The 55,071-nt window shown below is 63.6% G+C and carries 57 protein-coding genes and 1 pseudogene (2 of these 58 running past the window's edge); 25 read left to right on the top strand and 33 right to left on the bottom strand.

Annotation, left to right across the window (positions count from 1 at the left end):
- On the top strand, window positions 1–2,028 hold the 3' portion of the coding sequence (gene malQ / locus ACUY3D_RS07225; RefSeq protein WP_448240721.1) for a 4-alpha-glucanotransferase. Its footprint begins 72 nt before the window's first position; 2,028 of the gene's 2,100 nt are visible here — the last part of the coding sequence; its start codon lies off the left edge, out of view; it ends in the stop codon at window positions 2,026–2,028.
- Here the strand turns inward: malQ and ACUY3D_RS07220 are convergent.
- Window positions 2,025–2,180, bottom strand: a complete 156-nt coding sequence (locus ACUY3D_RS07220) for a hypothetical protein (protein WP_185963341.1) — start codon at window positions 2,178–2,180, stop codon at window positions 2,025–2,027. The genes malQ and ACUY3D_RS07220 overlap by 4 nt on opposite strands.
- Window positions 2,173–2,331, bottom strand: coding sequence for a hypothetical protein (locus ACUY3D_RS07215; RefSeq protein ID WP_168164014.1), 159 nt, complete (start codon window positions 2,329–2,331; stop codon window positions 2,173–2,175). Before ACUY3D_RS07215 ends, ACUY3D_RS07220 begins: the two co-directional genes overlap by 8 nt.
- Before the next feature lie 23 nt (window positions 2,332–2,354).
- On the opposite strand from ACUY3D_RS07215, the gene ACUY3D_RS07210 reads away from it, so the two are divergent.
- On the top strand, window positions 2,355–3,626 hold the full coding sequence (locus ACUY3D_RS07210; RefSeq protein WP_448240720.1) for a carboxylesterase family protein: 1,272 nt from the start codon (window positions 2,355–2,357) through the stop codon (window positions 3,624–3,626).
- Here the strand turns inward: ACUY3D_RS07210 and idi are convergent.
- Together idi and ACUY3D_RS07200 are read right to left on the bottom strand one after the other, a co-directional pair.
- Window positions 3,623–4,147: an isopentenyl-diphosphate Delta-isomerase gene (idi, locus tag ACUY3D_RS07205; protein ID WP_070519572.1), complete on the bottom strand. Its 525-nt coding sequence runs from the start codon at window positions 4,145–4,147 to the stop codon at window positions 3,623–3,625. The two genes, ACUY3D_RS07210 and idi, sit on opposite strands and share 4 nt — an antisense overlap.
- A complete protein-coding gene (locus tag ACUY3D_RS07200) occupies window positions 4,144–4,680 on the bottom strand; it encodes a hypothetical protein (RefSeq protein ID WP_448240719.1) in 537 nt (178 codons plus the stop codon). The genes idi and ACUY3D_RS07200 overlap by 4 nt, the downstream gene beginning before the upstream one ends.
- Window positions 4,681–4,770: 90 nt before the next feature.
- Between ACUY3D_RS07200 and ACUY3D_RS07195 the strand changes: the two genes are divergently transcribed.
- From ACUY3D_RS07195 to ACUY3D_RS07140, 12 genes and pseudogenes are all read left to right on the top strand, one after another.
- A complete protein-coding gene (locus ACUY3D_RS07195) occupies window positions 4,771–6,603 on the top strand; it encodes an ABC transporter ATP-binding protein (protein ID WP_070597418.1) in 1,833 nt (610 codons plus the stop codon).
- Window positions 6,604–6,613: 10 nt separating this feature from the next.
- Window positions 6,614–7,711: a MalY/PatB family protein gene (locus ACUY3D_RS07190; RefSeq protein ID WP_070597419.1), complete on the top strand. Its 1,098-nt coding sequence runs from the start codon at window positions 6,614–6,616 to the stop codon at window positions 7,709–7,711.
- A 38-nt stretch (window positions 7,712–7,749) separates the two neighbouring features.
- Window positions 7,750–9,090, top strand: coding sequence for a branched-chain amino acid transport system II carrier protein (brnQ, locus tag ACUY3D_RS07185; protein WP_448240718.1), 1,341 nt, complete (start codon window positions 7,750–7,752; stop codon window positions 9,088–9,090).
- A gap of 3 nt (window positions 9,091–9,093) precedes the next feature.
- The gene (locus ACUY3D_RS07180) at window positions 9,094–10,074 is read left to right on the top strand and encodes an LLM class flavin-dependent oxidoreductase (protein ID WP_448240717.1); all 981 of its coding nucleotides are present in this window, start codon (window positions 9,094–9,096) and stop codon (window positions 10,072–10,074) included.
- 77 nt (window positions 10,075–10,151) lie between these two features.
- Window positions 10,152–10,907, top strand: coding sequence for a GntR family transcriptional regulator (locus ACUY3D_RS07175; protein ID WP_070564718.1), 756 nt, complete (start codon window positions 10,152–10,154; stop codon window positions 10,905–10,907).
- A complete protein-coding gene (locus ACUY3D_RS07170) occupies window positions 10,904–12,322 on the top strand; it encodes an ABC transporter substrate-binding protein (RefSeq protein WP_448240715.1) in 1,419 nt (472 codons plus the stop codon). The genes ACUY3D_RS07175 and ACUY3D_RS07170 overlap by 4 nt, the downstream gene beginning before the upstream one ends.
- On the top strand, window positions 12,319–13,224 hold the full coding sequence (locus tag ACUY3D_RS07165) for an ABC transporter permease (protein WP_448240713.1): 906 nt from the start codon (window positions 12,319–12,321) through the stop codon (window positions 13,222–13,224). Before ACUY3D_RS07170 ends, ACUY3D_RS07165 begins: the two co-directional genes overlap by 4 nt.
- The gene (locus ACUY3D_RS07160) at window positions 13,221–13,979 is read left to right on the top strand and encodes an ABC transporter permease (protein ID WP_448240712.1); all 759 of its coding nucleotides are present in this window, start codon (window positions 13,221–13,223) and stop codon (window positions 13,977–13,979) included. Before ACUY3D_RS07165 ends, ACUY3D_RS07160 begins: the two co-directional genes overlap by 4 nt.
- Window positions 13,963–15,183 (top strand): ABC transporter ATP-binding protein, encoded by a 1,221-nt coding sequence (locus ACUY3D_RS07155; RefSeq protein ID WP_448240711.1) that lies wholly within the window; start codon window positions 13,963–13,965, stop codon window positions 15,181–15,183. Before ACUY3D_RS07160 ends, ACUY3D_RS07155 begins: the two co-directional genes overlap by 17 nt.
- Window positions 15,155–16,792 carry an FUSC family protein gene (locus ACUY3D_RS07150; protein WP_448240709.1) on the top strand — a complete coding sequence of 546 codons (1,638 nt, stop codon included), beginning with the start codon at window positions 15,155–15,157 and terminating at the stop codon, window positions 16,790–16,792. Before ACUY3D_RS07155 ends, ACUY3D_RS07150 begins: the two co-directional genes overlap by 29 nt.
- 301 nt (window positions 16,793–17,093) lie before the next feature.
- Window positions 17,094–18,899: pseudogene (locus ACUY3D_RS07145) on the top strand (BCCT family transporter).
- Window positions 18,900–19,280 carry a cell division FtsX domain-containing protein gene (locus tag ACUY3D_RS07140; protein ID WP_070519547.1) on the top strand — a complete coding sequence of 127 codons (381 nt, stop codon included), beginning with the start codon at window positions 18,900–18,902 and terminating at the stop codon, window positions 19,278–19,280.
- Here ACUY3D_RS07140 and ACUY3D_RS07135 read toward each other — a convergent pair.
- A complete protein-coding gene (locus tag ACUY3D_RS07135; protein WP_070597426.1) occupies window positions 19,277–19,924 on the bottom strand; it encodes a response regulator in 648 nt (215 codons plus the stop codon). The two genes, ACUY3D_RS07140 and ACUY3D_RS07135, sit on opposite strands and share 4 nt — an antisense overlap.
- Window positions 19,924–21,093 carry a sensor histidine kinase gene (locus tag ACUY3D_RS07130; protein ID WP_227486269.1) on the bottom strand — a complete coding sequence of 390 codons (1,170 nt, stop codon included), beginning with the start codon at window positions 21,091–21,093 and terminating at the stop codon, window positions 19,924–19,926. The genes ACUY3D_RS07135 and ACUY3D_RS07130 overlap by 1 nt, the downstream gene beginning before the upstream one ends.
- An 88-nt stretch (window positions 21,094–21,181) precedes the next feature.
- Between ACUY3D_RS07130 and ACUY3D_RS07125 the strand changes: the two genes are divergently transcribed.
- From ACUY3D_RS07125 to ACUY3D_RS07115, 3 genes are read left to right on the top strand one after another with little or no spacing between them, the layout of a single operon-like run.
- The gene (locus tag ACUY3D_RS07125; protein ID WP_083304527.1) at window positions 21,182–21,970 is read left to right on the top strand and encodes a PrsW family glutamic-type intramembrane protease; all 789 of its coding nucleotides are present in this window, start codon (window positions 21,182–21,184) and stop codon (window positions 21,968–21,970) included.
- Window positions 21,967–22,389 (top strand): hypothetical protein, encoded by a 423-nt coding sequence (locus tag ACUY3D_RS07120; protein WP_070624505.1) that lies wholly within the window; start codon window positions 21,967–21,969, stop codon window positions 22,387–22,389. The genes ACUY3D_RS07125 and ACUY3D_RS07120 overlap by 4 nt, the downstream gene beginning before the upstream one ends.
- Window positions 22,386–23,156 (top strand): PrsW family glutamic-type intramembrane protease, encoded by a 771-nt coding sequence (locus tag ACUY3D_RS07115; protein ID WP_448240708.1) that lies wholly within the window; start codon window positions 22,386–22,388, stop codon window positions 23,154–23,156. The genes ACUY3D_RS07120 and ACUY3D_RS07115 overlap by 4 nt, the downstream gene beginning before the upstream one ends.
- Here the strand turns inward: ACUY3D_RS07115 and ACUY3D_RS07110 are convergent.
- Entirely contained in the window at window positions 23,092–24,459 is a 1,368-nt protein-coding gene (locus ACUY3D_RS07110) for a M20 metallopeptidase family protein (RefSeq protein WP_070519537.1), read from the bottom strand. The genes ACUY3D_RS07115 and ACUY3D_RS07110 overlap by 65 nt on opposite strands.
- Window positions 24,460–24,792: 333 nt before the next feature.
- Here ACUY3D_RS07110 and ACUY3D_RS07105 point away from each other — a divergent pair, with 333 nt between their 5' ends.
- Both ACUY3D_RS07105 and ACUY3D_RS07100 read left to right on the top strand, forming a co-directional pair.
- A complete protein-coding gene (locus ACUY3D_RS07105; protein ID WP_448240707.1) occupies window positions 24,793–25,890 on the top strand; it encodes an HNH endonuclease signature motif containing protein in 1,098 nt (365 codons plus the stop codon).
- Between the two features lie 277 nt (window positions 25,891–26,167).
- Complete coding sequence (locus tag ACUY3D_RS07100) at window positions 26,168–26,377, top strand: hypothetical protein (protein ID WP_448240706.1); 210 nt, start codon at window positions 26,168–26,170, stop codon at window positions 26,375–26,377.
- A gap of 125 nt (window positions 26,378–26,502) precedes the next feature.
- Here the strand turns inward: ACUY3D_RS07100 and lepA are convergent, their stop codons facing one another.
- On the bottom strand, window positions 26,503–28,350 hold the full coding sequence (gene lepA, locus ACUY3D_RS07095) for a translation elongation factor 4 (RefSeq protein WP_070519533.1): 1,848 nt from the start codon (window positions 28,348–28,350) through the stop codon (window positions 26,503–26,505).
- Window positions 28,351–28,368: 18 nt separating this feature from the next.
- Between lepA and ACUY3D_RS07090 the strand changes: the two genes are divergently transcribed.
- The 4 genes from ACUY3D_RS07090 to ACUY3D_RS07075 all read left to right on the top strand — a co-directional run bounded on the left by ACUY3D_RS07090 (window position 28,369) and on the right by ACUY3D_RS07075 (window position 31,253).
- Window positions 28,369–28,890: a type II toxin-antitoxin system PemK/MazF family toxin gene (locus tag ACUY3D_RS07090; RefSeq protein WP_070519531.1), complete on the top strand. Its 522-nt coding sequence runs from the start codon at window positions 28,369–28,371 to the stop codon at window positions 28,888–28,890.
- Between the two features lie 118 nt (window positions 28,891–29,008).
- Window positions 29,009–29,272: a 30S ribosomal protein S20 gene (rpsT, locus tag ACUY3D_RS07085; RefSeq protein ID WP_070564689.1), complete on the top strand. Its 264-nt coding sequence runs from the start codon at window positions 29,009–29,011 to the stop codon at window positions 29,270–29,272.
- Window positions 29,273–30,082 (top strand): DNA adenine methylase, encoded by an 810-nt coding sequence (locus tag ACUY3D_RS07080; protein WP_448240704.1) that lies wholly within the window; start codon window positions 29,273–29,275, stop codon window positions 30,080–30,082.
- Window positions 30,075–31,253 carry a type II restriction enzyme gene (locus tag ACUY3D_RS07075; RefSeq protein ID WP_448240702.1) on the top strand — a complete coding sequence of 393 codons (1,179 nt, stop codon included), beginning with the start codon at window positions 30,075–30,077 and terminating at the stop codon, window positions 31,251–31,253. Before ACUY3D_RS07080 ends, ACUY3D_RS07075 begins: the two co-directional genes overlap by 8 nt.
- Here the strand turns inward: ACUY3D_RS07075 and ACUY3D_RS07070 are convergent.
- The 20 genes from ACUY3D_RS07070 to ACUY3D_RS06975 all read right to left on the bottom strand — a co-directional run bounded on the left by ACUY3D_RS07070 (window position 31,250) and on the right by ACUY3D_RS06975 (window position 50,431).
- A complete protein-coding gene (locus ACUY3D_RS07070; RefSeq protein ID WP_448240700.1) occupies window positions 31,250–31,891 on the bottom strand; it encodes a LysE family translocator in 642 nt (213 codons plus the stop codon). The two genes, ACUY3D_RS07075 and ACUY3D_RS07070, sit on opposite strands and share 4 nt — an antisense overlap.
- Window positions 31,888–32,256 carry an ankyrin repeat domain-containing protein gene (locus ACUY3D_RS07065; protein ID WP_154762218.1) on the bottom strand — a complete coding sequence of 123 codons (369 nt, stop codon included), beginning with the start codon at window positions 32,254–32,256 and terminating at the stop codon, window positions 31,888–31,890. The genes ACUY3D_RS07070 and ACUY3D_RS07065 overlap by 4 nt, the downstream gene beginning before the upstream one ends.
- Before the next feature lie 11 nt (window positions 32,257–32,267).
- A complete protein-coding gene (holA, locus tag ACUY3D_RS07060; protein WP_070519517.1) occupies window positions 32,268–33,215 on the bottom strand; it encodes a DNA polymerase III subunit delta in 948 nt (315 codons plus the stop codon).
- On the bottom strand, window positions 33,212–34,462 hold the full coding sequence (locus ACUY3D_RS07055) for a ComEC/Rec2 family competence protein (protein ID WP_448240699.1): 1,251 nt from the start codon (window positions 34,460–34,462) through the stop codon (window positions 33,212–33,214). The genes holA and ACUY3D_RS07055 overlap by 4 nt, the downstream gene beginning before the upstream one ends.
- Window positions 34,459–35,061 (bottom strand): ComEA family DNA-binding protein, encoded by a 603-nt coding sequence (locus tag ACUY3D_RS07050; RefSeq protein ID WP_070519513.1) that lies wholly within the window; start codon window positions 35,059–35,061, stop codon window positions 34,459–34,461. The genes ACUY3D_RS07055 and ACUY3D_RS07050 overlap by 4 nt, the downstream gene beginning before the upstream one ends.
- Before the next feature lie 104 nt (window positions 35,062–35,165).
- Window positions 35,166–35,954 (bottom strand): DegV family protein, encoded by a 789-nt coding sequence (locus ACUY3D_RS07045; RefSeq protein ID WP_448240698.1) that lies wholly within the window; start codon window positions 35,952–35,954, stop codon window positions 35,166–35,168.
- Window positions 35,954–36,652 carry a histidine phosphatase family protein gene (locus ACUY3D_RS07040; RefSeq protein ID WP_448240697.1) on the bottom strand — a complete coding sequence of 233 codons (699 nt, stop codon included), beginning with the start codon at window positions 36,650–36,652 and terminating at the stop codon, window positions 35,954–35,956. Before ACUY3D_RS07040 ends, ACUY3D_RS07045 begins: the two co-directional genes overlap by 1 nt.
- Window positions 36,649–37,116 carry a ribosome silencing factor gene (gene rsfS, locus ACUY3D_RS07035; RefSeq protein ID WP_070519508.1) on the bottom strand — a complete coding sequence of 156 codons (468 nt, stop codon included), beginning with the start codon at window positions 37,114–37,116 and terminating at the stop codon, window positions 36,649–36,651. Before rsfS ends, ACUY3D_RS07040 begins: the two co-directional genes overlap by 4 nt.
- A gap of 107 nt (window positions 37,117–37,223) precedes the next feature.
- The gene (gene nadD, locus ACUY3D_RS07030) at window positions 37,224–37,841 is read right to left on the bottom strand and encodes a nicotinate-nucleotide adenylyltransferase (RefSeq protein WP_070530460.1); all 618 of its coding nucleotides are present in this window, start codon (window positions 37,839–37,841) and stop codon (window positions 37,224–37,226) included.
- Window positions 37,834–38,691: a cutinase family protein gene (locus ACUY3D_RS07025; RefSeq protein ID WP_070684246.1), complete on the bottom strand. Its 858-nt coding sequence runs from the start codon at window positions 38,689–38,691 to the stop codon at window positions 37,834–37,836. The genes nadD and ACUY3D_RS07025 overlap by 8 nt, the downstream gene beginning before the upstream one ends.
- A 10-nt stretch (window positions 38,692–38,701) precedes the next feature.
- Window positions 38,702–39,622 carry a cutinase family protein gene (locus ACUY3D_RS07020; RefSeq protein ID WP_070684248.1) on the bottom strand — a complete coding sequence of 307 codons (921 nt, stop codon included), beginning with the start codon at window positions 39,620–39,622 and terminating at the stop codon, window positions 38,702–38,704.
- A gap of 184 nt (window positions 39,623–39,806) precedes the next feature.
- A complete protein-coding gene (locus ACUY3D_RS07015; RefSeq protein WP_154736834.1) occupies window positions 39,807–41,075 on the bottom strand; it encodes a glutamate-5-semialdehyde dehydrogenase in 1,269 nt (422 codons plus the stop codon).
- Between the two features lie 75 nt (window positions 41,076–41,150).
- Window positions 41,151–41,657, bottom strand: coding sequence for a DUF1707 SHOCT-like domain-containing protein (locus ACUY3D_RS07010; RefSeq protein ID WP_070684251.1), 507 nt, complete (start codon window positions 41,655–41,657; stop codon window positions 41,151–41,153).
- Entirely contained in the window at window positions 41,657–42,562 is a 906-nt protein-coding gene (locus ACUY3D_RS07005) for a D-isomer specific 2-hydroxyacid dehydrogenase family protein (protein WP_448240696.1), read from the bottom strand. The genes ACUY3D_RS07010 and ACUY3D_RS07005 overlap by 1 nt, the downstream gene beginning before the upstream one ends.
- 15 nt (window positions 42,563–42,577) lie before the next feature.
- Window positions 42,578–43,507, bottom strand: coding sequence for a D-isomer specific 2-hydroxyacid dehydrogenase family protein (locus tag ACUY3D_RS07000; RefSeq protein ID WP_070519494.1), 930 nt, complete (start codon window positions 43,505–43,507; stop codon window positions 42,578–42,580).
- A complete protein-coding gene (gene proB / locus ACUY3D_RS06995) occupies window positions 43,507–44,739 on the bottom strand; it encodes a glutamate 5-kinase (protein ID WP_070519492.1) in 1,233 nt (410 codons plus the stop codon). Before proB ends, ACUY3D_RS07000 begins: the two co-directional genes overlap by 1 nt.
- A 19-nt stretch (window positions 44,740–44,758) precedes the next feature.
- Complete coding sequence (gene obgE, locus ACUY3D_RS06990) at window positions 44,759–46,288, bottom strand: GTPase ObgE (RefSeq protein ID WP_070519489.1); 1,530 nt, start codon at window positions 46,286–46,288, stop codon at window positions 44,759–44,761.
- Window positions 46,289–46,446: 158 nt separating this feature from the next.
- A complete protein-coding gene (gene rpmA / locus ACUY3D_RS06985; protein ID WP_070519487.1) occupies window positions 46,447–46,725 on the bottom strand; it encodes a 50S ribosomal protein L27 in 279 nt (92 codons plus the stop codon).
- Between the two features lie 43 nt (window positions 46,726–46,768).
- Window positions 46,769–47,074, bottom strand: coding sequence for a 50S ribosomal protein L21 (gene rplU, locus ACUY3D_RS06980; protein WP_010190885.1), 306 nt, complete (start codon window positions 47,072–47,074; stop codon window positions 46,769–46,771).
- A gap of 201 nt (window positions 47,075–47,275) precedes the next feature.
- A complete protein-coding gene (locus tag ACUY3D_RS06975) occupies window positions 47,276–50,431 on the bottom strand; it encodes a translation initiation factor IF-2 N-terminal domain-containing protein (RefSeq protein ID WP_448240694.1) in 3,156 nt (1,051 codons plus the stop codon).
- A 156-nt stretch (window positions 50,432–50,587) separates the two neighbouring features.
- On the opposite strand from ACUY3D_RS06975, the gene ACUY3D_RS06970 reads away from it, so the two are divergent.
- Window positions 50,588–51,391 (top strand): hypothetical protein, encoded by an 804-nt coding sequence (locus ACUY3D_RS06970; RefSeq protein WP_448240692.1) that lies wholly within the window; start codon window positions 50,588–50,590, stop codon window positions 51,389–51,391.
- On the opposite strand, the gene arsB is transcribed toward ACUY3D_RS06970, so the two are convergent.
- Entirely contained in the window at window positions 51,388–52,452 is a 1,065-nt protein-coding gene (gene arsB, locus ACUY3D_RS06965; RefSeq protein WP_070565135.1) for an ACR3 family arsenite efflux transporter, read from the bottom strand. The genes ACUY3D_RS06970 and arsB overlap by 4 nt on opposite strands.
- A gap of 113 nt (window positions 52,453–52,565) precedes the next feature.
- Between arsB and ACUY3D_RS06960 the strand changes: the two genes are divergently transcribed.
- On the top strand, window positions 52,566–52,916 hold the full coding sequence (locus ACUY3D_RS06960; RefSeq protein WP_070565132.1) for an ArsR/SmtB family transcription factor: 351 nt from the start codon (window positions 52,566–52,568) through the stop codon (window positions 52,914–52,916).
- A 137-nt stretch (window positions 52,917–53,053) separates the two neighbouring features.
- On the opposite strand, the gene ndk is transcribed toward ACUY3D_RS06960, so the two are convergent.
- The 4 genes in view from ndk to ACUY3D_RS06940 are tightly spaced (at most 59 nt apart) and all read right to left on the bottom strand, a layout consistent with a single transcriptional unit that may run on beyond the window.
- Window positions 53,054–53,464, bottom strand: coding sequence for a nucleoside-diphosphate kinase (gene ndk / locus ACUY3D_RS06955; protein WP_070519481.1), 411 nt, complete (start codon window positions 53,462–53,464; stop codon window positions 53,054–53,056).
- Window positions 53,465–53,523: 59 nt separating this feature from the next.
- Window positions 53,524–53,835 (bottom strand): hypothetical protein, encoded by a 312-nt coding sequence (locus tag ACUY3D_RS06950; RefSeq protein ID WP_070519479.1) that lies wholly within the window; start codon window positions 53,833–53,835, stop codon window positions 53,524–53,526.
- A gap of 5 nt (window positions 53,836–53,840) precedes the next feature.
- On the bottom strand, window positions 53,841–54,686 hold the full coding sequence (locus tag ACUY3D_RS06945; RefSeq protein WP_448240690.1) for an alpha/beta hydrolase: 846 nt from the start codon (window positions 54,684–54,686) through the stop codon (window positions 53,841–53,843).
- A 48-nt stretch (window positions 54,687–54,734) separates the two neighbouring features.
- On the bottom strand, window positions 54,735–55,071 hold the 3' portion of the coding sequence (locus ACUY3D_RS06940) for a DUF4233 domain-containing protein (protein ID WP_070530438.1). It continues 110 nt past the right edge of the window; the window shows 337 of its 447 coding nt (coding positions 111–447); its start codon lies off the right edge, out of view; it ends in the stop codon at window positions 54,735–54,737.

Genomic DNA, 55,071 nt, shown 5'->3' with positions numbered 1-55,071 from the left:
GGACAGCCTGTGTACGTCAGCGAGGAGACAATCACCTACACGCTGCGCGCACTCGGCGTCTCTATCTCCGACCGTCCGGACGATGAGGAGCTAACCCAAGCCCTCTTCGAGGACTACCTCGCTCGGGCTTCCCGCCCACTGCCGCCCTGCGTGGTGGCCCGCGAAGGCGCCGAAAAGTCCTTCGCAGTCCACGTCCACGACGGGGATCCGATCTCCGTCACGATCGAATTGGAAAGCGGCGAGACCCGCCCGACTTACCAGGACCCCAACGATGCCCCGGCTGCCGACGTCTCCGGAACCATGTGGGGCGAGGCAAGCTTCCACGTCCCCGGCGACCTGCCTCTCGGATTCCATAAGCTGCTCCTGTCCTCTCCCGGCATCGGAGAGCACGAGTGCCCGCTCATCGTCGTGCCGAACCACCTGAGCACGGCCGACCGTTATCTTGAGCGCCCCGCGGCGGGTGCGATGGCGCAGCTGTATTCGGTGCGTTCCGAGAAGTCTTGGGGCATGGGTGATTTCGGTGACTTAGCAGAGCTGGCGGAGGTCTTAGCACCGGACTACGACTTCCTCCTTATTAATCCGCTGCATGCTGGCGAGCCGATTCCGCCGGTGGAAGACTCGCCCTACCTGCCCACCACGCGGCGATTCATCAATCCGATCTATATCCGCATCGAGGACGTCCCGGAGCTGAAACTGCTCAGCCCGGAACTCCAGGATGACGTGGCCGAGCTGGCCGCCGAGTTCCGCGAGCGCAACCTGTCTGCGGAAGAGATTGATCGTGATTCCATCTTCGAGGCCAAGCTGCAGGTCCTCCAGGAGCTCTTCAACAAGGGGATGACCCCAGAGCGCCGCACCGCCTTTAGCGAGTACCAGCGCCGCGAGGGCCGTGGCCTGCGTAACTTCGCGCTGTGGTGCGCCGAGACCGAGCTCGAACGCCACAGCGGCCGTCGCCACGCGCTGAGCCTTGACGTCAGCGAGTTGGCTGAGTTCTATTCCTGGCTGCAGTTCCTCTGCGATGAGCAGCTAGATGCTGCCCAGCGCCGCGCGCTCGACGCCGGCATGAGCATCGGGCTTATCACCGACATGGCCGTGGGCATCCACCCCGCCGGTGCCGACGCCGTCAATCTGGCGGAATACCTCGCCCCGCAGTGTTCGGTGGGCGCCCCGCCGGATGATTACAACCAGCAGGGCCAGGACTGGTCTCAGCCGCCGTGGCACCCGGTCCGCCTGGCGGAATCCGGCTACCAGCCGTGGCGTGACTTGTTGCGAACGATGCTGGGCAATGCTGGCGGCCTGCGCGTTGACCACGTGCTCGGCCTGTTCCGCCTGTACTGGATCCCGCGTCACTCCACCCCGCTCAACGGCACCTACGTGACCTATGACTGGGAGGCTATGCTCGGCATCCTCGCGCTCGAGGCTGAGCGCGCCGGCGCGGTCCTCGTGGGCGAGGACCTAGGCACCCTGGAGCCGTGGGTCCAAAACGCTCTGCGCGATATGGGGGTGCTGGGCACCACCATCATCTGGTTTGAGCACGCCGAGGACGGCCCCACCCCGCGCCCGCAGGATCAATACCGCCAGATGGCGATGTCCTCGGTGGGCACGCACGATCTGCCGCCGACGCTCGCCTTCCTGCGCGGCGACCACATCGCGCTGCGCGCCCGCCTGGGTCTGCTCACCCGCCCGGTGGCAGAAGAAGAAGCCGAGGACCGCGCGTGGCAGGAAAAGGTCAAGGACAACCTGCAGGCCTATGGCATGTTGGACAACCGCGAGAGCGAAGAGGACATGCTCGTTGCCCTGCACCGCTACATCGCGGGAACCCCGTCGGCGCTGACGGTGACCAACCTGGTGGACATGGTCGGTGACGTGCGCGCCCAAAACCAGCCGGGCACGACGAAGGACCAGTACCCCAACTGGTGCATCCCGCTGTGCGATACCGCCGGCAAGCCGGTGTTGTTGGAGGATCTGCCGAAGCAGGAGCTCTACCAGCGCCTCGCCCAGGCCGCCACGAGGCCGGGCGCCGGGCGCTAAACGACGACGCCGACGATGGCCACCACGACGATGAGCGCGATCATCAGCCAGAGGGTCACGCTCACTCGGGACTTGGGCAGTGCGCGTTTGCGGTGGGGAGGCTGCGGGCGCTCGGGGTCCCACAGGCCTTCGCGGTGATCATCGTCAGTCATGTTTCTTCATCCTAGTCGCGGGTGCTAGCCACGAATTCACACGGTCGATAACCCACATCAGCACCCACCCCATGACGGTCGCGGCCGGCACTGCGGTCACGGCGAGCACCGCCATCTGCGCCCACACTGGCGCCTGCACGAGCCATTCCATGCCCTCAGGGTAGCCTGTTGTCCATGAGCAGTGCACCTTTCGACGTCACCTGCCCCGCGGGCACCATCACCGGCTACCTCGATGGGGACGTGGCCCATTTCCACTCCATCGAGTACTCCCACATTCCGGGAGATTTCGACAACCCCGAGCCCGCCCCGCCGCGTGACCAGGACGCGCGCGAACCGCATCCGGAGAAGGTCGCGCTGACCATCACCGCCCCCGCGCCCGGCAAACGCACCGCCGCCCTAGCACCCACCCTGGTCTACATCCACGGCGGCCGCTACGAGCACGGCTCCCACGAGGACCCCCGGGCGGAGGGCACGCCGACTGCGGAGGCGGGCATCGTCCACGTGCAGCTGGACTACCGCGTGGGGCTGCCGGGGCTCGCCCGTTTCCGCGATGATGAACCCAACCACTACCGCGCCATCGAGGACCTGCAGCTGGGCTTGGAATGGATCCAGTGCAACATCGAGTCCTTCGGCGGCGACCCCACCAACGTCACCGTCGTGGGCCAGTCCGCCGGCGCCAATGCCGTTCTCTGGCTGTGTCGGCGCGACCACTACCGCGGGGCTTTTCGCCGCGCCGTGGCGCTCTCCCCGGGCTTCCCTCGGGAGAGCTTCGAGGAGCGCAAGGCCACGCTGCGCCAGGTGATGAAGAAGCCCATCACGCGCTCCTCCCTCGCGGCGATGAGCCAAGAGGAGCTCGCGGCCGGCTACGCAAAATTCCGCAAGAAGTACAGCCTCGATATGGCGCTGGGCCCTACCCCACTGGAGTGTGGGCAGCTTGCCGACGTCCCCCTCATCCTCGCCAGCACCCGCGACGAGTTCTACAACATCCCCGCCACGCAGAAGATCGACCGCTCCCCTTTCCGCGGCCTCATCCTGCGCTATGTGGCCCCGCGCTTTGGATTTCCCCGCAATGGTTTCAAACCGTGGTATCAGGTGGCACAGCACATGGATAAGGACCGCCCGATGGGCCGGTTGGTGGGTGATGCCATCATCCGCCGCTGGGCGGCAGAGGTGGCGGAGAAGGCACCAGGTAAGACCTGGATGGTGGAGTTCACCCGCTCCTCGGGCCCGGCCTTGCACTGCGAGGAGCTGCGCCCGCTCTTTGGGGACACGGAGCTAGCACAGTGGCTGCGGGACTTCGTGCGCACCGGCGAGCCCGGTTTCGAGGCCTACCGCCCCGAGCACGCCATCTGGGAATACAACCTGGATAACGGCGAAAACCGCGTGGCCTATTCCAGCCTGGATTATATCTCGGCGGCCTTCGCCCAGGATGGCAGCCTGCTTTAGGCCAACAGGGCCTCGCGCAACGGCTCGTGGGCCAGCTCCTCAACCATCCACGGGCTAAAGGCGAATGGCGTGGCATCGGCGGCAGCGAGGACATCGCGCACCGGGACCCACGCGAAGGAGTCCACCTCATCCGGGTTAGGCGTGGGTTCGTCGGTGGTCTCAAAGAGATAGACCGGGCAGATTTCGTTTTCCACCACGCCGGAGGAATCCACGGCGCGGTAGGAAAAGTTCGGCAGCACTAAGTGAGGGGTGCCGCTGAGGCCAAGTTCGAACTGGGCGCGGCGCACGACGGCGTCGGCAGTCGGCTCATCCGGCCCGGGGTGTCCGCAGAAGGAATTGGTCCACACACCAGGCCAGGTCAGCTTGGACAGTGCGCGGCGGGTCAGCAACAGCTCGCCTCCGCGCACCACCCAGGCGGAGAAAGCAAAGTGCAGCGGAGTATCCGCGGTGTGGACGGCGGCCTTCTCAGCTACGCCTGCGGGCTTGCCCTCGGGCGAGGCTAGAACGACGAGTTCCGTCATAGATTGAGGTCTCCTACAAAGCGCACGTTGCCGATGTTAAAGCGCGCGTTCCACAGGTTGCCGGGGGCAACGTCATAGACATACTGGAGGTTGGTGGACGCGCCTGCCCCCAGCGGGTGGTCCAAGCCCGGCGCGGGCAAGTCCGTGTTGACGGCCGGGTCATAAGCAATCGGATCCACGGTGGCCCAGCCGCCGTTGCCATCGGCGCGCTCGAGGGTGGGTTCCGGGAGGGCGTCGGCAGGCATGGGCACCTCGTTGAGGTTGTGGATCTTCACCGTGAGCACCGTTCCACCGCCGCCGGAGTACAGGCCCTGCAGCTCATACTCCACGTTGAGTCCCTTGTCCTTGACAGGTGCCGCCAGGTTAGAGGTCACCTCTTCGGCGTCCACGTCTTTAGCCTCAAAGGTCGGCGGCTCCGAGCTGGACACCACGATGTTGTCCTGCAGGCCCGTGTCCGGCGGCTGGAGGATGCTGCAGCCTGAGAGGGCAACCAGGCACAGCGGGGCACACGCTAGGGGGAGGTACTTCTTCACCGCGAATCCTTTTCCATCACGACTTCGGTTTCTCCCTTACCTTAGTCGACGGGTTGGATATTCCTATTAAGGGCGTAACATCGGCCGACGATGAACTCTATTCTCCGCATCGTCCGCAGCGCATCTGCGCTGTGGCCGTTCTATCTCGGCGTCCTAATCACCGCGTCAGTCACCGCGATTCTCTCGCTGCTGACTCCCTTCATCCTCCGCGAGGCCACCGACACCGTCGTCGCAGGAGGCCCGCTGCGCACCATCCTCTGGTGGGTCGTCGCACTCTTTGTGGCAGATGCGCTGGGCAACGTGGTGAAAAACATCGGCGGCTATATCGGCGATGTCATGGTGGCGCGCCTGCGCCAGATTCTGTCCACGCGCTACTTTGCCAAGCTGCTCTCCGTGCCGCAGGGTTATTACGACAACCAGGTCACCGGCACCATCATTGCGCGCTTGGACCGCTCGATTGCGAATATCACGCAGTTCCTGCAGTCCTTCTCCAATAACTTCTTCGTCATGCTGATCCAGGCCGCGGCGGTGTTGGTCATCACCGCGGTGTACTACTGGCCGCTGGCCATCTTGCTGGCAGCACTCTTCCCCATCTATATGTGGCTCACCGCGCTGACTTCGGAGCGCTGGCAGAAATTCGAGGCCATCAAGAATGAGAACATCGACGTGGCCAACGGCCGCTTCGCAGAGGTCATCGGCCAGGTGAAGGTGACCAAGTCCTTCGTCGCTGAGGCCCGCGAGTTGGCCTCCTTCGGTTCGCGCTACCGCACAGTGGTGGATACGACGAAGCCGCAATCGCGGTGGTGGCATTCCATGGATACCGCGCGTGGCGCGGCCATGGCGCTGATCTTCTTAGGCATCTATGGCCTGATCTTCTGGCGTACCTTGGAGGGCCACTTCTCCATCGGTGACATGGTCATGCTCCTGCAGCTGGTGAACATGGCCAAGCAGCCGGTGTTCATGATGAGCTGGATCGTGGATGTCAGCCAGCGCGCCATCGCCGGCTCCAAGGACTATTTCAAGGTCATGGAGGAGACCCCGGAACCGACGGTAAACCCGCAGCTGGTCGCCGCCGCTGACGCCTCCGACGTCCCCGAGCTCGATCTCACCCCGGCCGAGCCGCTGCGCCCAACGCAAGGCCCGGTCTTTGCCTTCGAGGACGTGTCCTTCTCCTATGAGTCGGAAAAGCCGGTCGTCGCCGATATTTCCTTCGCCGCCCAAGAGGGCCATAAGGTCGCGCTTGTCGGCGAATCCGGCGGCGGCAAGTCCACCTTGGTCAACCTGCTGCTGGGCCTGTACCAGCCCACGGAGGGAAAGCTGACGGTGCTGGGGCACGACGCCGCGGAGCTTACCGCCGAGCGCCTGCGCGCCTCAGTCGGCGTGGTCTTCCAGGAGTCCTATCTCTTCTCCGGCACCATCAAGGAAAACATCGCTTATGGCAAGCCGGGGGCGACGATGGAGGAGATCTTAGACGTCGCCAAACGCGCCAATGCACACGACTTCATCGAGGAATTCCCCGATGGCTATGACACCGTCATCGGCGAGCGCGGCCTCAAGCTCTCCGGCGGGCAGAAGCAGCGCGTGGCCGTGGCGCGCGCCATGCTGAAGGACGCCCCCATCCTCGTGCTCGACGAGGCCACCTCGGCGCTGGACACCAAAGCCGAGCGCGCTGTGCAAGCGGGCCTGGATGAGCTCATGAAGGACCGCACCACGCTCATCATCGCGCACCGCCTGTCCACCATCGCGGACGTGGACACCATCATCACCCTCGACCACGGCCGCATCTCCGAAATTGGTTCCCCGGCCGAGCTGGCGCAGTCCGGCGGCATCTACGCCGAGCTGCTGCGTTTGACCCAATCCGCCTCCGCCGCCGACCGCCAGCGGCTGAAAAAATACGGATTTGTGCAGCCCACCGACGAGTAAGGTGGGGCGCATGCATTTCCCTAGCCTGAAAGAACTTAGTGCCCGCGGCACCCGCAAGTGGACCGTCTATGACGAGGACATCATTCCGCTGTGGATCGCTGAATCGGACTTCCTCACCGCCCCCGCGGTGAAGGAAGCAATCCAGGAGGCTGTCGACGCCGAATCCTTCGGCTACACCCCGGCGCCGAAGGCCTCCGAGCTCAACGCGGCCCTGGCGGATTTCTATGAATCGCGCTATGGCTGGCGCCCAGAGCACGTCTTCTGGATTGGGGACGTCGTGCGCGGGCTGCTGCTCGGGGTGCAGTACTTTACTGAGGGCGCGGTGGCCGTACCTGTTCCGTCTTACCCGCCGCTGCTGGAGCTGCCGGAGACCGCGGGACGAGAGAAGATAGAGACCTCGCTGGAGCTAGACGATATCGAGCGTGCCTTTAAGGCTGGCGCCGGTTCTATCCTGCTCTCCCACCCCTATAACCCGCTGGGCATCGTCTTCGACGAGGACTGGCTGCGGGGACTCGTGGAACTGGCGGATAAGTATGATGCCCGCATCCTCTCCGATGAGATCCATGCCCCGCTGGTCTACGAAGGCCGCCACATCCCGTTGGGCGCTTTGTCCGACCGCGTCATCACCGTCACCGCTACCTCCAAGGCATGGAATACCGCGGGTCTCAAGTGCGCGCAGGTGATCTTCTCCAACTCCGCGGACGTGGAGCGCTGGAATTCGCTGACCGGTGTGGCCAAGGACGGCACCGGCACGCTGGGCGTTCTAGCGGCGGAGGCCGCCTACCGCGACGGCGGGGAGTTCCTCGACGAGGAGATTGCGTACTTAAAGAAGACCCGCGACTGGCTGGTGGAGGAGCTGCCCAAGCGCGTGCCGGGCCTAAAGACTTCCCACCCGCAGGCCACCTACCTGCTGTGGTTGGATTTTTCCGGGACCGCTATTGGTGATGACCCGAAGCCCGCGGCGTGGGTCCGTGAACACGCCAAGGTGGCTCTCAACGAGGGCGTGACCTTCGGTACGGGCGGCGAGCACCACGCGCGTTTGAACTTCGCCACCTCCCGCGAGCTGCTCGAAGAAGCGCTGGACCGGCTGGAGAAGGCCTTCAGCTAGAGTTTACATCTCATGTCATGGGCATTATTCTTAGAAAAATGTCCATTAATGACGCTCAGGCTCCCTCTCAGTCCGCCTCGAAGACGGGTTCCCCCATCGGCATCGTCATCGTTGCCTCACTCATGCTCTTCTCCATGTTCTTTGGAGCGGGCAACCTCATCTTCCCGCCGGAAGTCGGTGTCTCCTCCGGCACCAACTTCTGGCCCGCCACTTTGGGCTTCCTCGCCGCCGGCGTGGCACTGCCGGTCTTGGCTGTGGTCGCGGTGGCTATCTCCGGCCAGTCCGTGCGGGACATCGGAAACCACGGCGGCAAGATCTTCGGCGTGGCCTTCTCCGTCATTGCGTACCTGGCCATCGGCGCCTTCTACGCCCTGCCGCGTACCGGCGCGGTGTCCATGGAAACCGCCATCACCCCGCTGCTGGGTTGGGAGGGGACCTTCGCCAACGGCGCCTTCAACGTCGTCTTCTTCCTTATCGCGTTGGCTTTGGCCTGGCGCCCGAATGACATCATCGACACCCTGGGCAAGTTCCTCACCCCGGCGCTGGTCATCCTGCTCGCGGTCCTCATCACCCTCGCTACCGTGGCGAATCCCCGCGTTCCCGGCACCCCAACCGAAGAGTATGCCTCCGCACCCTTCGTTACCGGCCTCTTTGAGGGCTATAACACCATGGACGCCATCGCGGGCCTGGCTTTCTCCATCGTCATCGTGACCTCCCTGCGCTCCAAGGGTTTTTCCAAGAACAGTGAGCTGCTGCGCGGAACCATTCTCTCCGCGGTCATCGCCGGCGCCCTACTCGCCGCCATCTACCTGGGGCTGGCGTGGATCGGCCAAACCATGCCGAACGGCGCCTCCTATGAGTCCGGCGCCTCCCTGCTTGCCGACGCCTCCAATCTCACCATGGGCAATATCGGCCAGGCCGTCTTCTCCGCCATCGTCATCCTGGCGTGCATGACCACCGCCGTGGGCCTGATTTCCGCCACCTCGGAGTTCTTCGCCCTCCTTGTGCCGAAGACCACCTACCATTTCTGGGCCTGCCTGTTTACCGCGCTGTCCATCGCCTTCGCTTTCCAGGGCCTCGACACGGTGCTTGCCATCGCGGTGCCCTTCATCGTGTTCTTGTACCCACCGGCTATCTCGCTGATTGCGCTGACCCTCCTGCAGCCGGTGGTCAAGAAGTGGGTCACCTTCTACTGGGGATTCCGCTTGGCACTGTGGGTTTCCGTGCTGTGGTCCGCCGCCACTTCCTTCGGCGCGCCGCTTGATTTCGCCCCTGGCCAAGACGTTGGTTTGGGCTGGGTGGTTCCCACGCTCCTCGCATTTGCCATCGGCGTTATCATCGACGTTGTATCTACAGGCTCGTCGAAGAAAAGTGAGTAGCTCATGACGTCCCGCGCCGCTTTGTCCGTCCTCGATTTCTGCACCATCTACCCGGGGGAATCTCCCTCTCAGTCCATGGCCAGGTCGGTCGAGCTGGCGCAACGCGCGGAGGCTTTGGGGTTTAAGCGCATGTGGTACACCGAGCACCACAACATGCCCTCCATTTCTTCCTCCTCCCCGGCGGTGCTCATCGCACACATCGGCGCGAAGACCGAGCGCATCCGCTTGGGCTCCGGCGGCGTCATGCTGCCGAACCACGCGCCCTATGTCATCGCCGAACAATTCGGTACCCTCGCCGAGCTCTACCCCGGCCGCATCGACCTCGGCCTGGGCCGCGCCCCCGGCACTGACATGCAGACCTTGGGCCGCGCCCTTCGCCGCGATGGCCACGCCGCCGAACGCTTCCCCGAGGACGTCAAGGAGCTGCAGGGCTACCTCTCCGGAAAGTCCCTCATCCCCGGAGTGAAGGCCATCCCCGGTCATGGCACCAACGTCCCCATCTACATCCTGGGATCCTCGCTGTTCGGCGCCTCGCTCGCCGCCAAGTACGGGCTTCCCTATGCCTTCGCCTCGCACTTTGCCCCGCAACACCTCGAGGCCGCCACGGCCTACTATCGCGAGAATTACCAGCCTTCCGAAGCCCACCCGGAGCCCTATGTCATCGCGGGTGTCAACGTCACCGCGGGTGATGACGCCGACGAGGAATTTGAAAAGGTCTGCTTCCGCCGCGTCAAGGCCTTTGCAGGTCGTGGCAAGCAGCTTAGCGACGCCGACGTTGCCCGCATCATCGATTCCCCGCAGGGCCAGCAGATCATCGGCATGCTGAAGTACTCCGCCGTGGGCAGTATCGAGCACGTGCGCGACTACCTCACGGAATTCCAAAATCTGGCCCAGGCGGATGAACTCATGATCTCCCTGCAATCCACAAGCCACGAGGCCGCCTTGGGTAACATGGTTAACCTGGCTCAAGCGTGGCAGCTGTAGGCGGACGCGCCCTCGCGCATCCGCGCTTCAACACATCACTACCCATCACAGCGTTTTCTACATAGAGGAGCATCACCGTGGCCCTTCGCGGTACACAGCAGCACAGTATTATCGCTGACTATCTGCGCAATCTCATTCGCAGCAAGAAGCTTTCCCCCGGTGATTTCCTGCCCAGCGAGGCCGAGCTGTGCCAGCAATTCTCCTCATCCCGCGGTCCCGTGCGCCAGGCCGTCGCGGCGCTGCGCTCGGAAGGCCTCATCTCCTCCGGCCGCGGCCGCCGCTCTGTCGTTCTCGGCCGTTTCACCTCGGAGTCCTTCGACTCCATCTACTCCGTAACGCACTGGCTGCGCGAGCGCGGATTCGAGCCCGGCGCCTCCACCCTGTGGCTGGGCCGCTGTCCCGCTACCGAAAGGGAGGCCGAGTTCCTGCGGGTAGAGCCCGGCTCCCCGGTTATCTTTGTGCACCGCGTGCGCAGCGCCAATGGCATGCCGATCGCCATCGAGCGCATGTTCTTCCCTGTCGACGTGGGCAGCCACATCCTCAACTTCGATGCCGATAATGAGTCCATCCACGATCACCTGCGCAAGCAAGGCGTGGAATTCGACAACGTCAACCGCGAGCTCTCGCTGGCTTCCGCCAGTGAGGAGGATGCGCGCTCCCTCAACGTGGAGCCCGCCACCCCGCTGTGGCGCCTGCACCTCGACATCTCGGATCACTCCGGGCATCCCGTCGAGTGCACCGAAATCCTGTACCTCGGGGACCGGCTAACACTTGGCATGACGAGCGTGCGGGGCACCACCTCCCCGCTCGAGGTCAAGTTGTCCGAAGGATGAAGGCCTGGTTAGGTGCGCTGGGGGTGATCGTGGGGGCGTCGCTCAGCGCCTGCTCCGCCGGTTCCACGGCGCTTGTTGATTCTGATTCCTCCGCGCTGACGCTGGCCACGACGACTCCCGCGACGTCCCTGGATTTCACCACCGTCGGCGGCGCCGCCATCCCGGCCGCGCTCATGAGCAACGTTTACGAAACCCTCGTGCGTATCTCCGCGCAAGGCGACATCGAACCGGGACTGGCCGAGTCCTGGGAGGTGGACTCCACGCGCTACACCTTCCACCTGCGCGAGGCCTCCTTCTCCAACGGCGAGGCCTTCACCGCGCACACCGCCGCGTGGTCTATCAACGCTGTGAAGACGGAGTGGACCAACGGGCTCAAGAAGCAGATGGACGTGGTGGAATCCGCCACGGCGGTGGATGATCACACGCTCGTCGTCGAGCTTTCTCGCCCCTCCGCCGGCTGGTTGTGGTCCATGGGCACCGTCATCGGCGCCATGCGCACCCCCACTGAAGCTGTAGGCACCGGCCCCTTCGCCGTCGCCGGCTTCTCCCCCAACGAGTACATCGCGCTGCGCGCCCGCCCGGACTACTGGGGAACCCCGGCGAAGGAAGACATCACCATCCGCTACTTCCCGGATTCCCTCACCGCGGTCAACGCCCTGCGCTCCGGCGGGGTCGACGCCGTGTGGGGCGTGCAGAACCCCGAGCTGCTCGACACCCTCGATGACTCCATCGAAACCGCAGTCGGCACCACGAACGGCGAGGTGCTGCTGTCCGTGAATAACCAGGCAGCGCCTTTCGACGACCCCCGCGTGCGCCGCGCCGTGGCTTATGGCATCGACCGCCAGGCCGCCAACGACATCCTCTGGGAGGGCCGCGCGAAAGACACCGGCGGCGCTCCGGTGCCGCCGACCGACCCGTGGTTTAGCGCCAAGGACTACTACCCTTACGACCCCGCGCGCGCCCGCGCGCTGATGGAGGAGGCCGGGGCCGTGGGCACGCCGCTCACGCTCACCGTGCCAAGCCTGCCCTATACGCAAACGCTCTCCGAGTTCCTCTACTCGCAGCTGACGGAGATGGGATTCGAGGTCACGCTGGAAACCGCCGAGTTCCCCGCCGTGTGGCTGAGCCAGGTGATGGGGGCCAAGGACTATCAGATGTCGCTCGTCGCGCACGTCGAGCCGCGGGATATCCCTACCATCTTTGGCAACCCGGACTATTACATCGGCTATGATTCGCCGCAGACCCGCACGTTGTTGAAACAGGATGACATGACAGGTGCGGTCGACCAGATCATGGAAGATATGCCCGCCCTGACCTTGATGAACATGCCCAATATCGTGCTCTACCGCGAGGGCCTAACCGGCCTGCAACCCAACCAGATCACCGATGCCATCGAGCTTAAAGGTGTGCGATGAGAATCCTGCGCTTCCTCGGCACCATGTGGGCCGCCTCCATCATCATCTTCCTGCTCATGCGGGCCGTGCCCGGCAACCCGGCGCGCGTGGCCTTAGGTGTTAACGCCACCGATGAATCCGTGGCGGAGCTGACCCACGCCATGGGCCTAGACCGCCCGCTCATCGTGCAATACCTGGAGTGGATGAAGGGCTTGTTGACCGGCAACTTCGGCGTCTCGCTGTCCTCGCAGCAGGACATCACACCGCTGGTGATTGACCGCGCGCAGGTCACGCTGTTGCTCATCGGGCTGGCCATCGCCCTCGCGCTGGCCGGGGCTATCCCCATGGGCATCCTGCTGGCCCGCTTTAGGCTCCCCGTGCTCAACGCCGCCACGCAGCTGGGTATCGCGGTGCCCAGCTTCCTGGTCGGTATCCTGCTGGTTGCCGTGTTCTCCGTGCACCTGGGCTGGCTGCCCGCCAACGGCTGGCAGCTGCCGCGCGAGGGTTTGAGCCACCTCGTGCTTCCTGTCATCTCGCTGGCACTGGTGCAGGGCGCCATGCTCACCCGCTACGTGCGCGCCACCCTCCGCGAGGAAATGGACAAGGACTATATCCGCACCGCCCGCTCCCTGGGTGAATCCCGCACCGGGGCACTGATCCGCCACGGCCTGCGCAACGCCGCCCTGCCCGTGCTCACCGTCACCGGCGTGCAGCTGAGCACCCTGGTGGTGGGCGCGGTGGTCATCGAGAACGTCTTCGTCATTCCAGGTCTGGGCTCGCTGCTTCTCGACGCCGTCTCCACCCGCGACCTCACCACCGTCCAGACCCTCATCATGGTCTTCGTGACCTTCACGCTGACCGTCAACCTGCTCACGGACCTGGTCTACCGGGTCATCGACCCGCGGCTGAAGGAGGCGCGATGAAACCCGGCTATATCCTGGTGGGCCTGACCGTCCTGCTTGCGCTGGTCTCCCTGGTGTGGACGCCCTATGACCCCAACCTCATCTCCGCCAATCGTCTGGCCGGCCCCAGCCTGGAGCATCTCATGGGCACCGACCGCTTCGGGCGCGATACCTTCTCCCGCATCCTCGCCGGCGCCCAGATCACCGTGCTGGTGGGCGTGGTAGCGGTGGCCATCGCCGCACTCATCGGCGTGCCGCTAGGTATCATCGCCGGGATGCGCGGCGGCGGTTTCATCATGGCGGCCACCGACCTGCTGCTCGCCTTCCCCGCGCTCCTGCTGGCCATCGTCGCCGGCGCGGTGTGGGGGTCGTCCACGCTCACGGCGACCATCGCCATCGGCATCGCCGGCATCCCCTCCTTCATCCGGGTCACGCGCTCCGGCACGCTACAGATCATGACGCAGGACTATATCGCGGCCGCCCGCATCTCGCGCGTGCCGCCGGCGCTCATCGCGTGGCGCCACGTCCTGCCGAACCTCGGCGGCATCGTGGCCATCCAGGCCTCCGTCTACTTTGCGCTGGCCGTCCTCGCCGAAGCCGGCCTGTCTTATCTCGGCCTGGGCACTGCCCCGCCGACCGCCTCATGGGGCCGCATGCTTCACGACGCCCAGCCCCTCCTGGCCACCCACCCCCTCCAGGCGCTGTGGCCAGGGCTGGCCATCGCCGGCACCGTCCTCGGATTCAACCTGCTAGGAAGCCATGCTGACCGTCACTGATCTGCGCGTGGGCCCCGTCGGCCCCCTCTCCTTTTCCATCGCACCCGGCGAGCGCGTCGGCCTCGTCGGGGATTCCGGCAGCGGCAAGTCCCTGACGGCCCTGGCCATCATGGGGCTTTTGCCTGATCACCTGCAGGCCACCGGCTCCATTCAGTTCAACGGCCAGGAGCTGCTGGGCATGCGTGACCGCGATCTGCGCAAGCTGCCGCTGGCCATGGTCTTCCAAGAACCCATGACCGCGCTCGACCCGCTGATGAAGGTGCCCGGCTTCAACCGCTTCCCGTACCAGCTTTCTGGCGGGCAGCGCCAGCGCGCGCTCATCGAGATGGCCATGGCCCGCCGCCCCAAGCTCCTCATCTGCGATGAGCCGACCACCGCGCTGGATCCCTTCACCCAGGAAGAAATCCTGACCACCATCGTGGAAGCCGCGGACAACGAGGACACCGCGCTGCTGTTTATTAGCCATGACCAGGATGTCGTCAAGCGCGTGTGTGACCGCGTCGTGCGCATCGGTGAGCTCACCACGCCCGATCTCACCCCACCACCCGTACCTACCTTGGGCGAGCCCGTCATCACGCTCACAAACGTGACCAAGACTTACCGCGGGGTGACCGCGCTGGACGACGTCTCCCTCACCGTCCGCGAGGGCGAGCGCCTCGGCATCGTCGGTGGTTCCGGTTCCGGCAAATCCACGCTGCTCAAGCTGCTCACCGGTTTGGCGGAGCCGACCTCGGGAACAGTGGACGTCGCCAAGCGCGTGCACATGGTCTTCCAAGACCCCAAAGGCTCTCTCAACCCGCGCATGCCTATTTGGAAGATCGTGGCCGAGGGCGGCGGGACGCGCGAGGAGGCCGAGGCCGTGCTGCGGGAGGTCGGCATCGAGGACTTCGAGCGCTATCCGCGGGACTTCTCCGGCGGGCAGCGCCAACGCATCTCGCTGGCGCGCGCCGTGGTGGGTAAGCCGGATATTCTGCTGGCGGATGAGGCCGTCTCGGCGCTGGATGCCACCTCGCGGGCCCAGGTCCTGGAGCTGCTGCAGCGCGTGACGAAGGACATGACGCTGGTGTTTGTCTCCCACGACATCGACGTCGTGCGCCACTTGTGCCCCACGGTGGCGGTCTTGCAGGACGGTCGGCTGGTCGAGCGCGGCGAAGCGAGTAAGGTGTTCTCCCGATATGGAACACCCTCTGCCGCAACGCCCTAACGCCCTTCAGCTCTTTACTGCCTTCAACACCTCCGCGCGCCGCTGGCCCGGTGCCCTGCGCGCGGCGTTGGCGATCATCATCCCGGGCGGGATTGCTGTTTTAACGGGCCACCCGGATGCGGTGCTGCTCATTTCCGCCGGCGCCTTCTCCGTCATCTACGGCGAGGGGCACCCCTACCGCACGCGGCGCCGCGTGATCCTCACCGCTGGCGGGCTGCTCACGCTGGCGGCTACGGCCGGTTCCCTCGTCGGCGTGCACGGCCTGGCACTGTCCGCGGTGTTTACGGTGGCACTGGCCACGACCGGCGCGTTCGTGCAGAATGCGCTGCGGCTGCCGCCGCCGGGGTCCTTCTTCATCGTGATGGTGGCCGGTGGTTCCACCATGCTGCGCGGGGTCTCCCCGTGGGAGGTGGCCGCGTGGAGCCTGGCCGGCGTGGCGGCGGGCTACGTGCTGGGCATGGTGCCGCGCTTTAGGGATCCGCACGGCCCGGAAACGCGCGCGGTGGCCGCGCTAGAGAAGGCCGCCGATGCCTTCCTTCACTCGGACACCGATTTCTTGGCCCGCCACCACCAGGCGCAGTCCGCTATCTCCACCGCCTGGCAAGCGCTTGCCGACGCCGGCGTCATCCGCGGCCGCCGCATCCGCCGCCCCGCCCAGGCGGAGCTGGTTCACCGCGCGCTGGCCGCGCAACAGCGCATCGTGGCGCACCACAAGCAGGTGGGCGGCAACTCGGATCAACTCTCTGATTCCCCCACCTACGTCGACCCTGACCGCACCGCCATCCCGCACACCAAGCCGACGATGCGCTACCGCTTCTACCGCGCTGCGGTAGGCAATTCCCACGCTGTGGTGACGGCGGAGAAAATCGCGCTCGGCGGAATGGTCACCGCGTTCATCGGATTGGCGCTGGGGCTTAACCGCCCGGACTGGGGCGCGGTGTCGGTGCTCCTGGTCTTGCAGTGGGGCCCCGACCGGGTGCCGGGGACGATTCGCGGCATCCAGCGCATGCTGGGATCGGTTTTGGGCGTGTGTCTCTTCGCTCTCATCGCCTCCTTGAGCCCGCACGGCTGGGGGCTGGTACTCGCGTTGGCCTTCTGCCAGTTCTGCGCGGAGATTCTGGTGGTGAAGAACTACGCGCTGTGCGTCATCTTCTCCACCCCACTGGCGCTGCTGATGGGTAATTCCTCGGAGCATTTGGCCCACACCATCGGCTCGCGCATGGCGGAGATTGGGCTCTCCGTGGTCGTGGCGATGCTCTTCCTGTGGCTGTGGAAACCGCGGGCCCAGATGACGAACCACTACCGCCTGCAAACGCGCTGCTTCGAGGCGATGGCAGCCTTGCTCGGCTCCCTGCTTATCAAGACCCCGGAGGAGGCGCTGGCGCAGCGCCGCGACCTGCACTACGAGCTGCTCTCGGAGCGGCGAAGCATCCAATCACTTGCCACCAACCACTCCGATATCAGCCAGTTCTGGCAGCGCCACACGGCTCTGCAAACCGCCGGTTACTTCCTCCTCGACTTCTGCGTGGTCAACCCGCTCTCACAGCCCAGCCGCGCGGAGCTCGACACACTCATTGAGAAGATCACCGCGGCGGAAATGCGCCAATGACCTCATAGTGCGCACCCGCCGCGGAGTACTCGCGTGCGCACAGAAGAGGCGGATTATTTCACCGTGAACAACAGGTTCGGATCGAGGACGTGTTCCTCCACGAGCTCGAAGAGGGCAAAGGCTTCCTCCAGCTCACGGACATTCTCATCAAAATTAGGCAGCGACATGGCATTCCAATCGACGCAGAAATAAGTGCCTTCATCCTAGCTCACAACGCTGTCACTTCGCGCACCTGCGATAATGGTGAGGGTGAACACTCGAAAAATCTACCGGTCCACCCGTTGGCCTCTATCCCCACAACATGCACCCGGGCTTGGTTCCCGGAATCGGTGTGGAGGATCAACGCAACGCTTTCACCCTCGATAAAATCACCTTCTTCAGCACTGCGACCTTCGTCGTAGCCTTCATCATCTGGGGCATCACCTCACCGGAGTCCGTCTCCGCCGCCTCCTCCACGGCCTTTTCCTGGGCCATCACCAACGCCGGGTGGCTGCTCAACATCACCATGATGATGGCCGTCGTCACCATGCTCTACATCGGCTGCTCCCGCCGCGGCCGCATCAAACTCGGCAGCGATGACGAGGAACCCGAGTTCGGCTGGTTCAGCTGGGTGGCCATGATGTTCGGTGCCGGCATCGGCGTCGGTATCTTCTTCTACGGCCCTTCGGAGCAGCTCTCGCACTACATCACCCCGCCTCCCCACACTGTCGACGGCAACAGCGTCGAAGCCCTCCACCAAGCAATGGCCCAAGCGCACTACCACTGGGGTGTCTCGCCCTGGGCGGCCTATGCCCTCGTCGGCGGCGCCATCGCCTACTCTTCCTACCGCCGCGGCCGCGTTCCGCTGGTGTCCTCAATTTTCAAGCCCCTGTTTGGCTCCCGCGATACCGACGGGCCGCTGGGCAAGCTTATCGACATCCTCGCACTCGTCGCCACGCTCTTCGGCACCGCCGCCACGCTGGGGCTCTCCGCTATCCAGATCGGCCAAGGAGTCTCCATCATCCGCGGCGCAGGTCCGTTGACCAATGCCGTGCTCATCGTGATCATCGCCGTGCTGGGGTGCGGGTTCATCATCTCAGCGGTCTCTGGTGTCTCCCGCGGCGTGCGCTACCTGTCCAACTTCAACATCACGCTCACGCTCGGCCTGGTCGTCTTTGTTTTCTTCACCGGCCCAACCTTGCTCCTGCTCAACCTCGTGCCCTCCGGCATCGTCACCTACATCGACCAGCTCTTGCCCATGATGGCCAAGGGCCTGTCCTGGGGCGATGAAACGATTGAATTCCAGTCCTACTGGACCGCCTTCTACTGGGCATGGTGAATCGCGTGGACGCCCTTCGTCGGCATGTTCGTCGCCCGCATTTCCCATGGCCGCACGCTGCACGAATTCACCGCCGTCACCGTCTTCGCGCCCTCCCTCATCCTCATTTTGGCCTTCACTATCTTCGGTGGCACGGCCATTACTTTCCAGCGCGAGGACTTGCCCAACTTTGACGGCTCCGCCTCCGGCGAGCAGGTGCTCTTCGCTATGTTCGATAGCCTGCCGCTGAGCAGCATCACGCCCTTCATCCTGATCGTGGTCCTAGCGGTCTTCTTCATCACCTCGGCCGATTCAGCGTCGATCATCATGGGCACCATGTCCTCCAAGGGCGACCCCGCCCCCAACAAGTTCATCGTCATCTTCTGGGGACTGTGCATGATGGGCATCGCCATCGTCATGCTGCTGACCGGCGGCGAGGACGTACTCACCGGCTTGCAGAACCTCACCATCCTCTCGGCGCTGCCTTTCTGCATCGTGCTGCTCGTCATGATGGTGGCCTTCATCAAGGACCTGCGCTCCGACCCGATGTTCATCCGCCGCGCCTACGCGCGCGCCGCGGTGGAAAACGCCGTCGTGCGCGGCATCGAGGAGCACGGCGATGACTTCGAGCTCACCGTCGAGCACGCCGACGAAGGCCGGGGTGCCGGCTCCGACTTCGACTCCTCAGCGCACCGCTACACGGACTGGTACCAGCGCACCGATGAAAAGGGCGAGAATGTAGACTACGACTTCGACACCGATACCTGGGCCGATGGCTACGACCCGAACACTGAGCAGAAGGAGAAGTAAATGGGGATCCCGGACGACGTCGTCCTTGAGGGCTATACCCTCATCGAGCAGCACGAAATTGACCACGAGTTCCTCATCAACGGCTCCCCATTCGCTGCGGTAACTCCCCTGCTATTCGCTCTCACCATCGCCGGCATGCTCCTCGTGGCAGCCAGCTTCTTTCTGCGCGGCAGTCGCCGCATCATCGCTGGCCTGCTCGGCGCGGTCCTCACTCTCACAAAGTTGTGGTGGATGCCCATTGCACTTGCCCGCCAGTTCAACGACAGCCAGGTCTTCGGCTACGCGCTGAAGTACTACCCCCAGTACTGGCCGGCGGCGTCCATCATCGTGATCGTCATCGCGCTGCTCGGCCTCGCCTCCGCGTTTATCCGCCGGCGCTAGCGCGCTTCCAACACCGCAATCGCGATGTGCACCCGGTTGGTGCCGCCCAGCTTGTCCAGGATGTGCTTGATGTGGGTTTTCACCGTGGTCACGGAGACGTAGAGCTGCCCCGCGATCTCCTGGTTGTCCAGGCCCTGGGCCACCAGCTGCGCCACCTCGTTCTCGCGCTGGCTTAAGCCCTCCAGCGGGCGGGGCCCAGGCGCCTTTGTCTCTGCCGGCGCGGGCTCAGGGTGCTTGAGCGCCAGCAGATTCTTCAGGGCCTTCGGGCTCAGCAGCTGCTGCCCCGTGGCGGCGGCCCGCACCGCCGAGACCAGGCCCTCCGGCTCGATGGTCTTCAGCAGAAAGCCCATCGCGCCCGCGTGCAGCGCATCCACAATGAACTCATCCGTATCAAAAGCGGTGAGCATGACCACCGGGATATCCGGCGCGCTGGCCCGCAGCTTCCCGGCCGCCTCGATGCCGTCCATCACCGGCATGCGGATATCCATGAGGACAACGTCCGGTTGCAGGTCCAGCACGCGGGCCACGCCATCGCGCCCATTGCTGGCCTCGGCCACCACCTCAATGTCCGGCGCGCCCTCGAGGATGAACCGGATGCCGCGCCGCAGCGCCTGCTCGTCATCGACCAATACCACTGAAATCATTACGCACGTGCCTCCTCAGGGAGTTCGAGGACCCAGGTGAAAGTGGAGGCGTCGTCAAGCACTGTGAAAGTACCTCCCGCCAGCCGGGCGCGTTCCTCCAACCCCAGCAGGCCGTTGCCGCCACCGGACTCTGGCTGCGCAGCCACTTTCTTGTTCTGCATGGTCACCCGCACTTTATCCTCCTCGTTCTCCACGGTGAGCGTCACCTTCTTCCCCGGCGCGTACTTGCGCGCGTTGGTCAGCCCCTCCTGCACGGCGCGGCCCAGCGTGTGGGCGGCTAGTGTGCTCAGCTTATCGACGTCCCCCTTCTTATAGCGCACCTTCGTCCCCGCCGCGCGAGCGCGCCCGATGTGTTCCTCGATGCTCGCGCGCGGATCCACCCGGTCATCCACGCGCAGCGCCTTGATCACCCCGCGCAGGTCCTCCACGGCGGCCTTGGCCTCCGATTGGATGGTGTCTGCCGCCTCGGCGACCCGCTCCGGGTCGGCGTCCTTGCGGTAGCTCAAGCCTCCCGCGTACACGGAAATAAGGCTGAGCCGGTGCGAAAGGGAATCGTGGATATCGCGGGCAATGCGGTTGCGTTCCTCCAGGCGGGCGCGCTCCTCGCGCGAGCGCAGCTGATCCTCGTTGAGCTCCGCCAGGCTCACCAGCGTGACCTCGCGCTGGCGGCGCTGCGCGCGCACCGAGCCCGTAATCCAGGCAACGATAAGAAAGAGGCTTCCATAGAACACGTAACCAAAGGGATCGAAGATGTTCATCCGAATGTAAGGCACAGAGATAATGGTCACACACGAGGCCACGAACACCGCCGTCCCCGCCAGGGACCACCGCAGTCGGCCGCGCGAGATGATTGAAATCAACACCACCAGCACTGACAGCGACAGTGGGCGAAACCCGCCTAGTACCAGGACGAGCAGAGCCGCAATCAGCACCACCGGGTGGCCGGGGTACTCCTCGTGGATGTTGCGCTCCCGCCGTGAGTGGTGCAGGGCGAAGGGCAGCAGAATCCACGTGGCGAAGCTAAATAGACCCATCAAGCCCAAAACAAGGGCTTCCTGATCCGTCCCCTCGAAGTTTTCGATATGGGGGATCCATGCCGCCAAATCCGCCACCACGCAGAGCAGAATGAGCAGCACCGTGATCCACAGTGGTCGCGTCTTTCTCGTCATGGTTGCCACGATAGTTCTCCCTGCGTTCCGGAAAATCCTCCCTGCGGAGGATACCGGCACCCCAGGCGCGGTTCATAGCCTAAACCGCATGAGAAGAACACAGACTTTGTACGAACTGCTCACCGCCGCTGGGCTGGTGTACGTCGCTTATGATTTCTCCCACGGCGCTTTCGTGCCCACAAGTGCGCTCGCCGCGGTGGCCTACGCCGCTGTTGCACTAGGCCTCACGCTGCTGATTTTGCGCAAGCACCCCGGCATTGCGCACGGGGTGGTGTGGGGTATTGCGGTCTCCACTGTCGCCGGCCAGCTCAACGAGCACATGAACCACCTCCTCATCCGTACGGTCCCGGACTGGCTGGTCATCGCTGGAATCGCCCCGCTTAACGAGGAAGTCCTTAAATTCCTCGGCGTCGTCTTCATCTGCACCTGCGTCATCCGGCCCCGCCACTGGGCGGACTACGTCTTCGTCGGTGTGGCCGTGGGCATGGGCTTTAGCGTGACCGAGAACGCCATCTACTACGCCAACATGACACTGGAGAACCTCGATTCTGATCTCAAGGGAACGCTTCTGGGGCTCCTTGCCCGATTCATCGCGAACCCGCTCATGCATTCCTTCTTCACCTCAATCGCGGCTTACGGGCTCTCCCGCCGGCAACCGGTGCGCTGGTTGCTCATCGCCATGGCGGTGCACTTCACGGCTAATTTCGGCCCGTCTATCTCTACCGCGTTTGACGACGCCCTATGGCCCATCTTCCCCACCTTCCTCATCCTCATCGGCCTGTGGGTGGCCATGATTGTCAGCATTGTCAAACTCCGCAAAATCCTCCCTGCGGAGGATACCGGCGCAAAACCGCAGCTCTTAGGGTCGAAAGCATGAGAAACACACTGATTTATTCCTGCATCGGCGTCCTCGCCGCAGTACCGCTTGCCGACGCCCTCCTCCCCGACCCCACTCCCGACACCACCCCCGTGCGCGGCATCCCGGGACTGGAGTGCCCGGAGGATCCGTACGCCTCCTCGCAGACCTGGAACTGCGGGAGCGCGACCATCATTTCTGAGGAAGGCAGCTCCTCCCGCGAGGTCGAGACGTACCTGCCGCGCCAGCACCGCTCCTTCAACGGGACCAGCGCGCTGACCGACGCCCCCATCACCACCCAGGCTGCCGAGCTCTACCGCGTCGAGGACGGCGACGGCATCACGCTGTCTCAGCGGCACAACAACACCATCTCCTTCCTCCACATCTACGGACCAAAGGCACGTGACTTCGCCGACCGTGTGCAGCCGGAGGACGCATGAAGTACCTGTACTACCTGCTGACCCTCAGCGCGCTGGCCGTCACCGCCTTCCACTACGCGAGCGAGCCCTTCCTGCCCGCAAGTGCTCTGGCCGCCGTGGTCTTCGCCGCCGTACTCGTCCCCCTCACGCTGTTCTTCCTGCGCCGCCGGCCGGGAATTGCGCACGGCGTGGTGTGGGGGTTCGCGGTTTCCGGGCTCGCGGTGGAACTCAACACGAACATGACCCACCTCCTCACCCGCGCGGGCCTGGACTGGCTGGGCGCTGCGGGGTATGCGCCGCTCATCGAGGAGGTGCTGAAGTTCCTCGGCGTGCTGCTTATCTGTACCTTCGTCATCCGGCCCCGCAGTTGGCTCGACTACGTCTTCGTGGGCGTGGCCGTGGGCATCGGCTTTACTGTGGGTGAGGACGCCACCGCCTTCGCGCGCATGACAGTGGATAACCTCGATTCGGATACCGCTGGCGCAATCGGGGCGGTGGTCATCCGCTTGGGGTCCAACCCGCTCTCCCACTCGCTGTTCGCTGGGCTTAGCGCCTATGGCCTATCCCAGAAGCAGCCGGTGCGCTGGCTCATTATCGCCATCGCGGTGCACGCCACGAAGAATCTCTTCCCGTCGTTAAGCACTGCGCTCGACGACGCCATCTGGCCCCTCCTCGCCGGCATGGTCATCGTGCTCGCCGAATGGGTAGCCACCATCTGGGGCACTATTGCGCTGCGGAAGAAGGCGGCTGCGCATCCGCCCCTGTCCCCTGCACCGGCGCACGCATAGCCTTCGTGGCCGGCGAGGGGTGGGCGTCCTCGGCGGCGAGGCGCTCAAAGGCCACTGCCGCCAGGGCTGCGGCTTGGTCTCCCAGAACGGAATCATCGAAACGCACCTGCGGTGAATGGTTCCACTCGCGCATGTGCTCCGGGGTGTGCGGATCCCCCGTGCCGAACCACATGAACGTGCCCGGCACCTGGGCGAGCACCGCGCCGAAGTCCTCTGAAGCCATCATCGGGGTATCCATGGTCAGCACGTTTTCCGCGCCGAACATACCCGCCCACAACGACGCCGCGAACTGGTCCTCGCGCGGTGAGGTCTTGGTGGCCGAGTACAGGACCTCGAAGTCCACCTTCGCGGTACAACGATGGGAAGCCGCCACGGAGCTCGAGACCTCGATGATCATTTGGCGGACTGCGTCGATGTGTTCGTCGCGAAGCACGCGCACCGTCGCGCCCAGCTCCGCCTTGTCCGGGATGACGTTGACCGCGCCGTCGCCCGCGCGCAGGTTGGTCACCGTGATGACAATCGGCGAGTTCGCATCGAAGCGCCGGGTCAGCGCCACTTGCAGTGCCATCTGGATCTCCGCGAGGGCCGCAACGGGATCGATAGCATCGTGCGGGCGCGAGCCATGCCCACCCTTGCCGTAGACGGTGATCCCCAGATTGGACGACGAGGCCATCATTGGGCCCGCGATGTGGTGGAAGGTGCCCTTATCCTGCGGGCCGACGTGCAGACCGTAGGCGGCAATGGGGCGGCGGCCGGCGGCGTCGAGCACGCCCTCATCGATCATCGGCTGCGCACCGCCTGGGCCTTCCTCGCCCGGCTGGAACATGAAGATGACATCGCCCAACAGCTCCTCGCGGTGGCGGCACAGCATCTTCACCGCGCCAATCAGTCCGGCCGTGTGCAGGTCGTGGCCACAGGCATGCATGTTGCTATTCGTCGAGGCAAACGGGCTGCCCGTTTGCTCGCGCACCGGAAGTGCGTCCATGTCCGCGCGCAGCAGCACCGACACGGGGCGCTCGCCGCGCTTGCCGCCGCGCAGCACAGCGACGACCGAGCTGAGGTCACGGCCCAGATGAATCTCCAGCGGTAGGCCTTTAAGAGCTTCGAGCACCTTCTCCTGAGTGCGCGGCAGATGCAGCCCCACCTCCGGGTTCTGGTGCATATCGCGGCGGAAGGCCTGCAACTCCGGAAGCAGCTCCCGGCCTTCCTCCACGAACACGTGGCTAGCCAACCGCTCCCCGAGCTTGGCCGAGACCATCGGAAGCGGTGGCAATTGCTGACGGTGGCGCGGGGCCATCTTCATGGTGTCATCCTTTCCGAGCATGTGCGCCGAGCATACCGGAAACTGCTGTGCTGTCAGGTCGGTTTGGGCTCAAGCTGATGGGCTACCCATGCCCGCTATCCCCGATAGCGAGCCTCCTGCGAGGCTGTGCGAAAAGGCTTCAGGAGGCTCTCGTTTCGACCGGCTTTACCGAGAGGAGAAAGGGTGGGCAGCGGCGTATGGCGAGTTCAATCGGTATGCGAACCAGCCAACCCAACCTAGGGGCTTTTCTCGTACCAGCCCCATTACCCCTCCAACCAGGTAGTTTCTTCTTCCGGTTGCGGGGCCCACAGTGCTGTTTTAGTCTCTGTGCTCATGGGGGATATCGAAACCTACATCCACCTCCGCAACTCGGGGATTGCGCTGGTGGAACATATACCTGGCACACCCGATGGGCTCCGCGCGCTCGGCGCCGACCCAACCGATGCTGCCGAACTAGCACGCCTTAACCAGGTGTACTTCGGGCCCACCCGCTTTAGCGGCAAACAACGCAAAGCCCGTACCGCAGCCCTTCAACAACGCCACAGCCTAGGCACCCTCACACTCATCGAGTCCTACACCGCAAAAGTCAAGAAAACCCTCGACGCCTGGAACCTGCGAATCAAACTCGCAGGAACACCCGCACACCGCATCCCCACCGTCGCCGCCACACGCCTGAAAGAACTACGCTCTAAACGCATAGCCAAACCAGGCGTGCGCATCACCTACCGTGCACAAGGCCCCAACACGCTCTCCATAACCGACGATGCCACCACCATCGCCAACATGCGCGGCGTACTCGAATCCACCAACACCGACCTGCTTCAAGCCGCCAACGACATCTTCTTCAACAAAGAAACAGGCGGTTCTAAACCGGCGGTGCGCACCCAAGTCATCGTCACTCTTAATGAACTAGACCAGATTATTAACGGTGACGGGGACGAAATAGAGCTCAACCTGACTAACGGCGGGCGGATGACCGGGGCAGAATTCCTAACCCACAAGTTTGCCGAAATAGGCTATGCCACCATCGTGCACCCTCTTGAAGGACCCATCGACACCTGGCGGCTAGAGCGTGGAGCAAACTTCAAACAACGTCTTACCCTGCACGCTGAATTCCACACCTGTTCAAGACCAGGCTGCAATAAGCCGGCAGACTACTGCCAAGTCCATCATTTGGTGCCCTGGCAGGCAGGCGGCTACACCAACATTAAAAACCTGACGTTCTTGTGCGCCTACCACAACGGAATAAATGATGATGACCCACAAAGACCTACCGGACGCGGCTACATGTACCGGCTTAACACCGGAGTGACCTTCATCCCACCCTGGGGCACACCAATCACCGCAATGCCCGAATACCAAGAAGCACTAGCCAGACTCACCGCCGAACAAGCAGGACAACCACCAGAGGAACCACCCGACAGCAGCTAACATCCACCAAACACAGCAACGGCAGGAAGGAAACAGCTAACTACCAATGACAACACTGCCACCCGCGGACCACATCAAGGCACGCGGGCACATCGGTGATCCTTAAGTCAGCGCACTCGTCGGCCTAGGACAGGTTGAGACGAAAACCGGTGATCCCTGCCTGAACTTCCCCGGAATAGTGGTGCACTGGTTCTAATTCAATACCGTACACATAAAAGACTTGTTATCGTACTAGTAGCTACAGTGACCGAAGTTTTCACGCATGAAAGGACTACTCGTGACTAACCAAGTAAGCGTGTGGAAGATTGCCACCTCAATCGCAGTCGCGGGCAGCATCCTCCTGCTTATTTTTTACGTGGGCCTAAGCCGCTATTACAACTCACAAGAGCTCGCCATGCTTGTGGACGGCGCCACCGCCAACGGCCAGGACTACTCGGTGACAATCCACAATCAGCTCACCGGCAGCTACTCCTTTAGCGCCCAGTAGGCAGGCCGAAAGCGCCATATCAAAACGGGTGCTTTCAGCCTCCAACAGCACAAGTTCGCCCTGATCAGCACCAATAGCTCCAGACAGTGATGGTGGCCCGACCGGTACCGGTGGTACTCGATGCGTTAGTCGGCGTCAGTGGACAGCGCCGCCACGAAGGCCTCCTGCGGTACCGACACAGAACCGATGGACTTCATGCGCTTCTTACCGGCCTTCTGCTTCTCCAGCAGCTTGCGCTTACGCGAAATATCGCCGCCGTAGCACTTGGCCAGCACGTCCTTGCGCATGGCGCGGATGTTTTCACGCGCGATAATCTTTGAACCAATCGCCGCCTGGACCGGCACCTCAAACTGCTGGCGCGGGATGATCTCCTTGAGCTTCTTCGTCATCTTATTGCCGTACCACTGCGCGGAATCACGGTGCACGATAGCGGAGAAGGCATCCACCGGATCGCCGTTGAGCAGGATATCTACCTTCACCAAGTCCGCCAGCTGCTCGCCAGCTTCCTCGTAGTTGAGGGAAGCGTAGCCCTTGGTGCGGGACTTCAGCATGTCGAAGAAGTCGAAGATGATTTCACCCAGCGGCATGGTGTAGCGCAGCTCCACGCGGTCCTCGGACAGGTAGTCCATGCCACCCATCTGGCCGCGCTTGGACTGGCACAGCTCCATCGTCGGGCCCACAAACTCCTCCGGCACGATGATAGTCATCTTCACAATCGGCTCGTGGACCTCGCGCAGCTTGCCCGCCGGCCAGTCGGACGGGTTGTGCACATACGATTCCTCGCCGTCCTCGGCCACCACGCGGTAGGTCACCGACGGGGCGGTGGAAATCAGGTCCAATCCAAACTCGCGCTCCAAACGGTCACGCGTGATTTCCATGTGCAGCAGGCCCAAGAATCCACAGCGGAAGCCGAAGCCCAGGGCCACGGAGGTCTCGGGCTCGAAGGTGAGGGAGGCGTCGTTAAGCTGCAGCTTCTCCAGTGCATCGCGCAAGTCCGGGAAGTCTGCCTGGGAGATCGGGAACAAACCCGAGTACACCATGGGGTTCGGGTCGGCGTAGCCCTTGAGCGGCTCGCTCGCGCCATTCGACGCCCACGTAATCGTGTCACCCACCTTGGTCTCACGCACGTTCTTTACGCCGGTAATGAGGTAGCCCACCTCGCCCGGGCCTAGGCCCTCGCACTTCTGCATGGTCGGTGAAACAATGCCCACCTCCAGAAGCTCGTGGTTGGCGCCCGTGGACATCATGGTGACCTTCTGGCGCGGGGTGAGCTTGCCGTCCATCATGCGGATGTAGGTCACCACGCCGCGGTAGGTGTCGTAGACCGAGTCGAAGACCATGGCACGGGCCGGGGCATCGGGCCCGAACTCGGAGGTGGGCGCCGGGACAAGCTCCGCAACCTTGTCCAGCAACTCCGCCACGCCCTCGCCGGTCTTACCGGAGACGCGCAGCACCTCTTCCGGCTCGCAGCCGATGATGTGGGCGATCTCCAGGGAGTACTTCTCCGGGTCGGCCGCTGGCAGGTCAATCTTGTTAAGGACCGGGATGATCTCCAGGTCATTCTCCATGGCCAGGTAAAGGTTGGCCAGGGTTTGGGCCTCGATGCCTTGGGCGGCGTCGACAAGCAGGATGGCGCCCTCACACGCCTCCAGCGCGCGGGAGACCTCGTAAGTGAAGTCCACGTGGCCGGGAGTATCGATCATCTGCATGACGATCTCCTCCCCCTTCAGGGGACCGGACTGGGGAATCCAGGGCAGGCGCACGTTCTGGGCCTTAATGGTGATGCCGCGCTCGCGCTCGATATCCATGTTGTCGAGGTATTGGTCGCGCATGTCGCGCTCCTCCACCACCTGCGACAACTGCAGGATGCGATCAGCCAGCGTCGACTTGCCGTGGTCGATGTGGGCGATAATGCAAAAGTTTCGGATCTTGGACGGATCCGTAAACGTAGTAGCCGCGAAGTTTGTAGACATGCGTTTAGAATAGACGACATGTCTAGGTTGGCCCGCATTCTCGGCATCGGAGGCCCCGAGCCTGTCGACGCCGGCCTCGAGCGCATCACCGAACGCTTGGGGTTGAACCAAAACGATTCCGTGACGGAACCCCGCAAGGCCGCCGATATCCGCGTCGAGGCCGCTTCCGCCCACCCGCGCAGCGTCTTCTTCACCCCCGACATGGACGGGCAGGCTGACTCCGGGGAGGTCGTGTGGGTGTGGGCGCCTTCCGATGGCAAGCAATCCCCGCCGCGTGAGCGCGCAGTGCTGATTGTCTCCCGCACGCGCACCACGGTGCTGGGCCTGCTCATCTCCTCCAACCCGGGTCACGCGAACAAAGAAGAGTGGCTCGATATCGGCACCGGCGAGTGGGATGAAACCGGCCGGCAATGCTGGGTGCGGATGGATCGAGTGCTGGAGATTTCGGAAGAACAGTGCCGCCGGCAGGGCACGCTCTTCCCGGAGCGGCGCTTCGAGCGCATTGCCAACCGCCTGCGCTCCCGCTATCACTGGGCGTGATTTGGGGATTTAGCCTGCGCCCTGATAAATTTTTTGGGATGCCGGGGCACGCTGGCGGTCAGGACCTTGGGTCCGCCTTCCTCGGTAAAGCATTCCTACGACGATAAGAGGTAGAACGATGGCAAACATCAAGTCCAAGCAGAAGCGCATCCTGACCAACGAGAAGTCTCGTCAGCGCAACAAGTCCGTACGCTCCGCCGTGCGTACCGAGATCCGCAAGTTCCGCGAGGCCGTCGCCGCTGGCGACAAGGCTGCCGCTGAGAAGCAGCTGCGCGTTGCTTCCCGCGCACTGGACAAGTCCGTGTCTAAGGGCGTCTTCCACCGCAACACCGCGGCTAACAAGAAGTCCGGCATGGCCACCGCCTTCAACAAGATGTCCTAAATGAAACCGCTCCTGAAGTGGGTAGGGGGAAAGCGTCAGCTACTACCCGTTATCCACTCCATGCTGCCCGAGAGCTTCGACGCTTATGTCGAGCCTTTCTTGGGCGGCGGAGCGGTTCTTTTTTCTTTGGCGCCCGAACGCGCCCGGGTCAATGACCTGAACACTGAGCTCATCACCGTCTACGAGGTGGTCCGCGATGATGTGGACGAGCTCATCGCCCTGTTGAAGGGCTATCCGAATGATTCGGATTTCTTCTACGAGATGCGCGCCCGCGACCGCGAGCCGGGCTTTGCGCACTTGAGCCCCGTGGAGCGGGCTGCCCGCACGATTTATCTCAATAAGACCTGTTATAACGGGCTTTATCGGGTGAATAACTCGGGCCAGTTCAACGCCCCGTTTGGCCGCTACGCCAACCCGAAGATCTGTGATGAGCCCAATCTGCGCGCTGTATCGGAGTACCTGTCCTCCCACGACGTGACGTTTTTTAACGGCGATTATGCCGCGGTGGAGGCCAACGAGGGGGATTTCGTTTACTTCGATCCGCCCTATGATCCGGTCAACCCCACCAGCAATTTCACCGGCTACCAGTCGGGGGGCTTCGGCCGTGCGGACCAGATTCGGCTGAAGGAAACCTGCGACGACCTCAACGCCCGCGGGGTGAAGTTCCTGCTGTCGAATTCGGCGACGGACTTCATCAAGGAGCTGTACGCGGACTATCGCATCGAGATCGTGGGGGCTACGCGCGCGGTGAATTCCGTGGCGTCGAAGCGCGGCAAGGTCGATGAGGTGCTCGTGCGCAATTATGCTTAACGACGCCGCCTGGGACCGTGTCTACCCCCACCTCGCCGCCGACATCGCGGCCCAGGGCTATGTGGTGTTGCCCGCCGCGAAGCTCAAGGAGCTTTCCGGGCGCGAGCCGCGGTTGATGGCCAAGCACGATTTTTCCGCCGCGCGCCCCGAGGTGCTTCGCCAGCACGGGTTGTCCATGCTGCCGATTCGCCGCGATGCCTACCTGATTGGCCGCTTTGACCTGTACCAGCCTTTCCCGGAGGAGGCCGGGCCGCTGAAGTCGATGCCGGTTCCGGGGCACATCCAATCCATTGACTTCGAGAACCTGACCTCGGAGGCCGCAGCGTTGACCGCAGCGCACTTAAGCGGCATGCTTGATGATTTCCTGGGCGGTGAGTTGGTGCCGACGGTCAGCGGGCGCATGTCGACGCTCACGCTGCCCATGCGGGTCGGCGGACGCGATATCGAGGTGGACCGCGCCCAGATGGAGATCGACGCCGGCTTCGAATCCGCCGAGCACCTCGTGCTCGTGGAGGCGAAGAACCACATCTCCCCCGACTTCAACATCCGTCAGCTCTACTTCCCTTTCCGCCGCTTCTCGCGGGCACTGGATAAAGAAGTGGTGCCGGTGTACCTGGTCTATTCCAATGGCATCTTTCACTTCTACCGCTATGTGTTTAGGCAGCCGGAGGACTTCCGCAGCATCGAGCTGGTGAGCGCGGCGCGCTACGTTTTGGGCGAGTCCGGTGTGACTGATGCGGCGGTGCGCGAGGTTCTGGAGCACACGAAGGTCGAGGGCACGCGCGTTCCCTTCCCCCAGGCGGATTCCTTTGCCCGCGTCATCAGCTTGCTGGAGAACCCCGTGCCGAAGGCGGAGATGCCCGAGGCCTTCGGCTTTACCCCGCGCCAGGCTGATTACTACACCAACGCCGCCCGCTACTTAGGTTTGACCAAGCTCAGCGGCACGCGCGACGAGCGCAACCTCGCCCTCGTTGAGGCGCTGGCCTCGCGGCCGGTGTTCCGGGAGATGGTGCGGTTTGTCGTCGATAAGCACTGCGCGCTGAGCAAGGCCGAGGCGGCCGGGTTCATGCGCGCGGCCAACCTTGGCCTGAGTGAGACGACCCTACGCCGCCGCTCCGCCACGGTCGCGGCGTGGTCCCAGTGGCTCAAAGAACTACTCGATCAGTCCTAGGCGGCCTGGATACCGGCCCACACCAACGCACAGCCGGCCACCACGAAGAAGGCACCGGAACCGATGTCGATCCACGGGCCGGCGGCCAACAGGCGGCGGCGGATCGCGCGGGTCGAGATGACCGCCGAGAGGACAACGAAGAGCAGGTAGCTCGACAGGGACAGGCTCAACACCAAAGCCACCGATACCCACACCGGCGGGTGCGGCGGCAGCAACGGGGCGATCATAGCGGCGAGGAAGAGCACGATCTTGGGGTTGGATAGGTTGGTGGCCAACCCCGTGCGGAAGACCTTGCCCACCGAGCCCAAGCGGGCGGCGGCCTCCTCCTCATCCACCGGCGGCTGCTTGCGCAGCTCTAGCCCGGAGCGAATGGACAGCACGCCCATGAAGACGAGGAAGCAACCGCCAATCACCTGAATCAGGGAGAGAACTCCCGGGAAGGCGGTCAGCAGGGCGGCCGCGCCAAACACGGTCAGCGTACACCAGAACAGCACGCCGACTTGGATGCCCGTCGCCGCCGCGATGGCGTGGCGGCGCGAGCGCGTGGCATAGCGCGTCACCAGCACGATGTCGGGGCCGGGTGCTGCCGCGCCGACGAGGTTCATGAGGAGGATGGCCGCAAACGCGGACCAGCTCATGACAGGCGCTCGAGAAGGTCCTCACGTCCGAACATGCGAGCCGAGTCGAGGGCATTTGGCTGGCCGGCAGTGGGGTCGGCGCCGGCGTCGAGAAGGGCGTCGATCACCGTGTCTTCCTTCTTGAAAATAGCCCCGGCCAACGGCGACTGGCCGCGATCGTTGAGGAGGTTGACGTCGGCACCCGCCGCGGCGAGCTGGCGCACCAGCTCCGCATGGCCGTGGTAGGCGGCGAGCATGATGAAGGACTGCCCGTCCTGGTTCACCATGTCCACGTTGACGCCCTGCTTGATGTACTCGAGCAGCGTCGCATCGCCGTTGCGGGCAAAATCAAAAAGCTTGGTGGCAAAGTTCTGGATGTCATCCATGGAGGGTTAGTCTAGCGCGCCAGCTCCGCCACCCGCTTAACTGCCGCCTCGATGGCGAAGTCCTCGTCCCCGCCCTGGCCCTTGACTGCGGCATCCAGCTCCGACATGAGGATGACGGCCTTGGTGATATTCTCCCCCGACCAGCGCCGCGCCACCGGCTGGGTGAGCTTGATGGCATAGGGCGCCATGCCGGTTTGGGAGGCCAGGGAATACTGGTCCCCGCGCGCGGTATAGAGGCGTGCGATGTTGCCCACCTTGTTCGCCAGCGCCGAGGCGATGGCCACGGGGCTCGCCCCCAGCTGCAGCGCGCGGCGGCACGTGGAGACCGCCGCCTCCACGCGGCCGGCCACAGCGGCATCCGCGATATCCCAGTTGGCCACCTCAGCCACGCCCACGTAGTACGCGTGCACCGCCTCGCGGGTCACCTTGCCGCCTGTGTCGAAGACGAGCTGCGAGATGGCGGAGGCGAGCTCGCGGAGGTCGGAGCCGACGCCGTCGAGAAGCGCCTGCACCACATCTGGTGTAGGCCGCACCCCGTGCGAGGCGAACTCACGCGTAGCCCACTGCGCGAGCTCATTCGGATAGAGGGAGAAGACCTCATGCACCTCGGCCGTCTTGCGCAGCGCCGCGATGAGCTCCGGCGGCTTCTTCTTTTTCTTCAGCGTCTTCGCCGTCACCGAGTACATCAAAATGAGCGTGATACCGGGCATGGGATTAGCGCAGGCGTCGAGGAGGATCTTCGTAACCTCCTTACCGGCCCTCTCCACGTCGCTGATGACGATGACGCGGTCCTCCCCAAACAGGGAGGGGCTGGTGGCTTCCAGGATTTCGCCCTCGCTGACCTCGGAGGCCTTGAGCTTGGTTACCTCGCCCTGTTGGATGGACAGGCGGGCGCGCTCGGCCAGGAATTCATCATCGCCGAGGATGAGGTGCACGGGGGCAGAAGACATGCCTGTCATCTTAGCAACGCCGCAATGACCCACCCGCCAAGCAGGAGCATCGCGACGGGCCCCGCCGCCACGGTGGTCATGGGCATCGAGGAGGCGACGAAGTGGATCCAATCCGCCAGCGGTTCGATGAGGATCACCAGGGGCCTGCCCCACCCCACCTGTGCCAAGACGGCAGCGATGAGCCCCACGACGGTGATGATGGGCACGACCGGGGCCACCAGCACGTTGGCGATGACTGACACCACCGAGACCCGGCCGGACATGAGCGCGATGAGCGGCATGGTCACGATGTCCGCGGCGATGGCAACCGCAAAGGCCCGGGCCACGATGCCCGTGCCCAGCACCCGCAATAGCAGCGGGCTGAGCACTACGATGCCGGCGGTCGCCGCGACGGAGAGCGCGAAGCCGAAGCTGACCGCTAGGTCGCTGTCCGCCGCGAGCAGAAAGAGCACGCCAAGAGCCAGGGCATGGAGCGGTTCTATCTTCGAGGAGCTGAGCACCGCCGCCAGTCCCGCCAGCCCGGCGACGGTGGCGCGCTGGACGGAGGGCTCCCACCCCACCAGTGCCACGAACAACGCCAACGCGCTTGCCGACGCCCCCACCCTCACCCTTTGCCCCGGCACCACCAACGCGGCCGCGGTGCACACGATGGCAACGTTGGAGCCGGACACAGCACTCAAATGCGATAGACCCGTGTCGATGTAGAGCTGCTTATCCTCGGGGCTTTGCAGGCTGGTATCGCCCAAGACCATGCCGGGGATGAGGCCGTTGTCACACACGGCACGGAAGTTTTCCGCGATCGTCGCCGTCCAGCTGTGGGCGTGCGCGGTGAGCTCACCACTAAAGACGGTTGTGCCCACCCCTACCTGATCCGAGGGGCCGGGGTGACCGTGCACCGTCACCAGCGAGCCGCCGAAGGCCTCCGGTTCCTCCTTGAGGAAGACGGGCAGCTGCGCCGGGTAGCCCGGCACGCGCAGGCGCACCATCCACCCGGATGCCGTCTGAACCGGGTCGGCTGCAAGCTTTCCCGTCACCTCCGAGCCGAAGTGGAACGCCGCGGCGCGCACCGAGCGCACATAAGCCAGGGTGGCGAAGATGACTCCGCTCGCCGCACATAGGATGCCCTGCCCGCGCCACTGACCGCGCGCTAGCGCGAAACACACCAGCCCGCCCAACAACCACGGATGCCCGAAAAGCACGGCGAGCGTGGCCAGCCACGCCACCACCGCGGCGGGCACGAGCCGCAGTTCTCTCACGGCCGGACCTTGTCCTTCAGCTTGGCGAACTTCGCCGGCCCAATGCCGGAGACGTCCATGAGCTGCTCCACGGTGGTGAAGCTGCCGATCTCCTCGCGGTGCGCGATGATCGCCGCCGCCGTGGCCGGGCCAATACCCGGAAGCTCCGTCAGCTCCTCCTCGCTGGCGGAGTTGAGGGAGATAGTGTCTTCGGCCGCAGCGCCTGGGGCAGCGGGTGGAGCGCCGACGGTGATCTGCTCGCCGTCGTTAAGCTTCTGCGCCAGGTTGAGGTTATCGGTGGGCACGCGCGGGCGCGCCACCTCGAGGGCGTCGTTAATGCGCGCGCCCGGCGCCAAGGTCACCAGCCCGGGCTGCTCTACCTCACCCACGACCGCAACCACGATATCCGCCGCTGCCTCGCTGCTCGGCGCGGCAACCTCATAGGGGTTCTCCGCACTGCGGCTCGCCCCCAGCCAGGCCAGAAGTGCAACGCCAGCCACGCCCACAACAGCCAGCGCCAACCAGGGCGGGACGCGCACGCGCGGAAAGTCGACGTTGAGCAGTTCTTCTTCCCCGGTCGGGCGGGTGAGGTCGCGGAGGCGATCAGCAATGGCGTTCATGCCCGCGACGCTACGCAGCGTCCACACCCCCGTCGAGGGCTTAAGCCGCAGCCTGTGGATAACTTGTTGAAGACGTCAACAACGTCTTTAGCTCGGCTCCGCCGTCAGCTAAAGACCGCGGAGACGCCGATGGCTCCGGGGCCGACGTGGACTGCGAGGACGTCGGTAAGCGGCACCAGCATGAAAGAGGAATCCGGCAGGGCCAAACGCAGCAAGTCCTCCAGCCGGCGGGCCGAGACCTTGTCCTCGTTGTACTGCACCGCGATGAAGGCCGGCTTGCCCTCGGCGCGGGAGGCCACCAGGTCCACGAGCTTGGTAAAGGCCTTGGTTTGGGTGCGGGTCTTGCCCACCATCTCCAGCTTGCCGCTCTGAATGGCCATGATCGGCTTGGTGGCCAGCAGCGCAGTGGACAGCATCGCCGTGGCCGCGGACATGCGCCCGGAGCGGCGAAGCTCCTCCGTCGAGCTGAGGTAGACCAAGGTATGCCCGCGCTCAAGGGTGTTGATGGCCGCGGCATAGCACTCGTCGAGCGAAGCGCCCTCTTGCGCAAGCTTGGCCGCCGCCATAGCAGCCGCGCCCATCGCCATGCCGGCAGTGCCGGAATCAATAACACGCACGGTGTTCGGGAAAACGCCGGAAGCGGTCACCGCCGCCGACCACGTCGAGGACAGATCCTTCGACAGATGGATGGCCAGCACACCATCATCACCAGAGCGCTCCATCTGCCGCCCGTATAAAGCAGCCAGCTCAAGGGCAGTCAAACCGGAAGTGGACAGCTCCGCACCATCCTTGCCATGGCTTTCCATGACGTGCAGGTCCACGACGCATATGCCGAGCTCCTCGACGATATCCTCCGGCAAGCCCGCGGCGGAATCGGTAACAACGCGGATCACTAGACGTCCGCCCCCGCGCCCCCGATGACGGCGCCGCCCATATTCCAGCCATCGAAGTACCACTGGGCGCGGCCGACGTTCTCCGGGGTGAATTCCAGCGGGGACAGCGGGCGTGAGGCATCGAACTCGGGCCGCGCGGTCAGCTGCGACCAGTGCGTATTCTTCAGCCCAGACAGGATCCCGTACTGGTGGTGTTCCAAGCCCAGCAGGTGGCAGGTCAGCGCTGAAATGGCGCCGCCGTGCGCGACGACGAGGACAGCCCCCTCATCCCACTGCGGGTGATTCTGCATGAGCTCATCAATCACGGGGCGGGCACGGTTGGCCACATCGACGCGGCTTTCGCCCTGCGGCGGCGCCCAGGTGGGGTCGTGGCGCCACAGCGCACGCGCCCCAGGAAACTGCTCATCTACTTCAGCGGAGGTCATCCCCTGCCACTCACCGAGGTGGGTTTCGCGCAGGCGCTTATCGACGGACACCTCAAGCCCCAAGCGCCGAGCAATAATCTCAGCGGTATCGCGGGCACGGATGAGATCCGAGGAGACAATCGCGGTAATCCCTTTGTCCTCGAGCAGATCCGCGGCGGCGCGAGCCTGGGAGTGGCCCGCTTCCGAAAGCTCGGTGTCCAAGTGCCCCTGCATCCGGCCGGTGGCGTTGTACGTCGTTTGGCCGTGGCGGATGAGGAGGAGGCGGCGGGTCATAATTCGTCGTCTTCCGGCTCTGGCTGGGCCAGGGGAAGCTCATCGAAGGAGTCGATGTCGCGCGGGTTGACGTCATTGGACCACTCGCCGGGGCGCTCCGGGGTGTCTACACCGGGGATGTCGAGAAGCGGGCAATCGTGGTAGAGGCGGTCCAAGCCGTAGAACTCGCGCTGATCGTTGCGCTGGACGTGGACCACGATGGGGCCGTAATCGAGCAGAACCCACCGGTTCTCGCGGTTGCCTTCGCGGCGCTTGGGCTCGAAGCCCTGCTTAGTCAGCTCGTCTTCGACTTCCTCCACGATGGACGCCACCTGACGCTCGGTATCGGCGGAGGCTAAGACGAAGACCTCGGTAATCGCCAGCACGTCGGAAACATCAATAGCAGCGATGTTGGTGGCCAGTTTCTCATCCGCAGCCAGGGCGGCGGTTTCCGCCATGCGGCGTGCTTCATCAGTAATCGACATGACAATCCCTACACAAGTACTTTTCTGCTTAAGAACTCTAGTCTTACACGACAAGGCTCATTTTCCTAGTCGAATTCCCCCGCCCGACTACCGGAAAGGCACAGACGTTACAGGGGCTTTTCCGGGTGCGGACCATAGAGGTGGTTCTTGGCAATGTATTGCACCACCCCATCCGGCACGAGGTACCACACCGGCTGGCCCTGCTGCGCGCGGGCGCGGCAATCAGTAGAGGAAATGGCCATGGCGGGGATTTCAATCAGCTCGATGTCATCCTGGGAATCCTGCGGCAGCATGTCCTTGCGCAGGTCATAGCCTGGACGGGTCACGCCAACGAAGTGAGCCATCTCCAGCATCTCCTCCCAGTTGCGCCAGCTCATGATGGAGGCCACCGAATCCGCGCCGGTGATGAAGTAAAGCTCGGCGTCCGGGAAGATTCCGCGCAGATCCCGCAGCGTATCGATGGTGTAGGTGGGCCCCTCACGGTCGATGTCCACGCGGGAGACAGTAAAGCGCGGGTTCGACGCCGTGGCCACCATGGTCATCAGGTAGCGGTGCTCGGCGGCGGTGACCTGCTTATCGGCTTTTTGCCAGGGCTGGCCGGTGGGGACGAAGACCACCGTGTCGAGGCGGAAACGGTGGGCTACCTCGCTGGCGGCGACGAGGTGACCGTTATGGATGGGGTCAAAGGTGCCGCCCATGATGCCGATGCGTTGCGGACTAGTCATGGCTGGTGAGTATACCGGCCACGGAGTCGATGACCTGCATGTCCTGCCCGGAAGGCTCCGCCAAGAAATAGGAGGCATGGCGCTCGGCCTTGGTGGCCAGAGCGCGGTTAGCGGCGTCGAGGGAGAAATCGCAGACGAAATCCCCTTCCAGGCAATAATCGACGTAGCGCTGCGCCGGCAGCCCGGTGCGGTTCTTAGCCCACGGCACCTGGTGCAAGGGATTGCCAAAGGTGAGCACACCATGCAGGCGCCCAGATTCTGCGAGGTACTCCTCCGTGCTCGTCGCGACGAGCGCTCCTTGCGAATAGCCAGCGGCTACCCAACGCGGGTGGCAGCCGGTGGTGGCCTCATAGTTGTCCACCACCTTCGGCGCATTCCGGGCCCCGGTACGCAGGCTGTCGGCAGCTCCAAACGTCACCGAATACGCCATCTCCCCGAGGGAGTGTTCCTGGAGAATCCCGAGCGCTCGCTGCACAAGCTGAAGCGGGCCCAAGTCTTCCCCCTCCTGTGCCAAGGGCGGCAGGTTCATCGAGGCCGGGTAGGCCTCCGGCCCTAAAGCCAGCACGTAGACGTCATCCATTGTGCCGGGGTGGCGCTGCTCTACCTGATGGAACAGGGCGGCAAAGTTGCGCCCCTCAAAGCCGGTGGATTCCGGCGCACGTTCGGAGTAACGCTGCGGGCCTACGTATTCGCCCTGCTCCTCGTTCTGGTCTGAACCGCGTGCGACAAGCACCACGGTGTCGGGGCACGTGCCAACACCGCTCGCCGAGGCCACCGGCGCGCTGAGAAGGGACGCCGCCGTGCCAAGGGCGGCAGCTACACAGGAAACACGAAAAGAAAGAGACTTCATTCTTTCCTGTTTAGCGGAAACGGACGCCATCTACCATGCGGCCGATGGAATCGTAGACCTGGTTATCCCACTGGTGATTGGTGAAGAAGTACTGGCCATGGGAGCCGCCGGTGGGCTTGGCGGCGTAGAGGGTCTGGGCGGAGAGGTCGCACACGGCGTCGAGCGGCAGGCAGTAGTCCACGCGGCTGACGTTGGCGCGCATCTGCGGGAAGTAGCCCATCGGGCCGCCCGCGCCCTGGGTTGCGCCGACGACGGCCGGGTCCCCGGCGCGGGTCAGCGGGTTACCGAAGGTCACGACGCCAGCGAGCTGACCGCGGCGGGCCAGTTCCACCTCGTGGTTGGCCAGAATCATGGCGCCCTGGGAGTAGCCGGACAGGATGTATTGCGGGTGGCAACCGGTGGCGGCTTCATAGTTGTTGATCGCGCTGGTCACTCCACGATTGCCGGTCTGCACGGAGTACATGAACTGGTTAATGGCGGAGACCGCGGTGTTGATGACCGGGTTGGCGTACTGCGTGGCCAGGCGCACGAGGTCAGCCGCGGTGTTCGGAACCGTCTCGTTCGGAACAGAGTATTCCGGGTAGGTCGCCGGATAGTACTGCGGCTCCAGGCCCAGCACGTAGACGTCCTTCATCAACGAATTTCCACCGTGAGTGGCCTGGTAGCGTGCCTCGGCGCCCTGCAGCATGGCGCGGATGGATTCGCCCTCCCATCCATTGGAAGCGCGGCCACCCTGGTTCGAATACTGCGTGGGGTAAACCTGACCGTTTTGGCCAGAGCCGCGCGCGGCGACGACGACCACTGCGGGGCACTGTTCGTCAGCGTGCGCGGCGGGTGCGGAGATGGTTTGCGGGACAATGAAGGCGGACACGGCCATGACGGCGGCGGCCACGGAGGAAGCAATGCGGGACAGCATGGGAGAAGGCACCATTCAGTTCTTTGTTATTACCGCGCTTTAGAATACCCAGTGCTCCCCCGGCGCGCAGCACGAACCCCGCGCAAGGCAGACAATCTACTCGAAAAGTTTTCGAGTAGATTGCTTTGCGCAGGTCAACCTCGAAAAATTCTTTTCGAGTAGCTTTCGAGTACCTTTCGAGTAGCTTTTCTAGCTGTCCCTAGGGGCGGGTCTGGCCGGTGCCCTGCAGCACCCACTTGGTGGATGTTAGCTCCGGCAGCGCCATCGGGCCGCGCGCATGCAGCTTCTGGGTGGAGATGCCGATTTCGGCGCCCATGCCGTAGACCTCGCCATCGGTAAACGCGGTGGAGGCGTTGAGCATGACCGCTGCGGCATCCACCTCGTTGGCGAAGGTCAGCAGCACGTCAGCATCCTGGGCCGCAATGGCCTCGGTGTGGCCGGTGGTGTACTCGGCAATGTGCGCGATGGCGCCGTTGACGCCGTCGACCACCTTGGCGCAGATATCCATGGAGAGGAATTCTTCGCGCCACTCCTCGTCGGTGGCCTCCACGGCGTCCTCAACGCCGAAGGCCTCGAGCTCCTTCACATCGCCGTGGATGGTCACGCCTGCCTCCTGAAGGGAGGTGATGATGCGGAGCTTGGAGGCGTCGTCAAGGGCAGCGTCGATCAGCACGCACTCCGTTGAGTTACACACAGAGGGACGGCGGGTCTTGCCGTTGATCACCATGTCGACGGCCTTGTCCAGGTCAGCGGAGGCATCGACATAGAAGTGGCAGTTGCCGGTACCGGTCTCGATGGCGGGGACGGTGGCGTTTTCCACCACGGCGTTGATAAGGCGCGCGCCGCCACGCGGGATAACCAGGTCCACCAGTCCGCGGGCGGTGATGAGGTCCTGCACAGAATCGTGGGACTCACAAGGCAGAAGCTGCACGCCTTCGCGCGGCAGATCAAACTCCACGAGGGTGTCCTGTAGGAGCTCGACGAGCTTGGCGTTGGAGTTCTTCGCGGACTTGGAACCGCGCAGAAGCGGCACGTTGCCGGACTTCAGGGCCAAGCCGAAGGCATCGACGGTGACATTCGGGCGGGCCTCGTAGACCATGCCCATCACGCCGAGCGGCACACGGACCTGCTTCATCTGGATGCCGTTATCCATGGTGCGACCCTGCAGGATCTCCCCTACCGGGTCCTGGAGGGAAGCTACCTGGCGTAGGCCGCCGGCAATGCCCTCGATGCGGGCGGCATCAAGCGACAAGCGGTCGATGAGGGATTCGGACATGCCGTTGGCGCGGCCGGCCTCGATATCGAGCTGGTTAGCAGCGAGGATGTCCTCGGTGTGCGCGATGAGGATTTCCGCGGCTCGGTTGAGGATTTCATTCTTGCGCGGGGTGGGCAGCTGCGCGAACTGCGGCGCCACCGCCTTGGCGGCGCGGGCTTTGGACAGAACTTCTTCACGTTCGGTGTTGCTCATGCCATACCAGCGTACGGAAGGTCTGCCTGCTTGTCAGGGATTCTGTGCAGCTATGGGCTTTAAGCAACGCCAGTCTTAGGCCCCGAGCTCGCGGCGACGCTCGGCGGCAGCACGCAGGCGCTCAGCGCGCTTTTTCTTTTCCCCTTCGGAAAGCTCATCGAAGAGCTCTTCATCCGACTCGCTGAACTTCAGCACCCCGCGCGCAGCCCAGGAAGCGAAGAACGCGATGACGGGCGAGATCCAGAAATAGCTCCAGTCGAAGACAAAAAGCCCAAGGAAGAGGGCGATCATCGCTACGGACCAAATGACGGAATCCGCTATCTGCACCTTGCGCCCGCGGGAGAGCATATCCTCTAGCTCCGCCTCGTGGCGGGTGGCGGGTGCTGTAGCACGTGGGGTGGAAAGCTCCGGCAGGTCCGCAAAGAGCTTTGCGACGTCTCCGCGCGTGCGCGCCGCGGCAGCCTCACCGGTGCGCTGCTCAAATTCATCCGGGCCCAACGCACCGTTGACGAAGTGTTGGCTCAACTGCTCCAGGGCCTCAGAGCGCTCCGCATCACCAACGCGGATATCGGGGTTCTCCATTAATAGCCTGCCTTCGGGTCAACCAGAGTAGGCAGCTTGTCCCCCGCCGCGAAAGCCTTGGCCACCTTGACGGTGTGCGCGCCAATCTTTTCTCGCACGGAGCGCTGCGTATTGGCAATGTGTGGGGTGATAACTACGCGCTTATCCTGCCACAGCGGGTGATCCTCCGGCAACGGTTCAGGGTCGGTGACGTCGAGTGCCGCACCCGCGATCTCCCCTGCCTCCAGTGCCGCGACGAGGTCCTCGGTGCTGATGAGCGGGCCGCGGCCCACGTTGACCACGACCGCGTGATCCGGCATCTTCTTAAAAGCCTTCGCGTCCACCATGTGGCGGGTCTCCGGGGTCAGCGGGGCGATGAGCACGAAGTAGTCTGCTTGCGGCCAGACCTTGTCCACTTCAGAAATCGGGTAGGTCTCCTCCGCGCCCTCGACCGGCTTGCCGGAGCGGTTCACCGCGATGATGCGCGGCCCAAAGCCGGAGAGCATGCTGATCAGACGCTTGCCAATGCCACCGGCACCAATAATGGCCACCGTCTTGTCGTCATAAAGATAGGAAGTGTGCGCCTCCATCTCTGCATAGGAATCAAACGTGCCGTTCACGCGGCGGTGCGCATGCAGCTGCGCCAAAAGCAGCGCGATGGTGGATTCCGCCACCGTGTTGTCATAGACACCGGCGGCGTTCGACCACGGCACGCTGCTCCCCTTCATCACTTCAAGCACGTGGTCCACGCCCGCCGAAGGAATCTGCACGAAGCCAATGTTCTCCGGCAGCGGCTCCGGGAAGTCGGTGCCATCGCCGGTGTAGATGAGGAAGGAGGCCTCATCTAGCGGGGCGCGCTCAAAGCCCGCGGCGTCGAGCACCTCGATGGTTTCCTCCCAGGGGTGTGGTTCGATGGCGTACTTCATGCACATCCTCCTTAGCTAGTAGCCGGCGTCCGGGTCGACGCGGGTGGGCATATCCTCGCCGCGCTCCCACGCGGCGGCGTTGGCATTGAAGATAGCACCCAGGTGGTACTGGGCCACGTGATCCGAGGCCGCCATGTGCGGCGTCAGCGTGGCGTTGGGTAGATCGTAGAGCGGGTGGCCATCCGGAAGCGGCTCCGGGTCCATGACCTCCAGGCCCGCGCCGGCAATCTCGCCCGTGCGCAGAGCCTCTACGAGATCGTCCGTGACCACGGTGCTGCCGCGGCCGACGTTGACGAACACCGCCGAAGGCTTCATGGCGCGGAACACCGCTGCGTCGAAAAAGGCTTCCGTGGCGGCCGTCGCCGGCAAAATGCTCACGACGAAATCCGCTTTATCCCAGGCCTCGTCGGCGCGCTCGATGGGCAACGTCACGTCCGCTCCCTCTACCGGGCGGCCCGAGCGGTTCACCGCGGTGATGTGCACGCCGAAGGGCGCGAGGTAGACCATGAGCTGCTTGCCGATGCCTCCCGCGCCCACGATGACCACACGCGTTGGCCCCTGCTGCTCATAGAGCCAGGCTTGGGATTCATCGAGCTCACGCGCCACCGACCAGGACTTCGCGAGGGCGAAAGCCTTGTGGTGGTGCGCCTGGGAGAGCATGAGTCCCAGTGCAGATTCCGCCACGGGCTTGGCAAAAGCACCCGCGGAGTTACACCACGGCAGGCCATCGCGCCGGATGAGCCCGGCATCGATGTGGCGGTTAACCCCAGTGAAGCAGTACTGCACCCACTTGATGTTCTCGGGAATCTCCGGGGTCTGCGCCGGGTCCGAGGCGGTATTCACAAAGACCTCGGCTTCCGCCAAACTTTCGACGCGCTCGTGTCCGGCTGCGTCGATATCTGCCACAGTTGCCGCCCACTCGTCGGGGCCCATGAAATAGCGCATTAAATACGGGAGGCGAAGTTGGACAGGTAGTCGGCATGGACAACCGGGCGGCGCATATCCTCCGGCAGCTCCTCGGTGTGCTTGCCCAGCAGGTTGTGCAGCGTGGTGGAGTCATAGCCCACCTCGCCGCGGCCGATGACCTGGCCCTTGGGACCCATGATGTCCACGATCTCGCCGGCGTTGAACTCGCCCTTAATGTCGGTAATGCCCACGGCCAGCAGGGAGTTTCCGCCGCGGACCACGGCCTCCATGGCGCCCTCGTCCAAGCGCAGGGAGCCGCCGGTATCCGCGCAGTAGAGAGCCCAGAACTTCCAGGCGGACAGGCGGCGTTCCTCACGGGTGTGGAAGACGGTGCCTACGGAGGCGTCGTCAAGCGCCTGCCCAATATTATCCGCCGAGGTCAACAGCACCGGGATGCCGCCGCGCGTGGCCAGGCGGGCAGCCGAGACCTTCGTGGCCATGCCGCCGGTGCCGACCTTGCCGCCATCGCCGGCCACGACCGCCTTGAGATCCTTGCCGGTGCGCACCTCCTCCACGAACTTGGCGTCCGGCTCGGCCGGGTTCTTGTCGTAGAGGCCGTCCACGTCGGAGAAGAGGAAGAGGGCATCCGCGCCGACCAGATTGGCCACGAGCGCCGACAGGCGGTCGTTATCACCGAAGTGCATCTCGGAGGTGGCCACGGTGTCGTTCTCGTTGACGATGGGCACCGTGCGCATCTGGCGCAGACGGTCAATGGTGCGCTGGGCGTTGCGGGCGCGATCGCGCTTGCCGACGTCCGACGCGGTCAGCAGCACCTGCCCAATGGTGCGGTTATAGCGGGCAAAGGACACGCCCCATTCGTAGGCGAGGTGCACCTGGCCCACCGCGGCGGCGGCCTGCTTGGTGGCCAAATCGGTGGGGCGCGTGGTCAGGCCCAGCGGGCCCATTCCGGCGGCCACGGCACCGGAGGAGACGATGATGATGTCGGAGACGTTCATGCGTGCGCAGACGGCGTCGACGATCTTGTCGATCTTCTCGGTGGAGGTCACGAAGTCATCGCGCGTTAGCGACGAGGATCCGATTTTGATGACGATGCGCTTGGCTTTGGAGATCTCCTCGCGCAGCGGCGAGGAGAAACCGCTGGATTTCTCCGATAGCGTGGTGGTCTCCGGGTAGTCCACGTCCGGGGTCGGCCCCTCGAAGGGTTCGAGGGGGAGAGGATAGTCGAGCTGGTTGTCGTGTTCGGATGACATACCGGCTCAGTATACCGGGCTAACCCTGCCAGCGATCGCGGTTCGCGGACTCGCGAGTGACCTCCCCATCCGTGCCAAAGTCGAACTCGTCCACGAGGCCGCGGCGCGCCTGGGAGGCGCGCTTGCGCTCGGCGGCGGAGACGCGGTCGGTGCCCATGAGGCGGCCGTCCTGTCCGCGGCCCGCATCAGTTGCGCGGCCACCGGCCATCGGCTCGTACTCGAAGGTGATGTCCCCGATGGTGACCGGGCAGCCTTCCTCCGCGCCCTGGCGGTGCAGTTCTTCCTCGACTCCGGCCTTGGCCAGGCGGTCTGCGAGGTAGCCCACGGCCTCGTCGTTTTCGAAGTCGGTCTGGCGAATCCAGCGGTCGATCTTGTCGCCCTCGACGATGAATCCGCCCTCCACCTCGGGGTCGGGGCGGACGGTGAAGTCGGCGAAGGAGCCCTTCTTTTTCTTGCCCACGGACTTGGGCTGAATGATGGTGTGGTTCTTGTCCACCGCCGCCTTGGGCTGTGATTTGCGGTGTTCTTTCACCATCTCCATCAGCTTGTACTTGAGGGGCTCTAGGCCCTTGCGCGCCACCGCGGAAATGATGAAGACCGGCCAGCCGTACTTCTCCTCGAGGTCACCTTTGACGAATTCCGCGAGCTCCTCTGCCTCGGGAACATCCGCCTTGTTAAGGATGATGACGCGCGGGCGCTCGCGCAGGTCACCGAGCCCGGTGTCCTGCTCCAGGAGCTCCTGGTACTTGGCCAGCTCGGTCTCGAGCGCCTCGATGTCGGAGAGCGGATCGCGGCCCGGCTCGATGGAGGCGGTATCCACCACGTGGGCGAGAACCGCTGTGCGCTCGATGTGGCGTAGGAAGTCGAGGCCTAGGCCCTTGCCTTCGGCAGCCCCCGGAATGAGGCCCGGGACATCCGCCATGGTGAAGGACTCGTAGCCCATGTCCACCACGCCCAGGTTGGGCTGGAGGGTGGTGAAGGGATAGTCACCGATCTTCGGCTTGGCTGCCGAAAGGACGGAGATGAGGGAGGACTTGCCCGCGGAAGGGAAACCGACGAGCCCAACGTCCGCCATGGACTTCAGCTCCAAGATTAGATCGCGCGCCTCGCCCGGCTCGCCCTGCAGCGCAAAGCCCGGGGCCTTGCGGGCGGCCGAGGCTAGCGCTGCGTTTCCAAGTCCACCGAAACCACCCTCCGCGGCCACGAAACGGGTTCCCGGGACCGTGAGATCCGCGAGCATCTCCCCGTCCTCGGTATAGACCACGGTGCCTTCAGGGACCTCGAGAATGAGGTCCTCGCCGCGCGCGCCGTTGCGCCAGTCACCGGCGCCGTTGCCGCCGCGGCCGGACTTCAGGTGCGGGCGGTAGTGGAAATCCATGAGGGTGTGGATCTGGGTTGAGACCTCCAGCAGGATGTCTCCGCCGTGGCCGCCGTTGCCGCCATCGGGCCCGCCGAGCGGCTTAAATTTTTCGCGGTGGACGGAGGCGCAGCCGTGTCCGCCGTCGCCTGCCTGCAAGTGCAAAACCACTCGGTCAATGAATCGTGCCATGCCCGCTAGTCTAACGGTTCCTGGCATACCGTCCTAGTTGAGCACTGCGGGGATCTGAAGCAACGCCCCTTTAGTTTTCTCCACGCTCCCCCGCCACGCCGGCCGCGTGAAAACGACAAAATCCCGAGCGAAAAGCTCGGGATTACGCCATGAAGCTCTTAGGCAGTTGCTTCTGCAACAACCTCTTCGGCCGGAACAATGTTGACCAGACGACGTCCACGCTTGACGCCGAACTCAACAGAGCCTGCCGCGAGAGCGAACAGGGTATCGTCGCCGCCGCGACCAACGTTCTCACCCGGGTGGAACTTGGTGCCGCGCTGACGCACGATGATCTCGCCGGCCTTAACCTGCTGACCACCGAAGCGCTTAACGCCGAGGCGCTTGGACTCGGAATCGCGACCGTTGCTGGAGCTGGAAGCACCCTTCTTGTGTGCCATGTGGTTTCCCCTCCTTCAGGGATGAATTAGAGCCGGTTAAGGCTTACTTGATACCGGTAATCTTCAGCGTGGTCACCGGCTGACGGTGACCAAGGCGACGCTTGTAACCAGTCTTGTTCTTGTACTTGAGGATGTCGATCTTCGGGCCCTTGCCCTGCTCGACAATTTCAGCGGAGACGGAGACCTTCTCCAGGTCTGCAGCCTTCGACTTGACGGTTGCGCCATCGACGAGCAGAACCGGGGTGAGAGCAACGGAGGAACCCGGCTCACCCTCGATCTTCTCGACCTTGACGAGGTCACCTTCAGCAACCTTGTACTGCTTTCCGCCGGTCTTGACGATCGCGTACATAGAGGGCTACCCCTTATCTAAACTCGGCTCGCTAGCAGCTGGGTGGTGCCGCTAACGAATGGACATTGGACATTGGCGTTTAGAACCACATCCGCGAGAGACGTGCGGGAACCGCAGCGCGTCCCATCGAGCGCATTCATGGTCTAAACAGCGACTGTCAAAGACTACCCCGTGAGGGGGCGAAAAGGCAAAACGCCTTTTCTAGCGCGACCTGCGCCGTGCTACTCGACGCCTCCCGCGCCCGCCCTTTCGTGCCTTCGACGCTGTGGTCTGTGCGGAAGACTCTCGCCGCTGCGCTTCGCTCCCCTGTCCGCGTTCATTCGACGCCGGGGTGGACTGGCTCTGTGCCATCTTGCGCACCACTCGGCGGCGGCCGCGGCTGCGGGTCGCGCGCACGCTCGCGTTCTCGCCCGGCTCCGCACCCTTGCGCTCAGCCTTGGCCTCCTTTTTAGAGGTGGCTAGTTGAGCGTCCTTTGCTGGGGTCTCGTCCTGCGCGAAGTCTTCACGCTTCGGGCGAATATCCGAGCGGGAATTTCCGCGCGTGCGGCGCTTGCGGCGCGGTGACTTCTCAAAGGCTTCAACAGCCTCGTCATAGGTCTGCTCCGAGCGCTGCGTGGATGCCTTTTCCGCACCGGCGTGCTCATCGCGCTTGCCGTGCTTCGCGCGCGAGCCCTCGCTCGTCTCCTCGCGCTGTGGCTCCCGGAAGGTACGCGTTGCCCGGCGCGGCTTGCGCGAGCGCTTCGCCTTCGACTTCGGCTTCGAGCGCTTCGCGTCCAAGCTTTCCGCTACGGCATAGCCAATGGAGGCGCTATCCGGGGTATCCGGCTCGTCCTCGTCGACGACGACCACGTTGGCCACGAGCTCCTCCAAGGAGGACTCGTCGTCGCGCGTTGTGTCCTGTTCTGCGCCGTTTCCATGCTCGGCGGCTTCCTCCTCGTCGCGGTGCATGCGCACGGCAGCCGGGTGCTGCTTCGGATCGCGCTGCGGTGCGCGGCGCTCCTTGCGGCCACGGCGCTGCGGCTTCGAATTCTCTTCCTCGGCATCCTCATCAACCGGGTACTCGTGAATGATGATTCCCCGGCCATGGCAGGCCTCGCACTCGGTGGAGAAAGTCTCGATGAGGCCGGTGCCCACGCGCTTTCGCGTCATCTGCACCAGGCCCAGTGAGGTGACCTCAGAAACCTGGTGGCGCGTCCGGTCACGTCCCAGCGCTTCCTTGAGGCGGCGCAGCACAAGGTCCTGGTTTTCCGGCAGCACCATATCGATGAAGTCCACGACGATCATGCCGCCGATATCGCGCAGGCGCATTTGGCGCACGATCTCCTCGGCCGCCTCGAGGTTATTGCGGGTCACCGTCTCCTCGAGGTTGCCACCGGAGCCGGTGAATTTGCCCGTGTTGACGTCAATGACCGTCATGGCCTCAGTGCGGTCAATGACGAGGGTGCCGCCAGACGGCAGCCACACCTTACGACTCAGGGCCTTCTGCAGCTGCTCATCAATGCGGTAGGCGCTGAAGGCATCCTCGCCATCGTGGTCGCGGGCGTCATAGCGCACAACGCGGTCCGCCAAGTCATGCGCCATGGAGTCCACATAGGCGCTGACCGTGTTGTAGGAACGCTTGCCGTCCACAACCAAGGTGCTGAAGTCCTCGTTGAAAAGGTCGCGCACGACCTTGATGAGCAGGTCCGGCTCTTCGTACAAGGTGACCGGCTTGGCACCCTTCGTTGCCTTCTCGTGCGCGGCGCGGGCGCTAATGTCCTCCCACAGGGAGTGCAGGCGGTTGACGTCGGACGCGATGTCCTCCTCCGACACGTTCTCCGCTGCGGTACGGATGATGGCGCCGCCATCCCCCGGGATGACGCGCTCCAGAATCCCCTTGAGGCGCTTGCGCTCCGGCGCCGGCAGCTTGCGGGAAATACCCGCGCTGCGCCCGCCCGGCACATACACCAGGAAGCGGCCGGCCAAAGAAATCTGGGTGGTCAGGCGCGCGCCTTTGTGGCCGATGGGATCCTTGGCCACCTGAACTAGGACCTGATCACCGGACTTCAAGGCGTTTTCCACCTTGCGGCCGCGTCCGCCAATGCCCAATGCGCGCCAGTCGATGTCGCCCGCGTACAGCACGCCGTTTCGGCCCTGTCCGATATCGACGAAGGCTGCCTCCATCGAGGGCAGCACGTTTTGCACACGGCCCAAGTAGATATTGCCAATTTGGGAGGGGTGCGTCTCCGTCGTGACGAAGTGCTCAACCAGGAGATCATCCTCCAGCACACCGACCTGGGTGATGATGCCCGCGCCGTCGGTGCGCTGCTTATCGCGCACCACCATGGTGCGCTCTACAGATTCGCGACGCGCGAGAAACTCCGCTTGGGAGACGATGTGCTGGCGCTCGCGGCCCTTCTCCCGCAGCTCCGCACGGCGGCGGCGCTGCGCCTCGATGCGGGTTGAGCCCTTGATGGCCTTCGGCTCTTCAATGTGCTCGACTTCCTCGCGGGCTGGCCCGCGGCTTTCCGCCCCGCGGCCGCGGGAGGTTCCGCGGCTTCCGCGACGGCGACCACGCGGTTGGTTCGACGGCGCCGAATCTTCCTCGGTTTCTTCCTCGCGCTTTTCTGGCTTCTGGCGCTTGGCCAGCGGAGTGATCTTCGGCGCCATGAAGACCGGCGCGAAGTCGTACACGTCCGGGTCTTCCTCAGCCATCGGGGTGATCAGCGGGGTGAGGTCCTCGTCCTCGTCGCTATCACCGGCCTCGGCGAGCGCCTCGTGCAGCATTTCGGCATCGACCTTGTCGACGATCTGCGAAATCTCGTTATCAACGTTCTTGCGCACGCGCTCACGCAGCTTTTCTTCTTCCTCGCTCAACTGCTCCGGCTGCTCCGGCTGCGCAGCAGGCTTTTCCGGTGTGGGTTCCCCTGCCTGCCCCTTCGGCTCAGCCTTCTTGCCTGCCTTGCTCACGCGCTTCGCCGCGCGCTTGGCGCGCTTCTTCTTCACGGTCTTCTCCGGCTTTTCTTCAGCCGGGGCTTCTGTAGTTTCTTCGACAGGTTCTTCGGGGGTCTGCGCAGCATCGGCCGTGGCTGCAGCCGGGTTGGCGTCCTCGGTGGCGGCCTGCTCGGGAGCTTCGGTGGCGGGCACGAGGACGTCGATAAGCTGGCCCACCTCTTCCGGCGTCAGTGTGGACTGTGCGGACTTCTTGATTCCCATCTCCGCGAACTGGGCCACCAATTCCTTGGAAGCCACGCCCACCTGCTTGGCCAAGGCATAAAGGCGAGTCTTGGGGGCGAGTGCCTCGCAGTCAATCCCCGCTACAGCCGCAGCCAACGTCGATTCAATACGTTCTTCTTTTGTTTTCTTCTTGGATGCCATCAGTGGCTTATCTCCTGACGTTGTGCTCACCCCGGGCGCAGGTTGCCGCCACACGGTGGTGAGTCTTTGAAAAATTCTCATCGTCTTTATTAAGTTGTCAGCGCCTTCTATTCTGGCACAGAGCTCGATTAAGGCTCACATGTTAGTATCGCCGCTATGTCCAACGGCGCGCCCACGAACACACCTGCAGAGCGGAAAATACCTGTCCACGCGCCACGCACTGTGGCGCAGGCGCGCGCCCGCAACGAGATTGCGTTGAGGGATATTGTGACCGTGGCCGTGCCCGCGGGCATCGCTTCAGGCCTTCGCGTCGTTGACTTCCCTTATCCCTACGCGATTCCGGTCTACGCGGTGCTCATCATGGTGATGCTCTACGGAGCCTTCCGCATCATTCGCAGCGAGCCAAAGTTCGTCCAAGCTGCGCAAGAAGAGTACCGGGCGGGCGATTACCCTCTTCTCGCCTACTTTCTACCGGTGCTTGCTATCTTCTCCCCTCTCATCACTGAGGGAATTCAGTCCACCGGGATTGTCGGCGATATATCGCTCAACCCTATCCTCGTAGCAGCGGGCCACACGACCTTTGCCATACCGGCGTTTATCATCGGTGGCCGCGCCTTCGGCACCACTGCCTTTCGCGTGGGCAAGCGCCGCATCAAAGCCATCACAGAAAAGGACAGCTTGGATGGCGTCACAGAGAAAAGCATTGCCGCCGTGGAGGATCACCCGGAGGCCCTCAGCGGACTGGTGGCGGCGGGCGCCGTTACCGGTAACACCATTTCCATCCCGGCATTGAGCAGGCTACTCGGCTACGAGGAGGGGCTCGAGGAGGAAATGCGCGAGCTCGAAAAGTCCGGCGTAGTGAAAATGTCTGGTTTTATTTATGGCAAGAACCAGCGGACCTTTAACATCACTCTGACCGAAGTTGGCGTGCGCAGCATGGACGCTGCACGCACGCGCTAGCGCGGAAGAGTGTCATCTCCCGGGAAGAGTTTCGGACCAATCCACAGCATGAAATAGACCAGACCAACGAGGACTGGAATTTCAACAAGGGGACCAATCGTTCCGGCAAGGGCTTGAGCAGACATCGCTCCGAAGGTGCCGATGGATACTGCAATGGCAAGTTCAAAGTTGTTTCCTGCTGCAGTGAACGCCACACTGGCAGACTGCGCGTAATTCATACCAACGGCCTTTGCCACGCCCAGCGACAATACAAACATGCCCACGAAATAGATAACCAGCGGCACAGCCACGCGCGCTACCGTTACTGGCTGTTCCACAATGTGCTCGCCCTGCAGGGAGAAGAGCAACACAATTGTGTACAGCAGACCAATCATGGCCAGGGGCGATACGGCTGGGAGGAAGCGGTTCTCAAACCATTCCCGTCCTTTTACCTTTTCGCCCCACACGCGAGACAGCGCACCCAACAGGAACGGTATGCCCAAGAAGACGAGTACGGCCTTGACGATGGCCCAGAAGGAAAAGTCAGCGCTCGTCGTGTCCAATCCCAGCCATCCGGGGAGGACGCGAAGGTAGAACCAGCCCAGAACACCAAACATAGCGACCTGGAAGATGGAGTTCAGGGCGACAAGCACAGCCGTTGCCTCGCGGTCAGCGCACGAGAGGTCCGACCACACAAGCACCATGGCAATACAGCGCGCAAGGCCCACAATGATGAGGCCGGTTCGCAGCTCCGGCTGGTCCGCCAAGAACAGCCACGCCAGGGTAAACATAAACGCCGGCCCCACCAGCCAGTTGAGGACGAGCGATACCGCCATGAGGCGGCCATCCGTGGCGATTTCCTTGGTCTTCTCGTAGCGGACCTTGGCCAAGGGTGGGTACATCATGACGAGGAGACCAATGGCGATCGGGATGGAAATCCCGCCGACCTCAACGGCACCTAGGGCGTGTCCAATTCCGGGGAGGAAGTGGCCAATGAGCAGTCCGGCGGCCATCGCCAAAATGATCCACACGGGTAAAAATCGGTCCAGAAAAGACAACGTCGGGCGCTGCGACACGGCCATGTCTCTCCCTCCTTCAACGTTGAACAAAGCATGATACGAACATGCAATGTACAGTACGCATTGATATGCGTCAATATAACGTAGGGTGCAAGGATAACCCCTATACTGATCGCATGGCTTCCTCTTCCACGCCCGAGACCAGCGCGCCCGGCACTAAGTGTTGCTCCTTAAGCACGGGCCCGCTCAGCGACGCCGAGGCGAGGCATTTTTCCCAGCAATTCAAAGTGCTGGCAGACCCAGCCCGCCTGCGTCTTTTGTCCATCCTGTGCGATGAAGGCTGTGGGCCCATGAGCGTCACGGAACTCACCGAGCTCACTGCGCTGAGCCAGCCCACGGTCTCCCACCACTTAGCACGCCTGCGGGAGGCCGGCCTGCTATCGAAGCAGCAATGCGGCCGCACCGTCACCCACCAGGTGCACAAAGACGCTTTTGCTGCCTTGCGCACATTGCTCTCGTTCGACTAAGCCGCACCCGAATCGATCTGCGCTCGAGCACGCAGGTCGGGATTCAGCCCAGTAGCAGAAATGACAAAAGCCCGAGCAGTTCATTCATCTTTGTGAACTGCTCGGGCGTTGTTGCGCGCTAGGCGCGGTGAACTTCTTTAGAGGTTCGGGAACCAGATGGAGATCTCACGCTCAGCGGACTCCGGGGAGTCGGAACCGTGAACGACGTTCTCGCCAACGGTCAGAGCGAAGTCACCGCGGATGGTGCCCGGGGTGGCCTTCTCCACTGGGTGGGTGCCACCGGCGAGCTGACGCCATGCGGCGATGGCGGATTCACCTTCGACAACGCCCGCAACCAGCGGTGCGGAGGTGATGAAGTCAACGAGATCGCCGAAGAAAGGCTTATCCTCGTGCTCTGCGTAGTGCTTCTTTGCGGTCTCCTCGTCGGCGACGCGCAGATCCATGGCGACGAGCTTCAGGCCCTTGCGCTCGATGCGGGAGATGATCTCGCCCACGTGGCCGTTCTTCACGCCGTCCGGCTTGATGAGAATGAGTGTACGTTCAGTCATAGGGAACATAGTACAGAACAGGTGCTCCCGCGTCCCGACAGTGGGCCAATTATTAAGCGCTACGTGAGGCGGCGCACGATTTCCTCCGCGCGCTCATGGCTCGTGCCACGAAACCACATCTGTACTTGACGCACGGCCGTGCCGTATTGGCCGCTCTCCAGCAGGCCTTTCAGCTCCTCGCGGTGCCATTCTTCCAAATCCGCAAACTCCACCGGGCGCTCGTCGCGCTGCTGTTTGAGCACGCCGACGACGAGGAAGACGAAGGCCGGAATCAACAGCGCCAGTGGCAGCGCAAAACCGCCAAAATACAGCTTGGCCACGAGAGCAGCGATGCACAGCAGGGCGGACAGGCCGTAGAGAAGAAAGAGCATGCCGGCTAGTCTAGCGCGTTCAGCGTCGACTGCAGCCAGACGCGAGAGTTCATGAGCAGGCGCTTCGCCTCCGCAGTATAGGGAGCCCACAACTCGAAGGCGTGGACGCCGCCATCCACAACCTCGCACTGCGTGGGCACGCCTGCGGACTTCAGGCGTTCGGCGTAGTCCACAATCTCGCCGTAGAAAAGCTCGCTGCTGCCCGCATACAGCCAGGCCGGGGGCAGACCTGTAAGCTCCGCGCGGCGGCCGGGCACGGCATAGGGCGCGTCCGGGTTGCCGTTGGTGTAGTAGCGCCAGGCCTGCGCGTTGGAATCCGCATCCCAGATGGGGTTGCGGTCGGTGGACGCTGCGCGGTCATCCAGCATCGGACAAAATAGCCACTGCCCCGCCGGCTGGATTCCGCCTTCATCATAGAGGCGCTGGCACAGGGCGGCGGCGAGCCCTCCCCCGGCGCTTTGGCCGCCGATGACAATCCGATCCGGACTAATTCCCAGCTCCTCCGCGTGCGTGAGGAGCCAGTGGTGGGCCGAGTGGACGTCGTCAAGCGCGGCCGGATAGGGATTTTCCGGGGCATAGCGATAGCGCGGCGCGATGACGGTGACGCCGACTTCCGCGGCGGTCTCTTTGAGGTGTTTGACGTCCTGGCGCGGATGGCCCATGAGCAGCCCGCCACCGTGGATCCACAGCACGGCGCCGCGTGGGTTCTCCGGGCTATAAATGGTCGCGCGGATTTCGGCGTTTCTCACCCGCCGCGTGCGCACGCCCTGGATATAGGGGGCGGGCCACAGCGCTGGAACTACACGCCCGGCGCGGCGGATCAGCGGGTTGGTCGGATCCCACAAAGACATGAATGCTGCGCCCGCGCGCAGCTCCGGCCGGATATACACCGCGGCGGCCTACTTCTCAGTCAGGTGCTGCGTGGTGAGGTAGCCGCGGTCCATGCGGGCAACGAGCACCGAGCGCATATACGCCGCCAGAGCCCAAAGAAGGGCGAAGATGATGAAGATCGTGGCCACGGACCAGTGGACCATGAAACCAAGAACAATGCCGATGACGTGGAACACGATCAATACCCCGACGATCCAGGGCTTGTTCATGAACGGGAAGGACGCTAACAGCAGCACCATAAATCCGATGACCACGCCATAGTTGAACGGGGTCCACAGGGTGCCGTCATACAGCTTGTACAGCATCGGCAGCGCCAAAACCAAGGTGATGAGTTCCAGCGTGAGG

This window comes from Corynebacterium guaraldiae, from assembly GCF_053480195.1.
Note: the sequence above shows the minus strand (reverse complement) of the source record. Positions and strands in the feature narration are given on the sequence as shown.

Excerpts from the sequence above, each read along its gene's own strand:
- ACUY3D_RS07220 (WP_185963341.1), bottom strand. The coding sequence starts at position 2,180 with ATGACTGACGATGATCACCGCGAAGGCCTGTGGGACCCCGAGCGCCCG.
- ACUY3D_RS07215 (WP_168164014.1), bottom strand. The coding sequence starts at position 2,331 with ATGGAATGGCTCGTGCAGGCGCCAGTGTGGGCGCAGATGGCGGTGCTC.
- ACUY3D_RS07210 (WP_448240720.1), top strand. The coding sequence starts at position 2,355 with ATGAGCAGTGCACCTTTCGACGTCACCTGCCCCGCGGGCACCATCACC.
- idi (WP_070519572.1), bottom strand. The coding sequence starts at position 4,147 with ATGACGGAACTCGTCGTTCTAGCCTCGCCCGAGGGCAAGCCCGCAGGC.
- ACUY3D_RS07195 (WP_070597418.1), top strand. The coding sequence starts at position 4,771 with ATGAACTCTATTCTCCGCATCGTCCGCAGCGCATCTGCGCTGTGGCCG.
- ACUY3D_RS07190 (WP_070597419.1), top strand. The coding sequence starts at position 6,614 with ATGCATTTCCCTAGCCTGAAAGAACTTAGTGCCCGCGGCACCCGCAAG.
- brnQ (WP_448240718.1), top strand. The coding sequence starts at position 7,750 with ATGTCCATTAATGACGCTCAGGCTCCCTCTCAGTCCGCCTCGAAGACG.
- ACUY3D_RS07180 (WP_448240717.1), top strand. The coding sequence starts at position 9,094 with ATGACGTCCCGCGCCGCTTTGTCCGTCCTCGATTTCTGCACCATCTAC.
- ACUY3D_RS07170 (WP_448240715.1), top strand. The coding sequence starts at position 10,904 with ATGAAGGCCTGGTTAGGTGCGCTGGGGGTGATCGTGGGGGCGTCGCTC.
- ACUY3D_RS07165 (WP_448240713.1), top strand. The coding sequence starts at position 12,319 with ATGAGAATCCTGCGCTTCCTCGGCACCATGTGGGCCGCCTCCATCATC.
- ACUY3D_RS07160 (WP_448240712.1), top strand. The coding sequence starts at position 13,221 with ATGAAACCCGGCTATATCCTGGTGGGCCTGACCGTCCTGCTTGCGCTG.
- ACUY3D_RS07155 (WP_448240711.1), top strand. The coding sequence starts at position 13,963 with ATGCTGACCGTCACTGATCTGCGCGTGGGCCCCGTCGGCCCCCTCTCC.
- ACUY3D_RS07150 (WP_448240709.1), top strand. The coding sequence starts at position 15,155 with ATGGAACACCCTCTGCCGCAACGCCCTAACGCCCTTCAGCTCTTTACT.
- ACUY3D_RS07140 (WP_070519547.1), top strand. The coding sequence starts at position 18,900 with ATGGGGATCCCGGACGACGTCGTCCTTGAGGGCTATACCCTCATCGAG.
- ACUY3D_RS07135 (WP_070597426.1), bottom strand. The coding sequence starts at position 19,924 with ATGATTTCAGTGGTATTGGTCGATGACGAGCAGGCGCTGCGGCGCGGC.
- ACUY3D_RS07130 (WP_227486269.1), bottom strand. The coding sequence starts at position 21,093 with ATGACGAGAAAGACGCGACCACTGTGGATCACGGTGCTGCTCATTCTG.
- ACUY3D_RS07125 (WP_083304527.1), top strand. The coding sequence starts at position 21,182 with ATGAGAAGAACACAGACTTTGTACGAACTGCTCACCGCCGCTGGGCTG.
- ACUY3D_RS07120 (WP_070624505.1), top strand. The coding sequence starts at position 21,967 with ATGAGAAACACACTGATTTATTCCTGCATCGGCGTCCTCGCCGCAGTA.
- ACUY3D_RS07115 (WP_448240708.1), top strand. The coding sequence starts at position 22,386 with ATGAAGTACCTGTACTACCTGCTGACCCTCAGCGCGCTGGCCGTCACC.
- ACUY3D_RS07110 (WP_070519537.1), bottom strand. The coding sequence starts at position 24,459 with ATGAAGATGGCCCCGCGCCACCGTCAGCAATTGCCACCGCTTCCGATG.
- ACUY3D_RS07105 (WP_448240707.1), top strand. The coding sequence starts at position 24,793 with ATGGGGGATATCGAAACCTACATCCACCTCCGCAACTCGGGGATTGCG.
- lepA (WP_070519533.1), bottom strand. The coding sequence starts at position 28,350 with ATGTCTACAAACTTCGCGGCTACTACGTTTACGGATCCGTCCAAGATC.
- ACUY3D_RS07090 (WP_070519531.1), top strand. The coding sequence starts at position 28,369 with ATGTCTAGGTTGGCCCGCATTCTCGGCATCGGAGGCCCCGAGCCTGTC.
- rpsT (WP_070564689.1), top strand. The coding sequence starts at position 29,009 with ATGGCAAACATCAAGTCCAAGCAGAAGCGCATCCTGACCAACGAGAAG.
- ACUY3D_RS07080 (WP_448240704.1), top strand. The coding sequence starts at position 29,273 with ATGAAACCGCTCCTGAAGTGGGTAGGGGGAAAGCGTCAGCTACTACCC.
- ACUY3D_RS07075 (WP_448240702.1), top strand. The coding sequence starts at position 30,075 with ATGCTTAACGACGCCGCCTGGGACCGTGTCTACCCCCACCTCGCCGCC.
- ACUY3D_RS07070 (WP_448240700.1), bottom strand. The coding sequence starts at position 31,891 with ATGAGCTGGTCCGCGTTTGCGGCCATCCTCCTCATGAACCTCGTCGGC.
- ACUY3D_RS07065 (WP_154762218.1), bottom strand. The coding sequence starts at position 32,256 with ATGGATGACATCCAGAACTTTGCCACCAAGCTTTTTGATTTTGCCCGC.
- holA (WP_070519517.1), bottom strand. The coding sequence starts at position 33,215 with ATGACAGGCATGTCTTCTGCCCCCGTGCACCTCATCCTCGGCGATGAT.
- ACUY3D_RS07050 (WP_070519513.1), bottom strand. The coding sequence starts at position 35,061 with ATGAACGCCATTGCTGATCGCCTCCGCGACCTCACCCGCCCGACCGGG.
- ACUY3D_RS07040 (WP_448240697.1), bottom strand. The coding sequence starts at position 36,652 with ATGACCCGCCGCCTCCTCCTCATCCGCCACGGCCAAACGACGTACAAC.
- rsfS (WP_070519508.1), bottom strand. The coding sequence starts at position 37,116 with ATGTCGATTACTGATGAAGCACGCCGCATGGCGGAAACCGCCGCCCTG.
- nadD (WP_070530460.1), bottom strand. The coding sequence starts at position 37,841 with ATGACTAGTCCGCAACGCATCGGCATCATGGGCGGCACCTTTGACCCC.
- ACUY3D_RS07025 (WP_070684246.1), bottom strand. The coding sequence starts at position 38,691 with ATGAAGTCTCTTTCTTTTCGTGTTTCCTGTGTAGCTGCCGCCCTTGGC.
- ACUY3D_RS07020 (WP_070684248.1), bottom strand. The coding sequence starts at position 39,622 with ATGGTGCCTTCTCCCATGCTGTCCCGCATTGCTTCCTCCGTGGCCGCC.
- ACUY3D_RS07015 (WP_154736834.1), bottom strand. The coding sequence starts at position 41,075 with ATGAGCAACACCGAACGTGAAGAAGTTCTGTCCAAAGCCCGCGCCGCC.
- ACUY3D_RS07010 (WP_070684251.1), bottom strand. The coding sequence starts at position 41,657 with ATGGAGAACCCCGATATCCGCGTTGGTGATGCGGAGCGCTCTGAGGCC.
- ACUY3D_RS07005 (WP_448240696.1), bottom strand. The coding sequence starts at position 42,562 with ATGAAGTACGCCATCGAACCACACCCCTGGGAGGAAACCATCGAGGTG.
- ACUY3D_RS07000 (WP_070519494.1), bottom strand. The coding sequence starts at position 43,507 with ATGCGCTATTTCATGGGCCCCGACGAGTGGGCGGCAACTGTGGCAGAT.
- proB (WP_070519492.1), bottom strand. The coding sequence starts at position 44,739 with ATGTCATCCGAACACGACAACCAGCTCGACTATCCTCTCCCCCTCGAA.
- obgE (WP_070519489.1), bottom strand. The coding sequence starts at position 46,288 with ATGGCACGATTCATTGACCGAGTGGTTTTGCACTTGCAGGCAGGCGAC.
- rpmA (WP_070519487.1), bottom strand. The coding sequence starts at position 46,725 with ATGGCACACAAGAAGGGTGCTTCCAGCTCCAGCAACGGTCGCGATTCC.
- rplU (WP_010190885.1), bottom strand. The coding sequence starts at position 47,074 with ATGTACGCGATCGTCAAGACCGGCGGAAAGCAGTACAAGGTTGCTGAA.
- ACUY3D_RS06975 (WP_448240694.1), bottom strand. The coding sequence starts at position 50,431 with ATGGCATCCAAGAAGAAAACAAAAGAAGAACGTATTGAATCGACGTTG.
- ACUY3D_RS06970 (WP_448240692.1), top strand. The coding sequence starts at position 50,588 with ATGTCCAACGGCGCGCCCACGAACACACCTGCAGAGCGGAAAATACCT.
- arsB (WP_070565135.1), bottom strand. The coding sequence starts at position 52,452 with ATGGCCGTGTCGCAGCGCCCGACGTTGTCTTTTCTGGACCGATTTTTA.
- ACUY3D_RS06960 (WP_070565132.1), top strand. The coding sequence starts at position 52,566 with ATGGCTTCCTCTTCCACGCCCGAGACCAGCGCGCCCGGCACTAAGTGT.
- ndk (WP_070519481.1), bottom strand. The coding sequence starts at position 53,464 with ATGACTGAACGTACACTCATTCTCATCAAGCCGGACGGCGTGAAGAAC.
- ACUY3D_RS06950 (WP_070519479.1), bottom strand. The coding sequence starts at position 53,835 with ATGCTCTTTCTTCTCTACGGCCTGTCCGCCCTGCTGTGCATCGCTGCT.
- ACUY3D_RS06945 (WP_448240690.1), bottom strand. The coding sequence starts at position 54,686 with ATGTCTTTGTGGGATCCGACCAACCCGCTGATCCGCCGCGCCGGGCGT.